This window comes from Streptomyces sp. TRM68367 (assembly GCF_014495685.1).
In the GTDB taxonomy this organism is placed as follows: domain Bacteria; phylum Actinomycetota; class Actinomycetes; order Streptomycetales; family Streptomycetaceae; genus Streptomyces.
The window spans coordinates 242387-285699 of record NZ_JACTVI010000002.1 but is presented as its reverse complement, the minus strand read 5'-3'; the positions used below and the strand labels follow the sequence as shown (position 1 = coordinate 285699).

The 43313-nt window shown below is 70.2% G+C and carries 50 protein-coding genes and 4 pseudogenes (1 of these 54 cut by a window edge); 40 read left to right on the top strand and 14 right to left on the bottom strand.

All coding sequences use genetic code 11. The features are described from left to right. Positions 1-349: 349 nt before the first annotated feature. From H8R17_RS02845 to H8R17_RS49055, 4 genes are all read right to left on the bottom strand, one after another. The gene (locus H8R17_RS02845) at positions 350-493 is read right to left on the bottom strand and encodes a hypothetical protein (RefSeq protein ID WP_187821473.1); all 144 of its coding nucleotides are present in this window, start codon (positions 491-493) and stop codon (positions 350-352) included. A 283-nt stretch (positions 494-776) separates the two neighbouring features. After that, a complete protein-coding gene (locus H8R17_RS02840; protein WP_316959289.1) occupies positions 777-2012 on the bottom strand; it encodes a tyrosine-type recombinase/integrase in 1236 nt (411 codons plus the stop codon). A gap of 38 nt (positions 2013-2050) precedes the next feature. Next, positions 2051-2290 carry a helix-turn-helix domain-containing protein gene (locus H8R17_RS02835; RefSeq protein ID WP_262504938.1) on the bottom strand — a complete coding sequence of 80 codons (240 nt, stop codon included), beginning with the start codon at positions 2288-2290 and terminating at the stop codon, positions 2051-2053. 214 nt (positions 2291-2504) lie between these two features. Then, entirely contained in the window at positions 2505-2873 is a 369-nt protein-coding gene (locus tag H8R17_RS49055; protein ID WP_187821472.1) for a helix-turn-helix domain-containing protein, read from the bottom strand. Positions 2874-3448: 575 nt separating this feature from the next. Here H8R17_RS49055 and cutA point away from each other — a divergent pair. Continuing rightward, the gene (cutA, locus tag H8R17_RS02825) at positions 3449-3775 is read left to right on the top strand and encodes a divalent-cation tolerance protein CutA (protein ID WP_187821471.1); all 327 of its coding nucleotides are present in this window, start codon (positions 3449-3451) and stop codon (positions 3773-3775) included. Between the two features lie 50 nt (positions 3776-3825). Here the strand turns inward: cutA and H8R17_RS02820 are convergent, their stop codons facing one another. After that, the gene (locus tag H8R17_RS02820) at positions 3826-5070 is read right to left on the bottom strand and encodes a helix-turn-helix domain-containing protein (RefSeq protein ID WP_187821470.1); all 1245 of its coding nucleotides are present in this window, start codon (positions 5068-5070) and stop codon (positions 3826-3828) included. Positions 5071-5198: 128 nt separating this feature from the next. On the opposite strand from H8R17_RS02820, the gene H8R17_RS02815 reads away from it, so the two are divergent. The 22 genes and pseudogenes from H8R17_RS02815 to H8R17_RS46235 all read left to right on the top strand — a co-directional run bounded on the left by H8R17_RS02815 (position 5199) and on the right by H8R17_RS46235 (position 22140). Continuing rightward, positions 5199-5708: an anti-sigma regulatory factor gene (locus H8R17_RS02815; protein ID WP_187821469.1), complete on the top strand. Its 510-nt coding sequence runs from the start codon at positions 5199-5201 to the stop codon at positions 5706-5708. 224 nt (positions 5709-5932) lie between these two features. After that, positions 5933-6292 carry a hypothetical protein gene (locus tag H8R17_RS46250; RefSeq protein ID WP_262504936.1) on the top strand — a complete coding sequence of 120 codons (360 nt, stop codon included), beginning with the start codon at positions 5933-5935 and terminating at the stop codon, positions 6290-6292. A gap of 130 nt (positions 6293-6422) precedes the next feature. Next, entirely contained in the window at positions 6423-6677 is a 255-nt protein-coding gene (locus tag H8R17_RS02805) for a hypothetical protein (RefSeq protein WP_187821467.1), read from the top strand. Next, positions 6674-7279 (top strand): bifunctional 2-polyprenyl-6-hydroxyphenol methylase/3-demethylubiquinol 3-O-methyltransferase UbiG, encoded by a 606-nt coding sequence (locus H8R17_RS02800; protein WP_187821466.1) that lies wholly within the window; start codon positions 6674-6676, stop codon positions 7277-7279. Before H8R17_RS02805 ends, H8R17_RS02800 begins: the two co-directional genes overlap by 4 nt. Positions 7280-7445: 166 nt before the next feature. Then, positions 7446-7928: a DUF6082 family protein gene (locus H8R17_RS02795; protein ID WP_187821465.1), complete on the top strand. Its 483-nt coding sequence runs from the start codon at positions 7446-7448 to the stop codon at positions 7926-7928. Between the two features lie 33 nt (positions 7929-7961). Then, a pseudogene (locus H8R17_RS48525) lies at positions 7962-8327 on the top strand (HAD family hydrolase); the annotation flags it as partial. Then, positions 8249-8680: an HAD hydrolase-like protein gene (locus H8R17_RS46240; RefSeq protein WP_316959293.1), complete on the top strand. Its 432-nt coding sequence runs from the start codon at positions 8249-8251 to the stop codon at positions 8678-8680. The pseudogene H8R17_RS48525 and the gene H8R17_RS46240, both read left to right, overlap by 79 nt. Beyond that, complete coding sequence (locus tag H8R17_RS02785; protein WP_187821464.1) at positions 8677-10527, top strand: hypothetical protein; 1851 nt, start codon at positions 8677-8679, stop codon at positions 10525-10527. The genes H8R17_RS46240 and H8R17_RS02785 overlap by 4 nt, the downstream gene beginning before the upstream one ends. After that, positions 10524-11474, top strand: a complete 951-nt coding sequence (locus tag H8R17_RS02780; RefSeq protein ID WP_187821463.1) for a thymidylate synthase — start codon at positions 10524-10526, stop codon at positions 11472-11474. The genes H8R17_RS02785 and H8R17_RS02780 overlap by 4 nt, the downstream gene beginning before the upstream one ends. A gap of 8 nt (positions 11475-11482) precedes the next feature. Continuing rightward, positions 11483-13201, top strand: a complete 1719-nt coding sequence (locus tag H8R17_RS02775; protein WP_187821462.1) for a carbamoyltransferase C-terminal domain-containing protein — start codon at positions 11483-11485, stop codon at positions 13199-13201. After that, positions 13198-14250 carry a hypothetical protein gene (locus H8R17_RS02770; protein WP_316959288.1) on the top strand — a complete coding sequence of 351 codons (1053 nt, stop codon included), beginning with the start codon at positions 13198-13200 and terminating at the stop codon, positions 14248-14250. Before H8R17_RS02775 ends, H8R17_RS02770 begins: the two co-directional genes overlap by 4 nt. Positions 14251-14346: 96 nt before the next feature. Further along, on the top strand, positions 14347-14859 hold the full coding sequence (locus tag H8R17_RS02765) for a topology modulation protein (RefSeq protein WP_187821460.1): 513 nt from the start codon (positions 14347-14349) through the stop codon (positions 14857-14859). 31 nt (positions 14860-14890) lie between these two features. Beyond that, a complete protein-coding gene (locus H8R17_RS02760) occupies positions 14891-15736 on the top strand; it encodes a class I SAM-dependent methyltransferase (RefSeq protein WP_187821459.1) in 846 nt (281 codons plus the stop codon). Further along, entirely contained in the window at positions 15733-16488 is a 756-nt protein-coding gene (locus tag H8R17_RS02755) for a phosphotransferase (protein ID WP_187821458.1), read from the top strand. Before H8R17_RS02760 ends, H8R17_RS02755 begins: the two co-directional genes overlap by 4 nt. After that, on the top strand, positions 16485-17141 hold the full coding sequence (locus H8R17_RS02750; protein WP_187821457.1) for a histidine phosphatase family protein: 657 nt from the start codon (positions 16485-16487) through the stop codon (positions 17139-17141). Before H8R17_RS02755 ends, H8R17_RS02750 begins: the two co-directional genes overlap by 4 nt. Next, on the top strand, positions 17138-17974 hold the full coding sequence (locus H8R17_RS02745) for an aminoglycoside phosphotransferase (protein WP_187821456.1): 837 nt from the start codon (positions 17138-17140) through the stop codon (positions 17972-17974). Before H8R17_RS02750 ends, H8R17_RS02745 begins: the two co-directional genes overlap by 4 nt. Positions 17975-18007: 33 nt before the next feature. Next, positions 18008-19006: an NAD-dependent epimerase/dehydratase family protein gene (locus H8R17_RS02740; protein ID WP_316959287.1), complete on the top strand. Its 999-nt coding sequence runs from the start codon at positions 18008-18010 to the stop codon at positions 19004-19006. A gap of 31 nt (positions 19007-19037) precedes the next feature. Continuing rightward, positions 19038-20159 carry an adenosylhomocysteinase gene (locus H8R17_RS02735; protein WP_187821455.1) on the top strand — a complete coding sequence of 374 codons (1122 nt, stop codon included), beginning with the start codon at positions 19038-19040 and terminating at the stop codon, positions 20157-20159. Positions 20160-20163: 4 nt separating this feature from the next. Next, entirely contained in the window at positions 20164-20715 is a 552-nt protein-coding gene (locus H8R17_RS02730) for an NUDIX hydrolase (RefSeq protein ID WP_187821454.1), read from the top strand. After that, positions 20699-21514 (top strand): 3-deoxy-manno-octulosonate cytidylyltransferase, encoded by an 816-nt coding sequence (locus tag H8R17_RS02725; protein ID WP_262504935.1) that lies wholly within the window; start codon positions 20699-20701, stop codon positions 21512-21514. The genes H8R17_RS02730 and H8R17_RS02725 overlap by 17 nt, the downstream gene beginning before the upstream one ends. Before the next feature lie 184 nt (positions 21515-21698). Then, positions 21699-21842, top strand: a complete 144-nt coding sequence (locus tag H8R17_RS02720; RefSeq protein WP_187821453.1) for a hypothetical protein — start codon at positions 21699-21701, stop codon at positions 21840-21842. 175 nt (positions 21843-22017) lie between these two features. Next, positions 22018-22140 carry a hypothetical protein gene (locus H8R17_RS46235; protein WP_262504934.1) on the top strand — a complete coding sequence of 41 codons (123 nt, stop codon included), beginning with the start codon at positions 22018-22020 and terminating at the stop codon, positions 22138-22140. A gap of 543 nt (positions 22141-22683) precedes the next feature. Here H8R17_RS46235 and H8R17_RS02715 read toward each other — a convergent pair. The 4 genes and pseudogenes from H8R17_RS02715 to H8R17_RS02700 form a co-directional block, all read right to left on the bottom strand. Beyond that, a pseudogene (locus tag H8R17_RS02715) lies at positions 22684-23920 on the bottom strand (MFS transporter). A 7-nt stretch (positions 23921-23927) separates the two neighbouring features. Beyond that, a pseudogene (locus tag H8R17_RS02710) lies at positions 23928-24395 on the bottom strand (ArsI/CadI family heavy metal resistance metalloenzyme). A gap of 25 nt (positions 24396-24420) precedes the next feature. After that, positions 24421-25577: pseudogene (locus tag H8R17_RS02705) on the bottom strand (flavoprotein); the annotation flags it as partial. 35 nt (positions 25578-25612) lie between these two features. Then, positions 25613-25975 carry a hypothetical protein gene (locus H8R17_RS02700; protein ID WP_316959292.1) on the bottom strand — a complete coding sequence of 121 codons (363 nt, stop codon included), beginning with the start codon at positions 25973-25975 and terminating at the stop codon, positions 25613-25615. A gap of 424 nt (positions 25976-26399) precedes the next feature. Here H8R17_RS02700 and H8R17_RS02695 point away from each other — a divergent pair, with 424 nt between their 5' ends. The 3 genes from H8R17_RS02695 to H8R17_RS02685 all read left to right on the top strand — a co-directional run bounded on the left by H8R17_RS02695 (position 26400) and on the right by H8R17_RS02685 (position 28799). Next, a complete protein-coding gene (locus tag H8R17_RS02695) occupies positions 26400-27104 on the top strand; it encodes a VPS10 domain-containing protein (protein WP_187821452.1) in 705 nt (234 codons plus the stop codon). After that, positions 27101-27637 (top strand): hypothetical protein, encoded by a 537-nt coding sequence (locus H8R17_RS02690; RefSeq protein ID WP_187821451.1) that lies wholly within the window; start codon positions 27101-27103, stop codon positions 27635-27637. Before H8R17_RS02695 ends, H8R17_RS02690 begins: the two co-directional genes overlap by 4 nt. A gap of 412 nt (positions 27638-28049) precedes the next feature. Further along, positions 28050-28799 carry a tRNA-dependent cyclodipeptide synthase gene (locus tag H8R17_RS02685; RefSeq protein ID WP_223124537.1) on the top strand — a complete coding sequence of 250 codons (750 nt, stop codon included), beginning with the start codon at positions 28050-28052 and terminating at the stop codon, positions 28797-28799. Here the strand turns inward: H8R17_RS02685 and H8R17_RS02680 are convergent. After that, positions 28789-29211, bottom strand: coding sequence for a heavy metal-responsive transcriptional regulator (locus H8R17_RS02680; protein ID WP_187821450.1), 423 nt, complete (start codon positions 29209-29211; stop codon positions 28789-28791). The two genes, H8R17_RS02685 and H8R17_RS02680, sit on opposite strands and share 11 nt — an antisense overlap. A gap of 116 nt (positions 29212-29327) precedes the next feature. On the opposite strand from H8R17_RS02680, the gene H8R17_RS02675 reads away from it, so the two are divergent. The 10 genes from H8R17_RS02675 (at position 29328) to H8R17_RS02630 (ending at position 38506) form a co-directional block, all read left to right on the top strand. Beyond that, the gene (locus H8R17_RS02675) at positions 29328-29537 is read left to right on the top strand and encodes a heavy-metal-associated domain-containing protein (RefSeq protein ID WP_187821449.1); all 210 of its coding nucleotides are present in this window, start codon (positions 29328-29330) and stop codon (positions 29535-29537) included. Positions 29538-29724: 187 nt separating this feature from the next. Beyond that, positions 29725-32094, top strand: coding sequence for a cation-translocating P-type ATPase (locus tag H8R17_RS02670; RefSeq protein ID WP_187821448.1), 2370 nt, complete (start codon positions 29725-29727; stop codon positions 32092-32094). A 139-nt stretch (positions 32095-32233) separates the two neighbouring features. Next, positions 32234-32557 carry a hypothetical protein gene (locus tag H8R17_RS02665; protein ID WP_187821447.1) on the top strand — a complete coding sequence of 108 codons (324 nt, stop codon included), beginning with the start codon at positions 32234-32236 and terminating at the stop codon, positions 32555-32557. Continuing rightward, positions 32550-32894, top strand: coding sequence for a hypothetical protein (locus H8R17_RS02660; protein WP_187821446.1), 345 nt, complete (start codon positions 32550-32552; stop codon positions 32892-32894). Before H8R17_RS02665 ends, H8R17_RS02660 begins: the two co-directional genes overlap by 8 nt. After that, positions 32884-33852 carry an FAD:protein FMN transferase gene (locus tag H8R17_RS02655; RefSeq protein ID WP_187821445.1) on the top strand — a complete coding sequence of 323 codons (969 nt, stop codon included), beginning with the start codon at positions 32884-32886 and terminating at the stop codon, positions 33850-33852. The genes H8R17_RS02660 and H8R17_RS02655 overlap by 11 nt, the downstream gene beginning before the upstream one ends. After that, on the top strand, positions 33807-35357 hold the full coding sequence (locus tag H8R17_RS48520) for a 2Fe-2S iron-sulfur cluster-binding protein (RefSeq protein ID WP_187821444.1): 1551 nt from the start codon (positions 33807-33809) through the stop codon (positions 35355-35357). Before H8R17_RS02655 ends, H8R17_RS48520 begins: the two co-directional genes overlap by 46 nt. 361 nt (positions 35358-35718) lie before the next feature. Next, positions 35719-36411 carry an RNA polymerase sigma factor SigE gene (gene sigE, locus H8R17_RS02645; RefSeq protein ID WP_187821443.1) on the top strand — a complete coding sequence of 231 codons (693 nt, stop codon included), beginning with the start codon at positions 35719-35721 and terminating at the stop codon, positions 36409-36411. A gap of 243 nt (positions 36412-36654) precedes the next feature. After that, positions 36655-36978, top strand: a complete 324-nt coding sequence (locus H8R17_RS02640) for a zf-HC2 domain-containing protein (RefSeq protein WP_187821442.1) — start codon at positions 36655-36657, stop codon at positions 36976-36978. Positions 36979-37002: 24 nt separating this feature from the next. Beyond that, a complete protein-coding gene (locus tag H8R17_RS02635; protein ID WP_187821441.1) occupies positions 37003-37263 on the top strand; it encodes a hypothetical protein in 261 nt (86 codons plus the stop codon). A 151-nt stretch (positions 37264-37414) separates the two neighbouring features. Beyond that, positions 37415-38506, top strand: a complete 1092-nt coding sequence (locus H8R17_RS02630; protein WP_187821440.1) for a YbhN family protein — start codon at positions 37415-37417, stop codon at positions 38504-38506. A gap of 224 nt (positions 38507-38730) precedes the next feature. On the opposite strand, the gene H8R17_RS02625 is transcribed toward H8R17_RS02630, so the two are convergent. From H8R17_RS02625 to H8R17_RS02615, 3 genes are all read right to left on the bottom strand, one after another. Further along, entirely contained in the window at positions 38731-39087 is a 357-nt protein-coding gene (locus H8R17_RS02625) for a multidrug efflux SMR transporter (RefSeq protein ID WP_187821439.1), read from the bottom strand. Positions 39088-39336: 249 nt separating this feature from the next. After that, positions 39337-39594, bottom strand: a complete 258-nt coding sequence (locus H8R17_RS02620) for a heavy-metal-associated domain-containing protein (protein WP_187821438.1) — start codon at positions 39592-39594, stop codon at positions 39337-39339. Beyond that, entirely contained in the window at positions 39594-40757 is a 1164-nt protein-coding gene (locus H8R17_RS02615; protein ID WP_187821437.1) for a sulfite exporter TauE/SafE family protein, read from the bottom strand. Before H8R17_RS02615 ends, H8R17_RS02620 begins: the two co-directional genes overlap by 1 nt. A 302-nt stretch (positions 40758-41059) precedes the next feature. On the opposite strand from H8R17_RS02615, the gene H8R17_RS02610 reads away from it, so the two are divergent. Continuing rightward, on the top strand, positions 41060-41335 hold the full coding sequence (locus H8R17_RS02610; protein WP_187821436.1) for a hypothetical protein: 276 nt from the start codon (positions 41060-41062) through the stop codon (positions 41333-41335). Position 41336: 1 nt separating this feature from the next. Here the strand turns inward: H8R17_RS02610 and H8R17_RS02605 are convergent, their stop codons facing one another. Beyond that, positions 41337-41669: a hypothetical protein gene (locus tag H8R17_RS02605; RefSeq protein ID WP_187821435.1), complete on the bottom strand. Its 333-nt coding sequence runs from the start codon at positions 41667-41669 to the stop codon at positions 41337-41339. 96 nt (positions 41670-41765) lie between these two features. Here H8R17_RS02605 and H8R17_RS02600 point away from each other — a divergent pair, with 96 nt between their 5' ends. The 3 genes from H8R17_RS02600 to H8R17_RS02590 form a co-directional block, all read left to right on the top strand. Then, on the top strand, positions 41766-42389 hold the full coding sequence (locus H8R17_RS02600; RefSeq protein ID WP_316959286.1) for a class I SAM-dependent methyltransferase: 624 nt from the start codon (positions 41766-41768) through the stop codon (positions 42387-42389). A 108-nt stretch (positions 42390-42497) separates the two neighbouring features. After that, positions 42498-42878, top strand: coding sequence for a BlaI/MecI/CopY family transcriptional regulator (locus H8R17_RS02595; protein WP_187821434.1), 381 nt, complete (start codon positions 42498-42500; stop codon positions 42876-42878). Next, positions 42875-43313, top strand: the beginning of a protein-coding gene (locus H8R17_RS02590; protein ID WP_187821433.1) for a M56 family metallopeptidase. It continues 539 nt past the right edge of the window; only the first 439 of its 978 coding nucleotides appear in the window; the start codon lies at positions 42875-42877; its stop codon lies beyond the right edge, outside the window. Before H8R17_RS02595 ends, H8R17_RS02590 begins: the two co-directional genes overlap by 4 nt.

Here is a 43313-nt window from a genome sequence, read left to right as displayed (position 1 = left end):
CGAGGCCGGACTGCACCTGTGTGGTGCGATGCTCTGGCTCCGCAGCATCGCACCACACTCGTGATCCGAACTCCAGACAGGACCTAGGCCGGGTCGCGCCAGGTGCTGCGGACCCGTCCTGGGACGCGATGCTGATCGGCAACCATTGCCTGGGCGGCTCGGTCAACGCTCGTCTCGACAGGGTGCTGCGCGAGCGGAAGGGCTACACCAGGGGACCGTTCTCGCGGTCACCCACGACCGCTGGTTCGCCAGGAGCTTCGACCGCTTTCTGGTGCTGGAGGCGGACGGCCGGGTACGGGAGGCGAGCGAGCCGTACTGGGGCCAGTGAGGTGTGCCGGCCAGGGGAAGGTCAGCGGTCGCGGTAGCGCAGCAGGAGCGTGGGGGCATCGTCGCGCAACGGACCGTCGATATGAGCCACGACGAGGCGTTCCCGCCGTACGCGGGTACCGGTGGTGCGTTCCTCGGGGGGAAGAGGAAGGGCCGTTCGCGCCATCTACCTCCCCCTCGCCGACCGCCGCGGTGCACGACTCAGCACGGGAGCCTCCCAGCATCCCAGCACGATCCCAGCACGGGAAAAAGCCAGGGGCCCGACCCCGAACAGTCGGACCCCTTACGACCTGCATGTTTGCCAGATCAGTGACGTGGTGGTACGTCAGCCACTACACATTGAAGCGGAACGTTCAACGCAGAGCTCTCACCTGCGGAAACGCCCGTCACGCTGATCATATCCAGCACCGATCCAGCACCGTCGGGACTCATCCAGCACATCCAGCACGTCACGCTGCGGAGGCAGACTCGTCCGAGTCTGTCACCGCCGGGCGCATGGCGTTCTGCATGACGTCTCGACAACGATCCCACGCCTCGGGGACCAGGTGACCGTAGATGTCCACGGTGGTCTTGATCGACTTGTGGCCGAGCCAGCGCGAGACCTCGTGGATCGGCACGCTGTTTGCCAATGCGGTCGAGGCGAAGAAGTGCCGCAGCGAGTGCGGGGTGTACTTCGCGGTCCCATCGGGCTTGGTGAGGCCAGCCGCGATCTGCGCCTTCCGGAAGTGGTACGCGTAGGTGGTAGCCGTGGGCATGACGCCCTTCCCGCGATCGCGCGGCGGAAAGAAGACCTCGACCACCCGCGGCCGTCCGGCCTTGTCCTGAAACTCAAGGGGGATCGGCCGCCATGTGACCTCATGCTCATGACATTCGTCGACGATGAACGGCGCCACCGGCACATCGCGGTACTCGCCCTCCTGCCGGTGCTTGAGCGGAACGAGCCTCGTCTTGCAGTCCTCGCGGTTGGCCTTCGCGCTGATCTGCCAGCGAACCCGGATGAAGTCATCACGCAGGCAGCCGGTGTGGAACGCCAGCGCCTCACTGATGCGCAGGCCCGCGCCGGCCTGCAGGGGGACCGTCAGCTTGTACTGAGGCGAGATGTGCTGATGGATGAGGTTTACCTCCACCAGCGTCGGGATCTCATCCTCGTCGACCGCGACGTTAGTGGGCTTGGTGTCGACGCCCTTCGTCGGATCCTCTTGGATCAGCTTTTCCTCTTTGGCCGACCAGAAGATGTGCTTCACCATCTTCATGCGGTCGTGCACGGTACTTTCCGCGAGAACCTTGAGGATCGCCGCCTTGAAGTGCTCGATGTCTCGCTTCGTGATCGAGACAAGCGTCTTCGCCCCAAGGTGCGGCACGAGGTGGTTGTCGAGAAATCCCTGGTAGTTCGAGGCTGTCGATTCACCGACACTCCGGCGTTGCAGCCAGTCGTCTGCGTACACCCGCAGACTTATCTTTCCGGCGCTTGGGTCGATGTAGACACCCTGGTCTTTATCGGCCTCCATTTTGACGCCGTGAGCCTCTGCCTGTGTCTTCTTCGCGAAGCTCTCCTCGCGCTGCCGTCCAGTGCGGCCTCCGGGCTCGCGGAAGCGAACGGTCCAGTCATGCCCGCATCGCACCTTCTCGCACGGATAGTTCTTGTTCCGCTTGTCGGTCTTGCAGCGCTGGAAAACGGTAGCCACGCGGCCCCTTTCACATACCGAGGCATGGCCAAACAGCCTTACCCATAGTTTTCTTCTAGGTAGGCGACTATGTCGCGCTCACGGAATCGCAGGAGACGGCCGACCTTCTGGGCCTTAATCCCCCACGTCCGGTACTTGTTCTTCACGGTGATTTCGCTCACCTTGAGCCACGCGGCAACCTCTTCCGGTGTCAGCAAGCGATTGCTCCCGCCGGCGGTCAAATCGTCACGCCCTCGGTCGCTCCACCGGAATTCTTCGGCCAGACAGCCACTGCGCATCTCCCTCGGCGAGGTGCCTTAGCGATTGCGCGACGGGCACCGCGGTCATGTGTGCAGCCGAGGACAGCACCCTGCTCTTCGACCACCGAGTTCCGGTGCCGCCACGGCGTCCACAACAGCTCCACCGCCAAGCGCAGCTGCCGCGAACTCCTCAATGGTCGTGAGGATCGCCGGTTTGGCTAACCGGCGATCGTGGTCTATGTTGCGCGCCGCATCACGAGCCCGGCATCTGCTTGGGCTCGCCGTCGCCGAGGGCAAGCAGATACGAGCGCAGGGCTCGGGGCGCGCCCTCTGAGACGACTACCAGCAGGCCGTCGACCGTAAGCCGGTCGAGATTCGCCGTGGCGCGGCGCTCGGGAATCCCGAGGGTCTGCGCCACTTGCCGCGTAGTGGCACCGGGATGCCGTGCAACATACGCGAGGACGATGCGATCACCTCGGTATCCCCGTTGCAGGAGATCTTCACCGAACAGGCCGGCCGCGCAGACGCAGACACAGAGCCCGTTGGATACTGCAAGGTAGTCACCCGCCGTTTGGCCGGCCCAAGCGTTCAGTGCGCCAAGGGCAAAGAGCGCGGGTGACATGAAGCGGGCGGATCGGATAGCCGACTCAGACAGATGCGCCTCCCAGGTTGGGGCCACGCCAGCAGGGGACAACTCATACGGCGTGTCATTCCGAGGATTTCCGGAATCCTGACCGCAGCCGAGCAGTAGCACCGTCTGGCCTGATGTTCTACGGGACGTTGTACGTTGACATGGACCCGGCGCAGCTATCCAGTCTTTCGGAGCTATTTCCTGTCTGCCGTGGGCGAATGTGGTGAAGTCGGCCCGGGGCGCGGTTCCGGTCTTTCGACCGGCCCGTTTCCCGGGCCGACTTCAGCAGAATGCATACCGCCAGCTGCCTGGAGCCCTTCTCCACGGACCCGTTGAGGCGCAAGGCATGCGCCGATACCTGCATCACGAAGCCGTTACACGACCTCGTCGACGAGAGGACCTTCACCGTGGCGTCGAAGCGACGCGCCACCCGGGATGACGGGCTGCCGCCTGAGTGATCCAGGTCGGTGGGTGAGTCCCACCCACCCTCACCGGTAGCGACCGCCCGTCGGCATGCGCTGGACGGCTGAGTAGGGTCGCGGTACCCGAGCTGGAGAGGTAGATGCATGACCCACGAGATTGTGATCGCGCAGACGACCAGTGACGACGAGGATCAGGCGAAGGCACTGGCCCGAGGCGCGGTTGAGAGCAAGCTGGCAGCGGGCGTTCACATCGATGCGCCTATCACCGCCTTCTACTGGTGGAAGGGGAAGGTCGAGACGGCGCAGGAGTGGCGGATCTCGTACATGACGTCAACGGACCGTCTCCCGGCACTGGAGGCGTGGCTGCATGAGAAGCATCCGTATGACGTCCCCCAGTGGATCACGCTGCCCGTGACCGGAGGATCGGAGGCGTACCTGTCCTGGGTGGTCGAGGAGACTCACCCGCAGTAGGGCACGCCACCCGGCGCCTCACCGTCACCGAGCCTGCTCGCCGGGATGGCTCACGACGCGAACGCCAGCAAGTGGCCGGCCAGGTCGCGCTCCGTGTCGGGGAGCCAGGCAGCGATGCTCTGCGCCCGCTGACGTCCCATGGTGTTCGGCTTTGACTCCGCTGCTGCGGCGAACTGGCGCGCGACGTAGGCCCCACGGTCTACGTCGCCGCCGCGCAGAAGCGCCGACGCCAGGTCCCCGAGGACCACCACTCCAGACTCAGGCAGTCCCTTACCGAGGCGCTCGACCGCGGAGTCGGCTGTGACCGTCAGTTCTTGGCGCTTGAGTTCGCCGTATACCGAAAGCGCCAGTGAGTCCATCCGGTACGGCGTCACGAAGCGGACCCACGCCTGCTCGCTCGTGTGATTCGCGAAGTCATACGCGAATCTCGCCTGCTCCAGGGCCCGGAGAGCGCCGGCTTCGTCAGCTGATTGAGCCGCTTCCTCCGCGTACCGTCCCAATGCCCACGCCGCAGCTGTCGCGTTGCCATGCCCCCGCACATCCTGAGCCGCCTGTGACAGCATCTCCAGCGCCTTACCCGGGGTAGCGGCACCGTAGCTCGCGTAGCCAAGCGCCAGGGCGCGCAAGGGCGGGTGCCCGGCCTCCTTCGCGCACTCCGAGGTCACCCGGTAATAGGCAGCAGCCTTATCGTGTTCCCCCAGGTCCCAGGCGACCCATCCGGCAAGGGCCGCGGTTTCCCCCGCCGCGATGGTCAGCGCTCGCTCGTGGCCGCCAGCGCGGGGAAGGGCCGCCGTGATCGCGTCGAGGTGAGACTCGACCCGGTGCTGCAAACTGCGTGCGCCTTCACTCAGCTCGTCCACATGCAACTCGGCCGCGTGATCGATGAGCACCGACGCGGACTCGGGGTCGATCCTGGCTCCCTTGCTGAGCGCGTAGGCGAGTCGGCCCCAAGGCTCGGCAGCGGCAGCCGCGCCGACGATGGCGCCTCCCAGCAGCGTTCGGCGCTTCACGTCGTCCAGGTCCTCCCCTTCAGCGTCGTCCTTCTTCCTCCGCCTGACTCGGGCGGCCTTCGCCTCCCGCAGGAGCGGCTCCAATGGGACGCCGCAGGCCACAGCGATGTGCCCAAGTGTGTGGTTCGTAGGGACGTTCTCACCGTTCTCGTACCGACTGACCTCTCGGCGGGTCACCGTCGCCCGGCCCGAGGCCGCGTTGATCGCATCCGCCTGCTCATCCTGCGATCGGTCCGCGTTACGGCGCAGCTGACGGAGTAGTTCGGCGAACGGATCTGCTGCCATGAGTGTGACCTCTATCGGTGGGGAATCCAATCCTGACCCCAACTCCCCCCTTGTTTTCCCCCCTTGACAAAGTTTTCCCCCTCAGGTTTCCCCTGTTCCGGATCGCGACACCACGGTGCGATGGGCACATGACCACGCACCGGGCAGCAACGCCTCCCCAACCTGGGATGACTGACGGCGGGCCCACCGCCGCCAGCAGCGCGCCGGCCGTGTCTCCGCTGGCCTTCGAGATGGTCATGGCGCCGGCGAGTATTCACGTCGCTCAAGCACGAGGCACCACAGCGGCCGTGCTGAGGCAGTGGGCCCTGCCGGACGCCCCGGCAGAAGACGCCCAGCTTGTCGTCTCAGAGTTGGTGACCAACGCGATCAGTCACGGCTCTGGGGCTGTGGGTCTGCGGGTGCGGTACGGCAACCACCAGCTCCGGATCGAGGTCACCGACGGGAGCACCGCCCCGGCCAAGCGGCGACGCGCCGGCGCCAACGACCTGGGCGGGCGAGGGCTGCTCCTAGTAGCACGCCTGTCACACCGGTGGGGCGTGGCCGGCAGCGGCCGGACTACATATGCGGTCATTCCCACTCTTACGGAGGCACCCCCATGTCGCCGCACACAGCAACCAACCTTCGATCCGACGTGTTGAGCCCTGTGGCCGACCGTGATCAGGGTCGGGAGTTGCAGTCGTCCGGCGGCTGGCCGGATGCCGGCAACGATCGGATCCGGTGGCGACACCGCAGTCCCGACCCGTTGGAGCGCCACTCCCGCAATGGGCAGCTCCGTAAGCTCCGTCAGCACTTCCATCGCGAGGCTGTCGGAAGGCGCGAACGCCAAAGCGGCGACCGGCAGCTTTGCCTCCTGGCGTACAGCTTGATACTGAGTCCGGGAGCCAGTCCCGACGAGGATTGGCACACCCTCCAGGCCGAGGCCGAGCAGCACGGCTACGCGATAGGAGCGAGGCTCCACGATGTTGCCGTCCCCGTGTCCACGACGTACTTCCCCGGCTCGCGCACGGGCCGGAGCATCTACATGCCCCCCTGGCAGCGCCCCGGTTGGCGGGAAGTCGAACGACTGGTCCAAGGCGAATTCGCGGACGGCGTGATCGTTCTCGACCGGCACAACATCAGCTCCAGCGACGACGAGTACCACGCCGTGATCAAGCATCTGGGCGAGCGGTACCAGGCGTTCGTACACCTCGTGATCCCCGAGGAGCCTACTGCGCCGACTTGAAGGCGTCCGCTGCGCTGGATGGACGAGAAGGGCTGGGGCTGGAGGCAGATCAGCGTCCAGGTCCTCCTCATCGCCACCGTGTTCGCCGTGCTCGCCATCACCTTCAACTTCACCTGACCAGGGGCCCACCATGACATTCGAGGGACACGCCGACCGGGCGCCGCAGCTCCTGCCGCACCGCGAGCAGGGCGAGGCCCTCCTCGCCATCCAGGAGGCCGCCCCGGAACCGCCCAGCGAGGCCGGACTCGATCTCTTCGCTGTCCCCGTCGGCGAGGTGCAGGGTGGCGGCTTCAACCTCTCCCGCTTCCACCGGCTCTCCCGCCTGCCGACTTCGAGGAACGGGGCGGCCTCGGCTTCGACTGATGACCCGCAGGACGCAGCATGAAGTCGCTGTTGCATCGCCTCAGTCCCGACCAGTGGGATGCCTGGTATGGCGAGGGTCGGGCCATAGACCGCCTCGTGACCGACGCCGAGGTCGACCGCTTTCTCCAGCACGTCAACCCGCACGCCGGGGCATCCGTACTCGACGTCGGCTGCGGCATCGGCAGCTTCAGCCGACAGCTCTCCCGTTGGGGCTACGACGTGCTGGGCCTGGACTTCTCGCCGATCGCGATCCGGACCGCGCATCGGCAAGGCGCCAACGGTCGACTGCACTACGGCGTGCACGATTTCGACGCGGGGGCAATCCCGCCTCGGCTGCAGCCCGGCTCGCTCGACCTCATCGTTTGCCGCAACATCCTGCCGTTCATCGACCACCCCCGTTTCATGGTCGACGCTCGTCGTTGGTTGCGCCCTGGCGGGCAGTTGTACGTCCTTGTCCGTGTCTGGTCCGAGCGCCGGGGTGAACCGGACGAGAGGCCCTGGCAGCGCGGCTTCACCGAGGAACAAGTGCAGGACCTCCAGCACGGCTGGGCGGAACAGGGACGCTGCTGGCTCGGCAGACACACCGCGCTGTTCCTGTCCGACCCGCGCCACCGGACCTTGTGACTTCCTCGGCACCAGCGTCCACTCGTCAGCCCGGCATTTCCTTACCTCAAGTCGAGCCGGTGAGAGAGAAGCTGCCGCCGGTTGAGCCGTCGCCCACGCAGTCCGTCAGAGGGGTGCGAGTCGCCCCGCGTCATCCCCACCCACCCGCGAGCAAATTAGGTAGCAGATGAACCGTCCCGTTCTCACTCTGGCCGCCACCGTTGCCGTCGCGTCCGCGGTGCACACCGCCCAGCGGCACCTGCAGCACCGGCAGCTCCTGGAGCTGGCGATGCACAAGGCCCACGGCCGCATGCTCGAAGTCGCGACGACACATCCGGACTTGGACCCGATATGGGTGCACAACCACCCCGATCACGTCGAGGAGGATGAATCGGGCCCCCTGCTGATGTGCCAGTGGTGGCTCGAGTTCTGGCGCACCGGTCTCAACCTCGGGGTCTTCACACCGGCCGTGCTGCGGCAGAACGCGAAGAACTTCATGAAGGACCCCACGGCCCTCAAGGCGTGGGCCCTGTCCCGCCACGGACGTGCGCTGCAATCCAGAGGCCGGCGCGACCGCATGCATGTGGCGCTGCTCAATGCGGCGTTCGAGGAGGCCGGCGGGCCCAACCAGTACCCCGAGTGCGAACTCGAACCGGTCTCGGCCCTCTGAGTCGCGCCGCCCTGCTGCCGACAGCCACCCCTGATGAGGAGGACGACCATGACCGTTCCCGCTCCGATACCACCGGCTCCGCCTACGCCCATCATCACAGCCGGCGATAGCACGCAGCGTGCACTTCTTCTCGACCTCGACGGCGTCCTGCTCGACACCCGTCCGGTGATGCAGGAGGCGTGGCGGAAGGTCCAAGAGGTTCACGGCATCACCCTTCCGTTTCACGACTACGAGCGTCACCTGGGGCGCGAATTCGGCGACATCATGCAGCGGCTGGGCGTGACCGACATCGAGGCAGTCCGCCGGACGTACGAAACGCAATCCGTCGTCGCCGCACACCTCGCGCAGGAATTCACCGGCGTTGTCGAGGTGCTCCACGCCTTCGTGGCCGCCGACTGGCGGCTGGGTGTGGTGACGTCGAAGCACGTCGACCGCGCCGCCCCGCTCCTCTCGCACCTCGTTGCCCCTTCGCGACCATCCGTACCCCCGCGGGGGCGGGCCGGGCGAAGCCGGCCCCCGACCCGATCCTCCTCGCCCTGGTCGATCTCGGAGCCGATCCCGCCGCAGCCATGTACGTGGGGGACATGGCGGTCGACCAGGAATCGGCCGCCCGCGCTGGTGTCGCCTACGTCCATGCCGAGTGGGGATACGGGCAGCCCGCCTCCCCCGCACCCGAGGTCGCCGGATCGCCCAAGGAGTTGCTGCAACTCCTGCGCTCCCACGAGCCGTTCATTGAGGGGAGCCTGTCGTGAGCCTCCGTGCGACCGGTGGCCTGGGCTTGGTCCGCTCCAGCTTCGCCGGCAAGCCCAGGTGGGCTCTCGTCGGTAGCGGCGCCCTGGACCACGTGAAGACCGACCACATCCGGACCGGGGATCTGGAGGCCATCCCCGTCGACCGGCAGGAGCTGCGCGCTCTCGTCGAGAGCGTCATGGACTCCCTGGAACGCTACGGCGCCTCGCTCGCCTCCACACCGGGCGGAGCTGGCTGGCTTCACGTCCAGCACGTTCCCGTTCGGCGCTTCGTGGCCGAGATCGTGCGCAAACTCCTGGCCCTGAACGCCTGGGAGCCGTTCGCCTCGGCTCCGGGGCCCCTGGCTCTCGCCCCGTACGAGGGGCTAGTCGGACTCCGTACGAGCAGCTCGCGGGAGTACCTGGCCTACACCGTCACCTGGTCCGGCATCGCGTACCTGCTCGGGGCCGCGGCTCCGCACAACCCGACCCGTTCAGCCCAGTTACGCAACCGCTCCCGGGCCAGCACGGCGAACACGGAGCCGAGCCCGCTCCCCGCGGACCTGCAGCAGCGAGACGTCGTGGCGCTGTCCTGGACCTCCCGCCACGCTGCCACCCTTATGCCGGTTCTCGCCGAGCTGGCGCGCGACGGACGGACGAGCCTCCTGCTCGATGTCGCCACCGACCCTGCGGAGCGGTGCTCCGCGCCGACGGCCACGGGCATCGACTTGCGCTCGGCACCGAGCGACCTCTTCACCCTCTCCGGCACCGCAGAGGGCCTGCACCTGCCCGACGACGAGCACGTCGTCCGCGCCAAGGGCCACGGCCTCCAACTCGCACGTCTCGTACGGCTCTTGTCCGTGCTCCTCGAAACCAGCGGCGGGTGCACCCAGCCGTCATGGCGGACCCTCCTCCGAGCAGAGAGCTGGCTCGCCAGCGTCCTCGCCGCGACCCGGCCGCACACCATCCTCCTGAGCAACGACACCAGCCCGCTGGGCGCACTGGCCGCGCACACGGCCGAGCGGCACGACGCGAACACGGTCCACGTCCAGCACGGAGCGTGGACCGCAGAGTCGGTCGCCTGGCCGGCACTGCACAGCCGCGACATCGTCGTCATGGGCGAACGGGACATCCCCCTGGGACGAGCGTGGGTGCGCCGCCCTGACGCCGAGGTGCACGTGCTGGGACAGCCCCGCTTCGACGTGCTCGCCGGCCTCGGCCGTGAGGCACAGCGGCGGTACCTGGAGAAGGTGCTGGCTCCGGGCAACCGCCGCGCCCCCACCCGGATCGCGGTGTGGGCATGTCAGCCGTTCAGCCCCGGTCACCTCAAGGCCCAAGCGGACCTCCTCCTGGACGGTCTGAGCGCGGCGGACGGCGGCTGGGGGCTCGTCATCGCTCCGCACCCGGCACAGGGCGCCGATGCCTTCACCACGCTGCTGAAGCGGGACGGCGGGCCGCTCGTGGCCGTGGCCGATCCGCGGGTCGGCGCGCGGGGCTGCCTCGCCGGGGCCGACGCCCTGGCGAGTGCGTACTCGACGTGCGGGATCGAGGCCGCGCTGCTCGGCGTCCCGGTCCTCGAAATCGGCCCGCCGGGCGAACGCACGCTGGACCTGGCCGGCCACGGCCTCGCGACCCGGTGCCACGACGCCGGTGGCGTCGCCGAAGCGCTTTCCGCACTGCGTGAACCGCACATGCCCATCCCGCAGACGGCCATGGACGCGGTGTGCCGGTGGCGCGGCGACAGCGCGGCACAGGTCGCTCGCCTCATCACCCACCGCGCCGAATCCGCCACCAGATCATCCGAATCCGTCCACCACGATGCCCCGGGCGCCTCTGCGTCGCCCCAGGGCGAAGGAGCAACCGTCCGATGACACACCTCACCGCCGACAGCATGGCCGAGCTGTTCTCCGGCGCTGTCACGCTGGCCAAGTCCGGCGAGAAGGTCAGCCCCCGGGGCATGGCCACGCGGGAAGTCCGTGACGTCCACCTGCTGCTCACCCAGCCGCGCGCCCGCCTGCTCTACGCGCCGCCGACCCGGCTCGTGAACCCGGCCTTCGCGGTCGCCGAGACGGTCTGGCACTTGTCCGGATCCGACGACTCGTGGATCTTCGACTACAACGCACGGCTGCGGCAGTACGCCGACGACGGCGTCCTCCTCGGCGCGTACGGGCCCAGGATGCGGAACTGGGCCGGCAAGGTGGACCAGCTGGCCCGTGTCGTGGAGATCCTCAAGGAGGACCCCGACTCCCGGCGGGCCCTGATCCAGCTCTACGACCCGGCCCAGGACGCCGCAGGGCACAAGGACGTGCCCTGCACCCTCGGCTTCCGCTTCCACCTGCGCGACGGCCGCCTGCACATGGCGACCATGATGCGCGGCCAGGACGTGTGGATCGGCATGCCGTACGACGTGTTCTTCTACACCGTGCTGCACGAGCTGGTCGCCGGGTGGCTCGACGCGGAGCTGGGCGAATTCCACCTGCACGTCGGCTCGCTGCACATCTACGACGAGCACGTCGAGCAGGCCGAGCTGCTGACCTCGCTCACGGCGAGCCCGCTCATGCCCGAGCTGCGAACGCCGTGGACGGGCTTCGACGCCCTGCTCGACCAAGTCGAGGCCCGCGATGTGACCGGCCACCCCGGCTGGGACACGATGGCCGAGACGCTGCACAGCTACCGGCTGTGGAAGGACGGTAAGCGCGAGCAGGCATGGCGGGCGGCCGACAAGATCGACGGTCCCCTCGGCCAAGCCCTCACCGCCTGGTACGGAGAACTGAAGCGGCGCTGGACCAAGCCCGCCGCGACGGCCGGGGCGAGGTGACCGCCGCCATGAAGCGCACGCCTTCGGTCGTCCTCGGCCTGTGCTCGTACACCCACGACTCGTCGGCCGCCCTCCTCGTGGACGGCGAACTGGTCGGCTTCGTGGAGGAGGAGCGCCTCTCCGAGCAGAAGCACACCAAGCTCTACCCGTCCCGGGCCATCGAGTGGCTGCTCGGCCAGGCCAAACTCACCGCCGCCGACGTGGACGCCGTCGCCTACAACTTCCAGCCCGCCCGCTACCTCGCCGAGTCGCCCGCCGCCCTGCGCCTGGCGCTCTCCCCGGCGACACGCGAGCGAAGCCTGGCCCGAGCGCACGGGTTCGCCAAGGTGGCCGTGCGCACCCAACGGCGCCTGCGCATCCTCGGCCTGCAGTTCCCCTCTGCCCGCGTCGCGCCGATCCTGCACCACCGCGCCCACCAGCTCACCGCCTTCGCCGCCTCGGGCTGGGACGAAGCCGCCGTACTGGTGGTCGACAGTCTCGGCGAGCGGCAGACCACCACTATCGCCCGCGGCCACGGCACACATCGCCCCCGCACACAGACCCTGGAAGCGATCAACGACCCGGCCTCCCTGGGGTACGTGTACGGCGCCGTCACCGAGCACCTGGGCTGGCGCCGGGGCGACGAGGAAGGCACCGTCATGGCGCTGGCCGCCCTTGGCGACCCCGCCCGCTTCCGCCACCTGTTCGCCCAGGCGGTCCGCACGACGGCTACGGGCTTTCGCATCAATCCCGGCTACTTCCCCACGCGCACCCTCACGTCGGGATACCCGAGGACATCCCAGCAGTTCGTCGCCGAGACCTGCCCCGAACGGCACCCGAGCGAGCCGCTCACGGACCTCCACCGGGACCTGGCGGCTGCCCTCCAGGAGCGGACCGAGCAGGTGATGGTGCACCTGGCCCGCCGCGCTCGCGTGCTCACCGGCTCCCGACGCCTGTGCGTGGGAGGCGGTGTCGCCACGAACTGCGTGAGCATCGGGAAGATCATCGAGGCCGGCATCTTCGACGAGGTCTTCGTGCCGCCCGCGCCCGGTGACGCCGGTACCGCGATCGGCGCCGCCCTCGCCGTACATGTCGACGGACGCAGCCCCCGCCCTCTGGCCGGCGTCGCCCGCAGCTGCTACTTCGGTCCCTCCTACGAGGACCAGCCCCTCGACCTCACGCCCTGGCCCGGCCTTCACCAGAAGACCCTGGGCATCGAAACTGCCGAGTTCCTCGCCGACCAGTTGGCCCACGGCACCATCGTCGGCCTGTTCCAGGGGGCCGTCGAAGCCGGGCCGCGCGCCCTTGGCAATCGGTCGATCCTCGCCTCCCCGCTGGAGCCCGGCGTCGTCGAGCGCCTGAACGCCACCGTGAAATTCCGCGAACCATTCCGGCCCTTCGCCCCCATGGTCCTGGCCGAGCGCGCCGACGAGTTCTTCACGCTCGGCCAGCAGGCACCGTACATGTCCATGGCCTCCGGCGTGACGGACAAGACGCGCGAGCGCGTGCCGACCATCGTGCACGCCAACGGCACCTCCCGCCTGCAGACCGTCACCAGGTCGCAGAACCCGTTCATGCACGCGGTCCTGACCGCCTTCGGCCGCCGTACCGGCGTGCCCGTGCTGATCAACACCTCCCTCAACGTCAAGGGCAAGCCGATCTGCGGGACGCCCGAGATGGCGTTGGACTGCCTGGCCAACTCCGGACTCGACGCCCTGCTCCTCGAAGGGCGGTGGATCACCAAGTGAGGATCGGATACAGCTTCTGGGGCTTCCTCGGCAACGGCGTCACCGACACCCCGGACGGGGGACGCAGCCACCGGCGCCCCTTCATCGACGCCCTCATCGCCCGCGGCCACGACATCGTCTTCCTGCAGGCCGACCGCGACCGCCTCGAAGCCGGCGACGACCTCGGCGGCGCGTACACCTTCGACGACGGCACCCCGGGCATCGACGTCCTGTTCCTGGAATGGCGCTGGGCGATCACCGGCCGCAACACCACGGTCTGCGGGACCGAGGGGCACACCTGCGACCTGCACCGCCAGGCCCAACTCATCAACCACTACACCGTGCGGCACCGGACGCCCACCGTGATCTGGGACAAGGACCGCACCCTGCGGGCCGAGAGCGTATGGCGGCGTACCGCCCACACCCTCGTCTGCGAGGCCGCCCTCGCGCCGACCCTGGGCGCGCGCTCTCTCCTCTTCCCCGTCGCCGACGACCTCATCGCCCAGGCAGACCCCGCCACCCTCGCCGCGCGACCGCGGGACCTCGCGCTCGGCTACGTGGGCAACCAGTACGACCGCGACGAGCCCTTCGACCGCTTCTTCGCCCCGGCTGCCGCCCGGGTCGAGCACCTGGTCGCCGGGAAGTGGACGAAGACCGACCGCTGGCCGGACGTCCACTTCGTCGGCCGAATCCCCTTCGAAGCCGCCGCCGACGTCTACGGCCGGTCTCTGGCCACGGTCCTCATGCTGCCCGAGCGGTACGCCGCCGTCGGGCAGATGACGCAGCGCATCTTCGAGGCCGTGCTCGCCGGGTGCCTGCCTTTGGTCCCGGCGGACGTCCGCTTCGCGGACCGGTTCGTACCGGAGGAGCTGATCGTGCGCTCCGGCCGAGACGTCATCGAGCGGCTGTCTTACCTCCGCGAGATCGCCGACACCCAGCAGCACGCCGACCTGATCGCGGCGTGCGTGGACCGCCTGCGCCTGTTCGGCCTGAACAAGCAGGTCGACACCCTCGAATCCGCACTGCACGGGCTCGTCCAGACCACGGCGACCGAGCGGGGAGCTGCTTGATGGAGTCCGCTCGACAGGCTCTGACGCCTGGATCATCCGAACGTGTCCGGGGGGATGGCTCCGCCGCACACCCGAACCTCTCTACGCTGGAGCACCATGAAGAAGGTCGCCATCGTCGGCTGCGGAGGCAGCGGCAAATCCCACGTGGCCCGCGAACTGGGCAGGATCCTCGACGCCCCGGTGACGCACCTGGACGCCGCGTTCTACGACGACGAGTGGAACGCGCTGCCCATGGACAAATTCACCGAGGTGCAGCGCGAGCTGGTCGCGAAGCCGCGGTGGGTGATCGACGGCAACTACAACTCGACGCTGCCGGTGCGGCTCGAAGCCTGCGACACAGTGATCCTTATGGACGTGTCGACCGTGACGGCCCTGTACGGGATCTTCTCCCGGCAGATCCGGCACGGGGCCGGGCACAAGGGCAACGGCGTACACAACCGCATCCACTGGGGCGTGATCAAGTACGTCGCCACGTACCGCCGCAAGATGCGGCCCCGGGTCATGGCGAAGATCGAGGAGTACGCCGCCGGCCGAGCCGACGTGGTCCTGCTGGCCAACCGGCGCCAGACGCGCCGCTGGCTGCGGAAGGTGGCCGCCGAGCAGTCCTGAACGGCCCGCGCCCCCGGAGCGGGGGTGCGGCATGAACGAGCCCAACCCGTTCCTGGACCCCGCCCGCCAGCAGGAGCTGTACGGGCACGCCTCCCGGCTGGCCGGACGGACCAGCGCCCTGATGCGCGCGAAGACGTCCGGCCGCCCCGTGCCCGAGACGATCGTTAGCTTGGTGCAGACCCACCACGCGCATCCGAACCGCCTCGGCATGGTGCTCGACATCGGCTGCGGTCGCGGCACGAGCACCCTGGCCATCGTCGAGCAGCTGAGGCCCCGGCGCGTCATCGGCCTGGACGCCGCCCCCGCCCTGCTCGTCCAGGCCCGCGCACGCTCCGAGGAACTGCCCGACACCGTGGCGGAATTCGTCGAAGGTGACTTCCACGACCTCCCGCTGCCCGCCGGGTCGTGCGATGTCGCCGTCGCCGCGTTCTGCCTCTACCACTCGCCGCGGCCCAACGACGTCATCGCGCAGATCGCGAAAGTTCTGGCCCCCGGGGGCCTGGCCGTACTCGTCACAAAGGGACTCGACAGCTACCGGGAGATGGACCAGCTGGTCGCTGCGGCCGGCCTCGATGTGCGGGCCGAGAAGCACGAGAGCCTCTACACCGCCGCGCACAGCGGCAACCTCGCCGCTCTGGCCACCTCCTCGCTCGACGTGATCGCCACCCTGGACGAGAAGCACGCCTTCACCTTCGACGGCCACGACCACCTCGCGCAGTACCTCGCCACCAACCCCAAGTACGAGCTCGCGCCCAGCCTGTACGGGAACCCCGGGGCCCTGGCAGCGACCTTGCACGAGTTCCTTCCGGACCAGCCGCTGACCACTCGGTCCCTCATCACCTTCGTCGTCGCGCAGGCGAAGGAGGAGCCGGCATGACCCTCCCACCGTTCACCAAGCACTACGAGACACCGGAGCGCGCGGCGGGAGCTGTCCGCCATTACCGGTGGATCAAAGAGCACGCGAAGCCGCTGCGACAGCCGGCCCTTCACGAGATCGGACCGGCCAGTCTGGCGTTCGAGCGGGTCGAGGGCCGCTCCGTACGCCCCGAGGACCTGCCGCGCATGGCGGAACTGCTGGGCCACGCGCACGGTGCCGCATGGCGCAGCGACCTGCAGTCGGCGTCGCTGGGCACTCCGCACCAATTCAACGACGGCACGCCGTTCGACGGCTACCTCGGCACCCGAGAGATCGCGCTCCGGCGACGCCACGAGCAGGGCTACCTGCCGAACAAGGTGGCCCTGCACGCGATGCTCCGCCTGCTGGAAGAGACCGCACAGGGACCGCTCGCCTTCTACAAGGACAGCAACCCCCGGAACTTCATCATCACCGCGGCCGGGGACATCGTCACCGTCGACACCGACGACCTGTCCCTAGCCCCGATGGGATACGACCTCGCCAAGCTCATCGCGACACTCCACCTGACGTACGGACCACTCACGGACCAAGCCGTCAACGCCGCCCTATGCGCGTACAACACGGCGGCCGGATGCTACAGCTCCCGGCTCGACGCAACGAACCGCGGACGCCTCGACGACTTCCTGGCCCTGCACGCCGTCCTGACCGCCCCGTACGTCGGGCGCAACGGCTACCGCTGGCCGCTCCGCTCCCACCTCCGAGGAACCCCATGATCACCACCGAACTCGTCTTCGTACGGCACGGCCAGGCCCAGTGCAACGCCGACGGCCTCGTCGGGGGCCCGCGCACCTGCACCGGACTGACCAACCTCGGGTACGCCCAGGCCGAACAGGCCGCGCGCCGCTTGGCCACCGAGCACCTGAAGAGGCCCTTCGACATGGTCTACGCGGGCCCGCGGATTCGCCTCGTCCAGACCGGCGAGATCATCGCCCAGACGCTCCAGATTCCGCTGCACTTCGACGACCGGCTCGACGGCCCCGTCCACGGCGATGCCGACGGCAAACCTTGGGATGCGGTGAAGACAGCCGCCAACGGCGGCCCGCATGCGCACCCCGACACTCCCTGGGCCGCTGGCTCCGACACCTGGAACGGGTACCTGAAGCGCGCCAGCAAGAACCTGAGTCAGCTCGTCGAGGAGAACGAGGGGAAGCGCATCGTGTTCGCCGCCCACGGAGAGACGGTGATCACCGCGCACACCCTGCTCCTGGACATCCCGATCGGCTCGCCGGCGGGCTTCACGCACAACCACGCCTCAATCACTCGCTGGCAGCACCACCGCAACCGCCTGGGACAGACCCGCTGGATGCTCGATCGGCACAACGACACCGAGCACCTCAGCCTCCTCACACCGGAGCCGACCCCGTGATCGCCACATCGGACGATCCCCGGATCCAACTGGCGCACTGCCTCCTCGGCGCCGTCGAGATCGCGCCGGACCCCTTGCTCCCTCCCCGGGTCGTGCGCGTGGTGGCCGGCGACGGGCGTCACTTCGTCGCCAAGCAGCACGCCGAGCACGACCGGTACGCAGGGGAACTCCACGCCTACCGGACATGGGGCACCCACCTGATCGGCCACGCGCCGAAGCTGGTCGGCCGTGACGACGCCACCCGCACCCTTCTGCTGACCGCGCTCGCAGGCGATCGGGCGGACACCGCGGCCCCGGGCTCACCCGAGGAGGAACTGGCCCATCACGTGGCCGGCCACGTCCTCGGCAAGCTCCACCGGGCAACCGCCATGCCCCAGGGCGGCGCCGTCGGCGCAGCGCTCGCCGAGCGCCTCCAGAGCTGGATCGACCGGGCCGTTCACGCCGACCTGATCGACACAGCCGAGCGGAACCTGCTGAAGCACCACGCGGCCATCCTGGACAACAGCCTCATGGACGGCGCGGTCTGCCACCTCGACTACCAGCCGCGCAACTGGCTGGTCGGCGACACCTTCGGTATCTGCGACTTCGAACACATGCGACGCGACGCCCGCATCCGCGACTTCACCCGGCTCGAATTCCGCCGCTGGCAGGCCGCGCCCCACCTGCGAACCGCCTTCCTCGACGGGTACGGCCGCCCGCTGACCGACGCCGAACGGCGCCTTCTGGAGTCCTTCGGCGCCATCGAGGCGACCACCGCCCTGGTCAAGGGCCACAAGGAGAACGACCTCACCCTGAGCACGCACGGCCGAACCGTCCTGTCCCGCCTCACCTGAGTTCCCCCTTCGATTACCTTCCTGGAGATTCCCGTGCCGCAGCACGAGCAGCACCCGACCACCGCCGCCCCCCGCCGGGCTGTGGTGACCGGCTCCGCCGGATTCATCGGCTCCCACCTCGCACAAGCCCTCGTCCAGGCCGGCACCACGGTCATCGGCGTCGACCGCCGCGACCCCTCCACCGACGCCACGGCCATCGCCAACCTCGCCTCCCTGCGCGGTCTCCCGGGGTACCACCACATCACCGCCGACCTCCTCAACTGCGCGATCGACCCACTCCTGATCGACGCGGACGCGGTCTTCCACCTCGCCGGCATTCCCGGCGTACGGCCCTCCTGGGGGCCGCAGTTCAGCGACTACCTCGCGTCCAACGTGCTGGCCACCCACCGGGTCCTGGAAGCCTGCACCCGCATCGGCGTCCCGCGACTGGTCGTTGCGTCCTCCTCCAGCGTCTACGGGCCGACCGACGGCGGCGCGAGTGTCGAGGCCGATCGTCCGAAGCCGGCCTCCCCGTACGCCGTGACCAAACTGGCCGAGGAACAGCTCTGCCTCGCCTACGCCGAGCGCCCCGTCGGTCCCAGCGTCGTCGCCCTGCGGTACTTCACCGTCTACGGCCCCCGCCAGCGCGCCGACATGTTCACCCACCGCGCCCTGCAGGCCGCTCTGACCGGACAGCCGCTTCGCCTGTACGGAGACGGTCACCAGCGACGCGACTTCACCTACATCGATGACGTGGTCGCCGCCACGATCGCCGCCGCGACCGTGCCGACAGCGCAGGGCGCGATCAACGTGGGCGGCGGGTCGAACGCATCGCTGCTGGAAGTGATCAACATTGCCACCAGCCTCACCGGCCGCGACATCCAGCTCCAGCAGGACCACGCGCGCAGCGGTGACGTCCTCCTAACCCGCGCCGACCCCAGCCGTGCCCGAGAAGTCCTCGGGTGGCAGCCGCGAGTCGACCTCCACAACGGCCTGCGCGCCCACATGCAGGCCCTGGCCGCCCAGGTCCCCAACTACAGCCGAGCCGCGTAACCCCGCGGCCCGGAGCCCGAGAGGAAACGCAGTGGAGAGTCCCGAGCGAGCGCGGCTGGACGCCTTCTTCCGGCAGATCACGACGCAGTTCCCTGCCGGCGACGCGATCACGACGCTCGTCATCACGCATCTGCTCCCCGAACGGCCGGCATTCCTGCGGGCCATGACCGCGGTGTCCACGGTCGGCGCTGTGCTGCCGAAACCTCGATCGATCCACCAGCCGACCCTCGACACCGTCCGCCGCACCTTCCCCGTCCACGACCTGACCCGAGAACGGTTCACCGACAACACCCAGGCCCTGGACTACCTGGAGGACACAGCGGGCGGCCGGGACGTCGTCCTGGTGGACATCGGCGGCTACTTCGCGGCAAGCCTCGACACTCTCGTGGGCAAGTTCTCCGGCCGCATCCTCGGCATCGTCGAGGACACCGAGAACGGACACCAGCGGTACGCCGCCCTCGACAAACTGCCGTGCCCGGTCGTCTCGGTGGCCCGCTCCCCGCTCAAGGACTGCGAAGACCACCTCGTCGGCCGCTCGATCGTGTTCTCCACCGAAGCCCTCGTCCGCGCCCGCGGCGACATCCTCACCAGCCGCAACGCCTGCGTCATCGGCTTCGGCAAGATCGGCCGCGCCATCGCCCAGACCCTGCGCGCCCAGGACCTGCGCGTCACCGTGTACGACAACGATCCGATCAAGCGAGTCCAGGCGCACTCCCTCGGCTTCCGCACCAGCGCGTCCACCGCCGAGGCCGTACGCGATGCGGAACTCGTCCTGTGCGCCACCGGCAATCTCGCCCTGCGGCAGGGAGACTTCGCCGCCTTGCGCAACGGCGCGTACCTCGGATCGGTGACCTCCTCCGAGGACGAACTCGAACTCGGAAGCCTCCACGACCTCTACCAGCGCAGCCCTGTCAGCGCCCAGTTGACGCGATACGAGGTCACCGGCCACTACTTCTACGTCCTCGCTGACGGCGGTGCCGTCAACTTCGTGCACGGCGCCGCTGTCGGCGCGTACATCCACCTCGTCCAGGCCGAGATACTCGCCGCCACCGCCGCGCTCAGCCACGCCCGCTTCCAGCCCGGACTGCACGAGATGCCGGCGGCCGACCGCGGCTCCATCGCCAGAACCTGGCTCCACCACTTCGAAAGGTGACCCAGTGCCTCCCTCCGTCGGCCACGTCCGCTCCGTCACCGAGGCGTACCTCGCCCGCCACCCGGACGAACGCGACTCCCTCACCCTGCTGTTCGCCGCGCTCGCCGCCGCGGACGACCCCACGAACCGCAAGACGTTCCCCGCCCACGTGACATGCAGCGCCATCGTCATCAACGGCGCCCGGCATGTGCTGCACATCGTGCACAAGGCGTCCGGGAAACTGCTGGCGCCCGGCGGCCACAACGAATTAAACGATCGGCATCTGCGCGACACCGCCCTGCGTGAACTGCACGAGGAGGCAGGCATCCCGCCCAGCGCCGTCGTTCCCCTCTCCGGCTTCGAAGACGTTCCCCTCGACATCGACGTGCACACCATCGACGCGAACCCCTCCAAGGACGAACCGGCCCACCACCACGTGGACTTCCGCTGGGTCTTCCGTCTCGGCGCAGAGCACGCGGTGACCCTCCAGGAAGAGGAGGTCGACGGCTACGAATGGCGGCCGTTCACGAGCGCCGCCTCGCCCACCGTCCGCTCCAAGCTTGCCCTGCTTCCCTGAAGGCCCGCCCCTGCTCGACCACCAGGAGGACGCCGTGGCCGCCACTACAGCTCTGACTCCCGACGCCACACCGCGCCAGCACGTCGCCGTCATACCCTGCCGTTGGGGCGCTTCGCGCTTTCCCGGTAAACCGTTGGCCCGCCTCGGCGACAAGCCGCTGCTCTGGCACGTCCACCAGCGGTGCCTGGAGGCCAAACGTCTCGACGGCGCCGTCGTGGCGACCGACGACGAACGCATCGAAGCGGCGTGCCGCCAGCTGGGCATCGAGTGCATCCGCACCGGAGAGCACCTCACCGGCACCGATCGCGTCGCGGAGGTCGCCGAGCGCCTGCCGGCCGAGGCGTACATCAACGTCCAAGGCGACGAGCCGTTCATCTCGCCGACCGCCATCGACGCCATCTCCGAGGCCCTGGAGTACCTGCCGCCGGGCGCGCTCGCCGTGAACGCGTACACCGAACTAGCCGACGTCGGCGCCGTCCTGGACCACAACGTCGTCAAGGTCGTTGTCTCGGCCCAAGGCGAGGCCCTGATGTTCTCGCGCCAGCCCATCCCCTACCCGAAGGGCGACCGACCGAAGTACCTCCGCCAACTGGGCCTCTACGGCTTCACCGGCCCAGCTCTCCAACACTTCCGACAGCTCCAGCAAGGGCCCTTGGAGCGCGCCGAAGGAGTGGAGATGCTGCGCTTCGTCGAACACGGCCACGCCGTGCAGATGATCCCTGTCGAGGACAACGGCGTAGCGGTGGACACCCCTGAGGATCTAGCGCGAGCCGAGAGCCTCCTCGCCCAGTACGCATGATTAACCGCTGGCACGACGGGGCGGCCTGTCGGCCCTTGAGGTGAGAACGACTTCCTTCCGCCGCAGGAACTGACGGCCGCACACGCAGGACAGTTCCGATTCCGCCCGTACCCCGCCCAGTGGTCGTTTCGGCCAAGTCGAGCGCTCAGGCCGCCCCGACCCCGGCTGGGGGCATACTGCCCGCGTGACAGCACCCAGGATCGGCGACATGGCCGAAGGGCGCGTCGCGCGCTACCTCCGTGAGCGGGGTTACACCTTCGGGGTGGAGCCCGAGTTCGTCACCGGCCGCCACACCACTCGCCCACGCCACACTCCTGTGAGTCCTTGAACTCACGCCCCTCGCGGAGGTGAAGGCGTTCGAGACATGTCCCGCTCGCTGACCGAAGCGCTCGCGCCGGGTGTGCTCACCAGCGATGATGAGGTAGTCGGGGGATCCGCAAGCAGATCAAGAAGGCCGCTGGCCAGCTCAAGGTCTGAGGGACCGGGGCTGGCCGCTGGTCATCGTGCTCGACAGCCCCGGCGGCCGGCCGATCCCGTTCGACTCCCCGCACATGATCCTGTCCGCGATGTACGGCGATCCCATGCTTCAGGCCCCGGTCCTGGCGGACGAGGCTCTGGGCGACTAACCGAGGCTGCGAAACACCTCAATCGTGGGGCTGACGCTGAGCGCGGGGCTGCGACGGCCTGAGGTCGACGCGATGTTGACGTTCCAGGTACCGCTGCGCCCTCTTCGGTCCGGGCGCCACTGCCACGGTCAGGTGGCCCGTGCTCTACCGCGGTCGAAGCGTGACCGGGAGCGCAGAGACGCACCAGACGCCGGAAGTCGAAAAGCGACTCCGCAAAGAAGGGGTCCGCCTGAAGGAGTCCCAGGCTACCGAGGCCGAATCCCAGCACCGAGCGGAGCAGGTAGTCCTCGCGGCCGCCGTCCTCATCCTTCGGGACTCCACCGGCCAAAACCAACCCGCCTCGGGAAACCTGATCCCGCTGCGCCCGGACGGCGCCTGACCCAAACCGCCCCTCGCCAACGCCGTACCGCACCCGGTTCCCAAGGCGCGCCCGCTGAGCCCGACCTGACCCAGGGCGGCCCGCACCCGTTCTGGCTGCCCGGCTGGGAGAAGTGCAGCACTTGGGGATACGAGCAGTGGCCGGGCGGACACCGCGCGGGTCTGTCAGCGGAGTGGCGCTCCGGGCGGGTTGGCGTCGGTAGGGGCAGTCCAGGGCGCGGTGACTGAGGTGGCCATGGAGATGACGGCGAGGAGCGCGAAGAGGTGGCTGTATCCACCGAGTGGCGCGGCGAGCACGGCACCGGCGAAGGGAGCCAAGGCTGCGGCGGTGGTTGCTGGCGCTGCGAGCAGGCCGGAGAGGCGTCCGTAGTGGGTGGCGCCCCAGCGGTCGGTGAGCGGTGGCTTGGAGCAGGGTGAGGTTACCGCGGACCATACCGGCCGCGAGCGACACGACAATGAGCAGGGCGTATGGCCCGGGTACGGCGGCGAAGGCGGCGGTGGTGATGCCGCCGGCGGCGATCAGGGTCGTCGTGCGCGTGGCCACGGCGGTGCGTCGGGCGAGAGTGGCGTACAGGGTGCGGCCGAGGGTTTGTCCGGCGCCGCCGAGTCCGAGCGCCCATGCTGCCTGGCTGGTGGTGTACCCGCGTTCCAGGAGGAGCGGTACGAGGGCGACGACGACGGCGTACATCGCGAAGGACGACAGGGCGAAGACGGCAGCAAGCAGCAGGAACGACCGGCTGCGCACCACCGGGGCCACGCCTGCGGCGGCGTGCGCAGGACTGGATGGGGCGTCCGGCCAGGGCGCTCGCAGCGCGAGGGCGTGGGCGGGGATGGTGACTGCGGTGAGGATCCCGGCCAGCACGAGGTAGATGTGCCGCCAGGACAGGTGGTCGGCGAGCAGGGCCGTCGGGGGTGCGAAGACGGTGGAGGCCAGACCGCCGGCGAGGGTGACGATCGTCAGGGCCCGGACGTGGTCCGGGGCCCACCAGCAGGTGAGGGCGGCGAACGCGGGCTGGTAGAACGTGGCGGCCATCGCGACTCCGGCCAGCGCTCAACCGGCGAAGAACATAGGCAGGTTGGGGGCCGTAGCCACCACGAGCAGGCTGGCGGCGCCAAGGGCTGAGCCTGCCGTCATGACGGTGCGCGGGCCGCGCCGGTCGAGCATCCTCCCCACCCGGATACCGGCGAGCGCGGAGATGACTAGGCCGAGCGAGAACGCCGCGGTGGTCGCTCCTGCCGGCCAGTTTGTCGCCTGCGTGATCTCGGGGTTCAGGACGGGGAACGCGTAGTAGACGATTCTCCAGCTGGTGATCTGGGCGGCGCACAGGGCAGGCAGCGCGCCGCGGGGCCGTGACCGGTCCCCCGTCCCGGTCACGGCCCCGCTGGTGTCGATGTCGGTCATCGGCGGGTCAGCAGCAGCCGCCCGCAGCGACCGGTTCCTGCGCGCCGGTGTCGGCCTCGGCGGGGCCGCCGCAGCAGGTGCTGCTCTGCTGCTTGGTCAGGGAGTCGGCGTCGGCCTTGACGACGTACACCTCCCAGGGTTCCTGGCCGGGCCCGTGGACCCAGACCTTGTCCTGGAGGGCTTAGCAGCAGGTGGTGTCGTTCTCCACGTCTGTCGCCAGACCGACCTCGCCCAGGCGAGCGGTGGCGGCGTGGACGGCCTCGGTGCTCTCGACCTCGACGCCGAGGTGGTCCATGCGCGTTGCCTCGTCCACGGTGCCTTCGATCAGGACGAGCTTGAGCGGAAGCTCGGTGATGGCGAAGTTGGCCTAGCCATCACCGAGTTTGGCGGGCTCGGTGCCGAACAGCTTCGTGTAGAAGGCGACGGATGCGCCGAGGTCGGGGACGCGGAGGGCGAGCTGTACGCGGGATGTCATGGCGAACCTCCTGGGGTGGGTGGGGTCAGCAGCCGCCGGGGGTGGTGGCTGGGGCGCCGATGCCGATCTGCAGGGTGGCCGGGGCGGCGCAGCAGCCGCCGCCCTCGCTGCTCTGGGCGGCGTCGGGGTCGTCGAACAGGCCGGCGCCGCCGCAGACTCCAGTCTCCGGCAGGGTCAGTTCGACGCGCTCGGCGGCCTCGCGGTCCCCGGCGTGCGCCGCGGTAATGGAGCGGACCTGCTCGTAACCGGTCATGGCGAGGAACGTGGGGGGCACGGCCGTAGGACTTCATGCCGACCAGGTAGACACCCTGCTCCGGGTGGGCAAGTTCGTTGACGCCGTGCGGGTAGACCGTGCCGCAGGAGTGGACGTTCGGGTCGATCAGCGGGGCCAGCGCGGTCGGCGCCTGGAGACGCTCGTCGAGTCCGAGCCGGAGCTCGGAGAGGAAGGACAGGTCGGGGCGGAAGCCGGTCAGGACGATGCCCTCGTCGACCGGATCCAGGCGGCGGCCGTCCTCGGCAACGAGGACGAGTCGGTCGCCGTCCCGTTCGATGGACTGGGTGCGGAATCCGGTGACCGCGCTCGCGTGGCCGGCCTCGACGGCGGCCTTGGCACGCAGGCCCAGGGCGCCGCGGGCGGGAAGCTCGTCGGCCTCGCCGCCGCCGTATGTGTTCGCGCCGATGCCCCGGCGCAGGATCCACACCGCATGGGTCCCGTCCTCCTCCTTGGCCAGGTCGGAGAGGTAGGCGAGGGCGGTGAAGGCGGAGGCGCCAGAGCCGATGACTGCAGTGCGCTTGCCCGCGTACCGGGCGCGTACGGCCGGGTCGCCCAGGTCGGGGACGCGGTAGGAGATGCGCTCGGCGGCCGTCTTCTCGCCGAGGGCGGGCAGGCCGTCGGCGCCCATCGGGCTGGGGGTGGACCAGGTGCCGGACGGCGTCGATGACGGCGCGGGCGGCAAGAAGCTCCTCGCGGCCGTCTGCGAGCTGGATGTGGACGGTGAAGGGCTGCTCGTCACGGCCGGAGTCGACGATGCGGTCCCGGCCCGCGCGGGCGACGCCGGTGACCGTGGCGCCGTAGCGGATCTTGTCGCCGAACACGTCGGCGAGCGGCTGGAGGTACTTCTCGGCCCAGTCGCCGCCGGTGGGGTAGGCGGCGCCGTCGGGGCGGGCCCAGCCGGTCGGGGCGGTCGTCGGTGCCTTCACTCCACACCGCCGAAGGGTCAGCCGTGGGCTGCGATGAGGTGGTCGAGGCGGGCGGCGGGGAACTCGCGCTGGAAGGAGTCGGCCTGCCAGCGGTCGCGGAAGAGGGCGAGCTGAGTCTTGTCGCGGAGGCGGGTGAGTGCCTCGCCCTTGATCCGGGAGCGGTTGAGTTCCTCGGCGCCGGCAACGTCGGTGGCCCGCGCGAGGCGGTACGGCAGCGTCTCCAGCCTGACCGGGGCGGAGAACTCGCCGGCCATCCTTGCCGCGACGACCTCGAACTGCATCAGGCCGACCGCGGCCAGGACCGGGGCCTGGTCCCCGCGCAGATCGGAGACGAGCACCTGCACCGCGCCCTCCTCGTCCAGCTGGGCGATGCTCCCCACCAACGCTTCGGCGGTACGTCTTCAGGTGTACGTGGCGGGCTCCTCGCGACACGGTTCGGTACCGACCGACGCCTCCGAGGCCGGCAGTTCGTCTGACCGCCCCTTCCTCTCCACGCCTGTCTCACGCCCTCGCATACCCCACATGAAGGAAGCACGTCCATGACCTCCACACCTTCCCGCAAGGCTCCCTCGGCAGGAGCCACCAAGGCCGAACGGCGCCGCACGAAGGCGGCCGAGCGATCCGCCGAGGCCCGGCGCGCCGAGCAGCGGGCGCGGCGGCTGCGCCGGGGCGGCACCGCCCTGGCCGTGGCGGTGGTCGCGGCGGGCGGGATCCTCTGGGTCACTCGCGACGGTTCCGGCGGCGCGTCGGCCGGGTCGGCGACCGAGCCCCTTCGTGGGCGGCGACCTGCACACCGTGTAAGTGGTGGGCGACCGGCTCTTCGTCGGCGGGCACGCGGCAGCGGCCGTCTCCAGCAACGGCGGCAGCACCTGGAAGGACGTGCCCTCGCTGAGCGGGGCGGACCCCATGGGGTGGGCGATCACGTCGGACGCCGTACTGGTGGGCGGGCACCCGGGGCTGTTCCGGTCCACCGACGGCGGAGCGACGTTCACCAAGGTGACCGGCGCGGGCGCGGTCAGCGATGCGCACGCCATCGGCGCCACCGGAGACACCGTCTACGTCGCCTCCCCGGAAGCCGGGCTGCTCGCCTCCAGCGACGGCGGGAAGAGCTGGAAGACGGTCGACGCCGAGGCGGGGCGCTCCTTCATGGGCACCATCCTGGTCGACCCGAAGGACCCGCGGCGGCTGATCGCCCCCGACATGTCCAGCGGGCTGCAGACCAGCAGTGACGGCGGCAAGACCTGGAAGAGCCTCGGTGGCCCGATGGGCACGATGGCCGCCGCCTGGAACCCGAAGGACATCAACCAGATCGTCGCCGTCGGCATGGGCGGCTCCGAGCTGAGCATCGACGGCGGCAAGACGTGGAAGCAGGCCGACCTGCCGAAGGGCACCAGTGCGGTCGGCTACGACACCACCGGCAGCACCCTGTACGCGGGCGCGCTGGACGGCCAGAACGCCCGGACCTTCCGCAGCACCGACGGCGGCACCACCTGGAAGGCCACTGCGTGACGACACCACCGACCGGGCAGGACGGCATACCCGGTCCGGCGCCCGCCACGGCGGCCGAGGACACCGGCCGGTCCGCTCGCCGCGGGCCGGGCCTGCTGCTGTGGGCGGTGGCCGCGACCGTGGCGGGCGCTCTGGCCGTCGCGGGGGTGGTGGCTGTGCGGGACCGGTCCGGCGGCAGCAGCGGATCGGCCGCCACCGCGACCGCGAGCGCCGCGGCTCCCGCCGTCACGCCTCCCGCAGCCCGGGTACGCCCCGTGCACGAGGCCCTGCACGACATCGACGCCACCTGCCGGGCCACGGTCAAGGGCGAGAGTGGCAAGCAGGCGTCGCTCGCCCGGGACGCCGATACGGTCATCACCTTCTCCCGGCGGTACCCCAACGCCCGCTTCCCGATCGACGACGAGACCGGAACCACGCTGTCCCTGCTTCTGGTCACCCGGCAGGGCCTGCGCGACTGCGCACCCGCTCTCGCAGCCCGCGTCAACCGGGCCCTGCCGCCCGACTTCCGCGACCCCACCACGCCGTCCTCGTAACGGCGCCGGCCATGCGCCAGGCCCCCAGTCCGTGCGGTGGCCAAGGCAGGACCCACGGGCGCCCCGGCCACGCCCGGCTCGGAAAGGACCAGGGACCGCAGGACGGGTCGGCGCTCTCCGCATGTACGCAGCCGCGCCACGCCCCCACGTACGCCCCTCAGAGCAGGACCACGAGGGCGACCCCCAGCAGGTCGCCCGCCACCGGCCCGCTCCCTCATGCCCAGCACCAGCATGGGCGTCCTCACCGAGCGTGGGGTGGTCCCGGCCGATGCGAGCGCCGGGTCCGTCGCTGCCCACACTGTTCGGTGTCAGCGGCGATCCGCTCGTCGGCAGCCGGTGAGCACCTCGTTCGGGGGAATCGGCCCGGGTCGGACTTGCTGTTGCCGCACGGGGAGGGTCCTAGCGTCGGGCCATGAGTACAGGTCAACCAGATCAGCACGGGTGCCGCGCGGACCGGATGGCGGTGACCCCCTTGAGCAGCCGCTGCGCGGAGTTGGTGGAGCGGGCCGAGCACGCGTGCTTCGGGATCAGCCCGTTCAACGGCTACTTCTCCACGGCGCGGATCCGGGAGCTGGCGGCGTGGGGGCTGGCCCGGTTCGAGCGGGTGGACTTCTTCGTGCCGGACACGCCGAGTGCCTTCACTCTGGAGGCGCTGGGGTATGCGCCGGAAAGGGCCACGTGGAAGGCGCGGCGGCAGGGGCAGTACACCCGCAACAAGATCGTCGCGGCGCTCGGGGCCCTCGGCGTGGCGGACGCGGCGGCGCGGGTGCTGGGGTGGGCCGAGCTGGCGGGCAATGCGGCGTTCGTACGGCTGCATGAGCGCGGGCTGCGGCGGTACGCCGAGGACGCGGGCTTCCGGGACGCGTGCCGGGAGGCCACCGGTTGGGTGCTGGCCGGGAAGCTCCCGCCGGGGCAGGCGCCGGGGGCGGAGCAGGTCGAGCGGGCGGTGCGCTACTTCCTGGCGGAGCTGCCGCTGTTCGTCGATACCCCGTCCATCGTCGGGGCTGAGGCGTCGGTGTTCTGCTATCACCGGCCGCCGGAGGTGTTGCGGCGCCTGTACGGAGGTGAGCTGGACTGGCGGCCCGCGGCCGGGCAGGGGTTCGCCGTTGTCGTACCGGCCGGGCCGGAACCCGCACTCGTACGGCTTCCCGTCAGTCGGTGATCGCGGGCTCGGCGGGCTCTGTTTCGAGGATCCAGCAGACGCCGGCCCGGTCGTGGTCGGTCGGCCGACCCTGGGCGGCGTGCGCCAGCAGGGATTCCAGGTGGGTTTCGAGGGTGACGAGCTCGGTGATCTGGGCGCGGACGTTCTCCAGGCGCTCGGTCAGTACGCGGCCGACGTGGCCGCATGGGCTTTCGCCGCGGTCGTGCACGGTGAGGATCTGGCGCACTTCCTGCAGGGTCATGCCGGCGGCCTGGCAGCGACGGATGAAGCGGAGCCGGTCGGCGGTGTCGAGGCCGTAGACGCGGTGGCCGCTGGGTGTGCGGGCCGGGGGTGGCACGAGGCCCGACTCCTCGTAGAAGCGGATGGTCTTGGTGCTGGTTCCTGTGAGCTCGGCCACTTCACCGATTTTCATGGCGCTCCCGGCTTGAAGTTCCAGTGGGCTGGAAGTGTAACGGTGGGGATCCTCAGTCCCCTGGACAACCGCGAGCCCGACCGCCGCGGGCGTCCCCTGAAAGCCAGGAGCGTTCGATGAGCGAGGCCGCTTACACGGTTACCGGCATGACCTGCGGTCACTGCGCCGACTCCGTCACCGAGGAGATCACCGCCATCGCCGGTGTGCAGAAGGTCGACGTCGACGTCGATTCCGGGCGGGTCACCGTCTTCAGCGATAGCCCGCTGGAGATAGCGGACGTGCGGTCGGCAGTGACCGAGGCCGGCTACGAACTGGTCGGCGCCTGACCCCACCCCTGAACGACCGAGGATCAGGGGATTGCTGGTCGGCGAAGACCTGGCCGGAGTGTCCGCGCGGCGCATGCCCCGTCCGTACGCCCGCCACCGGCGACGCGCGGCCGGCCGGGCACGTGCCCCGGTCGGCCATTTCCCTGACCAGTCTCCGGTCCTCGCAGCCCAAGGAAGAGCCTCGAACATGACGACCACGACCTCCGAGCCGACGGCGGCCGAGCAGGCCGAACCGGCGCAGTCCGTCGATCTGGCCATCACCGGCATGACCTGCGCCTCGTGTGCGGCGCGGATCGAGCGGAAGCTGAACAAGCTGCCCGGGGTGAGCTCGTCGGTGAACTTCGCCACCGCCAGCGCACGGGTCGGCTACCCCGAGGATCTGACGCCGCAGGACCTGATCGCCACGGTGAAGGCCACCGGGTACGGCGCCAGCCTGCCCGCGCCGCCCGCCTCGGCTGCGACCGGGAGTCAGGCAGCGGCTGGTGATGGGCTGGGGAGCGAGGAGGAGCGGCATGTGCGGGCGCTGCGGGACCGGCTGTTGGTCTCGGCGGCGCTGACCGTGCCGGTGGTGGTGCTGTCCATGGTCCCGCCCCTGCAGTTCCGCTTCTGGCAGTGGCTGGCCTTCGCGCTGGCCTCGCCGGTGGCGTTGTGGGGGGCGTGGCCCTTCCACCGCGCCGCCGCGCTGAACTTGCGCCACCGGGCCGCGACCATGGACACCCTGGTCTCCCTCGGCGTGCTGGCAGCCTGGGTCTGGAGCGTCTACGCCCTGTTCTGGGGCGGTGCGGGCGAGCCCGGCATGAGCATGGGCTTCTCCCTGCTGCCGCGGTCCGGGGAGCATGCCGGTCAGCCGGAGATCTATCTGGAGGTGGCCGCGGCGCTGACCGCCTTCATCCTGGCCGGCCGCTACTTCGAGGCCCGCGCCCGCAGACGTGCCGGCGAGGCCATCCGGGCGCTGATGGACCTGGGCGCCAAGGACGTCACCGTGCTGCGATACGAAGGGGGCGAGCGCGAAGCGCTCTCCGTTGAGGGCGGTGGTGGGAGACGGGCGGGCGGACGCGAAATACGCGTGCCGATTGACCAGTTGGCGGTTGGGGACGAGTTCGTGGTGCGCCCCGGAGAGAAGATCGCCAGCGACGGGGTGGTGGTCGAGGGCACCTCGGCGGTGGACGAGTCGCTGCTGACCGGCGAGTCGCTGCCGGTCGAGGTCGGCCCGGACGACACGGTCACCGGCGCCACCGTCAACGCCGGAGGCCGTCTCGTCGTACGGGCCACGCGCGTGGGCTCAGACACCAAGCTCGCCCAGATCGCCCGTCTGGTCGAGGAGGCGCAGACCGGCAAGGCCGAAGTGCAGCGACTCGCCGATTCCATCTCCGCGATCTTCGTGCCCGTGGTGATCCTGCTGGCGGTCGAGACGCTGGTCGCCTGGCTGACCCTGGGCTACCCCGCGGCCCTCGCACTCACCGCGGCGGTGGCGGTGCTGATCATCGCCTGCCCGTGCGCGCTCGGGCTGGCCACGCCGACCGCCTTGATGGTCGGCACCGGGCGCGGTGCCCAGCTGGGGCTGCTGATCAAGGGCCCGGAGGTGCTGGAGTCCACCCGCCGGATCGACACCATCGTGCTGGACAAGACCGGCACCGTCACCGAGGGCAAGATGCGCCTCGCCGACGTGATCACCGTCGAGGGCGAGGACCGGGGCGAGATCCTGCGGCTGGCCGGCGCGCTGGAGCACGCCAGCGAGCATCCGATCGCCAAGGCGATCGCGGACGCCGCCGCCGACGAGACCGGCGCCCTCGCACCCGTCACCGACTTCGCCAACCACGCCGGGCGCGGCGTCACCGGCACGGTCGACGGACACCAGGTGCTCGCCGGACGCGCGAGTTGGCTGACCGATGACCAGGACCTGGAGATCCCCGCCGCCCTGGTCCAGGCGCAGAAGAAGGCCGAGCGCGCCGGCCGTACCGTCGTGTTCGCTGCCTGGGGCGGCCAGGTGCGCGCCGCGCTGGTGGTCGCCGACACCGTCAAGACCACCAGTGCGGCAGCCGTCACCCAGTTCAAGGAGCTGGGTCTGACCCCGGTGCTGCTGACCGGCGACAACACTGCTGCTGCCGAGCACGTGGCGGCCGAGGTGGGCATCGAGCAGGTCATCGCCGAGGTGCACCCTGAGGACAAGGTCGCCGAGGTCAAGCGGCTGCAAGCGCTGGGCAAGGTCGTCGCCATGGTCGGCGACGGTGTCAACGACGCCGCCGCGCTGGCCCAGGCCGACCTGGGCCTGGCGATGGGCACCGGTACGGACGCCGCGATCGCGGCAGCCGATCTCACCCTGGTCAAGGGCGATCTGCGCGGCGCCGCCGACGCGATCCGCCTCGCCCGCCGGACACTGGCCACGATCAAGGGCAATCTCTTCTGGGCGTTCGCCTACAACGTCGCCGCCCTGCCACTGGCCGCGCTCGGCCTGCTCAACCCGCTCATCGCCGGGGCCGCGATGGCCAGTTCCTCGGTGTTCGTCGTCAGCAACAGCCTGCGGCTGCGCCGCTTCCAGCCCGCCCACCGCCAGTAGCCGCCGCGGATCTCCCGTTCGAGGCAACCCGCACCATCACAGCAAACCTAAGCAACTAAGGTTATTGGGAGACGCCTGATGCTCCCTGGACCCATCCAGCAATGCGCGCCCGAGCCCGGCGCCCAGCAACGGCAACGGCATGCCGAACAACGGCATGGGCGGCCAGAACGGCGGCATGGGCATGGGCGACATGAACGGCATGGGCATGGGCGGCATGGGGATGGGCGGCCAGAGCGGTATGGACATGAACATGCAAATGAACCTGGAAGCCATGCGCATGGGCATGATGTCCGGCATGGAGATGGGCATGGGCATGCAAATGGGGCAGGGCGGCCAGGGAGGTCAGACCGGTACGCCGTCTCCCAGCGCCAGCCCGACACCCGACGGATCACAGCAGCAGAACCAGAGCCAGAACCAGCAGAGCAACGGCGGCAACAACATGAACGGCATGAACGGTGGCTGACCAGTTGGACGCCGCCGACGAGCAGGACCGCCGTATGGCGGTGCGGGTCGGGGTGGCCGCCGCAAGCCTGGCCGGTGCCACGCTGCTCACCGCGGCACTGGTGGCCGCCGCCGAGCCGTCCACGGCAGCGGCGGAGTCCGTGGCCGCCGCCTCGGCTCCGGCGGCGGCGACTCCGGCATCGCCCCAGGCCCAGGGGACGCCGTCCTCTCCGGTGACGCGCAGCAGCGGCAGCGGGTGCGGCGGTCAGGGCGAGGCCGCCGCGTCCTCTCCACCCCAGGGGCAGTCCCCGGGACAGGCGATGCCGTCGCCCCCGATGACACGCAGCAGTGGCAGCTGAGGCGGCCGAGGCGCGGTTCCCGGTGATGGGCTCCGCCGGTCACCTCTTCGTGGTCGGCGGCCGAGGTCCGGAGCTTCTGGCCCGGGCGCGTTCCCGGCTGGTCGAGCTGGAAGCGCTGTGGTCCCGGTTCCGTGCCGACAGCGAGCTGTGCCGCCTCAACGCCGCGTCGGGCCAGTGGGTCCGCGTCTCCGCGCCGACGGTCGCGCTCGTGCGCAGGGCCGTGCAGGCGTGGGAGGTGACCGGCGGCCTGTTCGATCCGACCGTGCTGCCCGCCCTGGAGCAGGCCGGCTACACCCGCAGCTTCGAGGCACTTCCGCGCGAGCTGTCGGCCGGCCCCGCACCCGCCACCGCCACCGCCCCCGCCCCGGGCTGTGCGGACATCGAGATCCGGGAGGACCGGGTGCGCCTGCCCCGCGGCGTACGGCTCGACCTGGGCGGCATCGGCAAGGGATACGCAGCCGACCTGCTCGCCCACGAGTTGATGGCCGCGGGAGCTGAAGGGGCGTGCGTCAACCTCGGCGGCGACGTACGTGCGACGGGAGCCGCCCCTGGCGCGGACGCGTGGGCGGTCGCGGTCGAGGACGAGGCCCGCCCGGGCACGGACCTGGCGTGGCTGACCCTCGCCGACGGTGCGGTCGCCACCTCCACCCGGCTGCGCCGCCGGTGGCAGCGGGCCGGGCGGGAGTTCCACCACCTCATCGATCCGGCCACTGGTGCCCCGGCCGCGAGTGAACTGACCGGCGTCACCGTGGTGGCCGGTGTGGCGCACTGGGCGGAGGTACTGGCCAAGGCCGCGCTCATCGCCGGCCTGCCCACCGGAAGCGCCCTGCTGGAGGCTCATGGGGTCGCCGGCCTGCTCGTGACCGAAGACGGCGCGGCGCACTCCGCCGGGCTCTGGGAAAGGTTTGTGACGTGGACCCCCGACTGTGGTGGTACCTCGCCCGCGTCGGCGGGCTGATGTCCTGGTGGCTGTTGTCGGCCACCGTGGTGTGGGGACTGCTGGTGTCCACCCGGGTGCTGGGCCCGCGAGCGGTGCCGGGGCGCCTGCTCGACCTGCACCGCTTCCTGTCCGGGCTCTCGCTGGTCTTCCTTGGGGTGCATCTGCTCGGCCTGGTGGCCGACTCTTGGGTGGACATCGGCCTGATCCAGATCCTGTTCCCGTTCACCTCCGACTACCGGCCGGTGGCAGTGGCCTGGGGGGTGATCGCCCTTTATCTGCTTGCCGCCGTCCAGATCACCTCCCTGCTGAAGACGCGCATCCCGCACCGCTGGTGGCGCTACGTGCACACCAGCGCCTTCGCGCTGTTCGTGCTGAGCACCGTGCACGCGCTGACCGCCGGAACCGACGAGACCGCGGTGCGCTGGACGGCGCTCCTGCTGGTGGCGGCCATCGTTTTCCTCGCGCTCTACCGGTTGCTGATCGGACGGCGTACCGGCGCCAACGATCCCGGCGCACCCCCTGCGACGGGACAGACGACCGGGCCGCCAACGGGGCGCGACCTGCCCGCGCGCCCCGTCGTCGTCCAGGAGCTGCGGCACGCCGCCGACGGTGTCGTCGGCGTCGAACTCGCCGCCGCGGACGGCGCGCGGCTGCCCGCCTGGGAACCCGGGGCCCACATCGACCTGGTGCTGCCCTCCGGCCTGGTCCGCAAGTACTCACTGTGCGGGGATTCGTCCCAGCGGGACACGTACCGCATCGGGGTCCTGCACGTGCCGGACGGGCGCGGCGGATCGGCGGAGGTGCATGCGCTGCGCGCCGGACAGCGGGTCGCCGTCCGCGGGCCGCGCAACAGGTTCCCGCTGGTCCTGGCCGAGCACTACCTGTTCATCGCCGGCGGCATCGGCGTCACCCCCATCCTGCCCATGGTGCGCGCCGTGGCCGCGGTCGGGCGGGAGTGGCATCTGCTCTACGGCGGCCGGTCCCTGGCCACCATGGCCTTCGCCGACGACCTCATGGTTCTCGGCGGAGACCGGGTCCGCCTCGTCCCCGAGGACACCGATGGCCTGCCCGACCTCGCCACCGCCCTGGCCGACACCCCGCCCGGCGCAGCGGTCTACGCCTGCGGCCCCGATGCCCTGCTCACGTCCCTGGAAAAGACCATGGCGGACTTCCCCGACGTACATCTGCACACCGAACGCTTCACCGCCCCGCGCACCAGCACCAGCCTGTCGCAGCCGGGCAGCTCGGCCTCCATTCGGGAGTTCAAGGTCGAGCTGCGGCGCACCGGACGTGTGCTGCCGGTCCCGGTCGGCCGCAGCCTGCTGGAGGTCATCCGCGAGGCGGTTCCCGACGCTCCCTCCTCCTGCGAGGAGGGCTTCTGCGGCAGCTGCGAGCTGCGCGTCCTGGGCGGAATCCCCGACCACCGCGACACCGTGCTGGCCCTCGGCGAGCGCGGCCGTCACGATGTGATCTACCCGTGCGTCTCCCGCGGCCGCAGCCCAATTCTGTCGGTGGACCTGTGACGAGCGCGCAAGGGAGACGTCCCGGACGGGCGGAGACGGACCTGCGTGCATCTGCAGTCACCGTCTTTCCGGGGAAGCACGTGCACTCTTCACAGCGCCTTCATCCCCTTCCGTCTAATTTTGTTCTGCGGTCGGCCGACACCGACCGCAGAAGAGCAGAAGACATGAGCAGCGTGGCGAGGCAATTCGATGCTCCTCGGCCACACCGGGGCACAGACCCGACAGCCGTGCCCGTCCCGGGCCACGCCCCGGCCGGGACCGTGGCACCTGCGGCGTCGGTCAGTACGTCGTGCCCGCAGGGCGCGGTGCCTGTCCATGCACCCGGTCCGCACCCGCACCACACGGCTGAGAGGAAGTACTGATGACGCAGCAGGCCATCTCACGGACCCCGCACACCGGCGTCTGCGCCCTCTCCCCGTACTCGGACGCCGGATCCGATGCCCAGGACGGTCAGCCGGGTGAGGAGTGGACCGTGCCAGGCTGGGACGAGATCGTCCGCACGCACGCGCACCCGGTCTACCGGCTCGCCTACCGGCTCACCGGCAACCAGCACGACGCCGAGGATCTCACCCAGGAGGTCTTCATCCGGGTGTTCCGGTCCCTGTCACGCTTCCGGCCCGGAACCTTCGAGGGATGGCTGCACCGCATCACCGTCAACCTCTTCCTCGACATGACCCGGCGGCGTTCCCGCGTCCGGTTCGAGCACCTGACCGACGCAGCCGCCGAGCGGCTGTCGGCAGCCGAGCCGAACCCGGCGCAGGCCCACCACGACACGCGCCTCGACGCGGACGTCCAGGCCGCCCTCGACGCCCTGCCCGTTCCGTTCCGCGCAGCGGTCGTCCTGTGCGACGTCGAGGGCCTGTCCTATGAGGAGGTCGCCGCCACGCTCGGCGTCAAAACCGGGACGGTACGCAGCCGCATCCACCGCGGCCGCGCCCGGCTGCGCACCTCTCTGGTCCACCGCGCCGGCAGCGGTACGGAATCCACGACGGCTCCCACCGGTTCTCCCGGACCCCACGCCACAGCCCCTGCGGCTGCACTGGCAAACGGCTGACAGGGCTCCGTCGGCCTGAGGCCGGGCCGGCCGCCGGACACACATCCGCGCGCACTTATCGATCCTTCACAGCCGGGGCCTAATCTTCTTATATAGGCTGTTCAGCTCAAAGCCGTCCAAGCCCGGCAGGAGGGCGTCACCGCCGCCGAGGCCGAGGTCAACTTCACCAAGAACACCGGCTCCGACGCCCGCACCTGATCGCGCCCCGAACCGCCGGACTACGACGAGACAGGGTGGGAAGCAATGCCGAAGCCCGCAGCAGGATGCGACGAGATCCGCGAGTGGCTCGGCGCCTACGTGATCGGGGTGCTGGAGCCCGGGGAGGACGCACCGATCGAGGCTCATCTCGCCCACTGTCCTGCGTGCCGGTCCGAGCGCGACAGCCTCGCCGACGTGGCCCGGCTGCTCCGCGATGCCCTGCCACTGCTGGCCGACGCCGACAGCCCACGGCCACCCCGGCCTGGGTCGACAGGCCGCACCGTCCGCCCCTGGAGACCACGGCAGTCCCCCACCACCGGCGCACCTGCGACTAGAGCGCAGACGCCACCGAAGGAGGACACACGGTGAACGACCACGTGAAGGGAGCTGACGATGTCCCAGACCCTTGTGTTCGTCCTGCTGCTCCTCACCTGCTCCGTCGGAATGTGCCTGATGATGTGGCTCATGGGCCGGCATCAGCGGCGGAAGCCGACAGCGAACCAACACGAACAAACCGCCGGTGCCCCTGCTGACCGGGACGCGAAGACCGCCGAGATCACCCGCCTCCGGGCAGAGATCGACCAGTTCAGGGCCGCCCAGCGTGACTCCGCAGAACAGCGCGCCCCCGGTGATCCTCCGCGGGAGGGCTCCTGACGTCATGCGGCCATGTCCGGGAGCCCCGTCATATCGGTCACCGAACTGCCGGGCGGCAGGGGTGTTCGTCTGCCGACGAGGTCGCCACAGGAAGTAACAGGAAGTAGACCGACGGCACCTCGCGTTATCGCCCCCTCGAAAGCCAATGCCGATGCCCCGCCAGCCCGATCTCGACGAGATCAACGGCCGCGCGCAGGAACCACACGGCGCGCGACCGGGCTGGGCCTGGTGGCTGGGGGCCACCGCCCTCGTGACGGCCGCCGTGCTGCTCGCCATCGGCTACCGGCAGGAGCTGGCCCGGGCGGCCCAGCTGGTCGCCCGGGTGAGCCCGCCCAAGCTGGCCGTGGCGCTGGCCTTCGAGGCGGCATCCCTCGTGTGTTTCGCCGCCGTGCAACGCTGGCTGCTGCACGCCGGCGGGGTGCGGCTGAGCCTGAAGAGCATGACGGCGCTGGCCATGGCCGCCAACGCGGTGGCCGGTGCGCTGCCCGGCGGCGCGGCCTTCGCCGCCGCCTGGCTCTACCGGCAGCTGCGCCGTCGCCGCGCAGAGAAGGTCCTCGCGGCCGCTGTGCTGGTCGCCTCCGGGGCGCTGTCGGCACTCGCCCTGTTCCTCCTCCTCGTGACCGGAGCGCTCACCGCGGGTCTCGGCGGCCAGGGCGGGGTACTGCGCCCCGCCCTCGCCATGCTGGGTCTGGCCGTCGGCCTCAGCCTGGTGCTGCTGGCGCTGGCCCGTTCCGCGAGGCTCCGAGCGGCGGTCCAACGGGCCTGGAAGCGTGCGGGCCGACAGGCCCGGCGCGTCCTGCGGCTCCAGGAGGCGCTGGCAGGGCTCACGGCCCAGGCCCGTAGCGTGCAGCCCGGATTCCGCCCCTGGCTGCGGCCCTTCGGTCTCGCCGTGCTCAACTGGACGTTCGACGCCGCGTGCCTGGCCGCCAGCCTGTGGGCGCTGGGCATCGGAGTGCCCTGGAGCGGGCTGCTTCTGGCGTACGCACTCACCCAGATCCCCGGCAGCCTGCGCCTTACCCCCGGGAGCCTGGGCGTCGTCGAGGTGAGCCTGGCGACCCTGCTCATCTCCTACGGCCTGCGCCCGGACCAGGCCATCGCGGCCACCCTGCTGTACCGGATCCTGAGCTTCTGGACGCTCCAGCCGATCGGCTGGGCCACATGGCTCGGCCTGACCCTGCGCGCCAGGTCACCCGCACCACCCTCTGCGAGAGGGCCGTACGAAGGCTCGGACGCGCCGCACTGACCAGCGCGCGGCGGCCTGCCCGAATGGACCGGGCACAACTGTGCCGGTGCTCGGCCCAGAGTCGACGGGCTCGGTCAGGCGGGGCAGAAGGTGCGGGCGCCAGGAAGGAGCCGGTGGTTTGCGCCCGGTTGGGGCGCCGAAGAGCACGCGGTTGCCGCTGTCAAATGGCGGCGGCCGGCACGCTCGTACACCTATCCCACATGGCTGCGACCTGGCCCAGCTGGTCAGGGCTGTGGTGGGCGGGCCCCGGGCTCACCGCCGGAACCGGAAAGCTGGAGACCGATGACCCCCACGATCACCAGGGTGATCGAGACGAGCTTGAGGGTGGACACCAAATCACCGAGGAAGGCCATGCCGTAGATCGCCGTGCCCGACGCGCCGATTCCGGTCCACACGGCGTACGCAGGCCCGACGTCCAGCACCTTCAGTGAGAGCGTCAGCAGACCGAAGCTGGCCACTGCGAAAACGCAGAACCCGATGGTCGGCCAGAGCCGGGTGAAGCCGTCGGACAGCTTGAGGCTCACCGCGAAACCGGTCTCGAACAGTCCGGCGGCGATGACGAGCAGCCACGCCCTGGCCATGTGCGAGTCCTCCACGCCTCGGGTCGGCAGGTCGGTGAGTGCTGCGCCGACCGGTTCGTCACCTTGGTGCGAGTATGCACTGACCAGCCGCGGTTGTCGGCGACCCCGGGCTCAGTCCTGATCGCGCCGTTCCCAGCCGACGAGCAGCCGCCGCAGCCGTTACGAGGTCGCCGTCAGTTTGCGGCGACGACGTGGCCGGACGGATTGCCCCGCCCAGGCCGCGCCGTGTTCATCGTGCCGCCCTGTCAGTCAGTCGGCAGGCCGCGCCTTGTAGTCGCCAGCGCGCTGCACCGCCGCGACGAGGGCGTCGGTATCCACGGTCGCGCCCTCCTCCAGTCGGATGGTGGAGCGTCTGCTGCGCACGTCGGTGCGGGCCGAGCGGACGCCGGGCACCTCCTCCAACTCGTCGTCGATCAAGAGGCCGCAGCTGCTGCAGTGCATGCCCTCCACCGTGAGAACGACCGCCGGTCCGGTCTCCGTTTCCTGCTTACGACGGAAGAGTGCCATTACGCGCCTTTCTGGAAGGTGATGGTGCCGGTCTGCATGCCCATGGCGCAGGAGAAGCGCAGCGTTCCGGCCTTACGGGTGCCAAGATCGATCTCGGTGTCGCCGTTGCGCTTGACGATCTCCTGGACGCCGAGTTCGGGGATGGTGAAGGCGCGGGCACAGCCGCCGGAGTCCTTGCCGCGCAGCACCAGCGTGGTGGGCACGCCAGCCTGCGCGGTGAACTCGGTGGGCACGTAGAAGTCCGTGACCGTCAGGGTGACGATCTGCGTGCCCGAGGCGTCCATGCGCACCGGCCCGCTGGTGACTGGCTTCTTCTGCTCGCTGCCTGTCGCCGTCTCGTCTGAGGCCGGCGGCGAGGCGGCGGAGGCCGCTTCGGGTGAGCCGTTGAGGTTGAAGCTGGCCCAGCCGCCTGCCTGGATACCGGAGGCCACCGTCCAGGCAGCGACCGCAAGCACCACCACACCGGTGAGGACCGCGAGCCGCCCGGACAGCGCCCGGCTCGTACGGCGGAACAGATAGCCGAGGACGGCGAACAGCGGGGCGGTGCCGAGCACGAACCCCGCCATCACGGCGGCCCCGGCCAGCGGTGAACCTGAGGTGACCGCGATCAGCTCGACCGACAACGTCACCCCGCACGGCACCAGCACCGTCGCCAGCCCGATCAGCGCCGGGGTAGCGACCGAGTCAGCCTTGGCGCTGCGGCGCAGCAGCCGGCCGAAGGAGGCCGGGGGCCTCGGCACCAGCCGGGCCACCGCCTTGACGCCGAACAGATCCAGGGCGAACAGCACCATCAGAGCCCCGGCCGCGATGAGCATCACGGCCCGGGCTCGGGGGCTGGGCTGCAGCGCGTCGCCGAAGACGCCGAGCAGCGCGCCGAGCACGGTGTGGGAGACGAGCTTGCCCGCGAGGAACGCGCCGACCGGTACCAGCGCCTTCGGTTCTGCGGGCACGTCGGCGACCGGCGACCGGCCCGGGCGACGGTCCTTCACGGCAACGCCGGACGTACGGCGTGCCCCGGCCAGAGCCGGGGCGGGTGCAGGGGCGGGACTGCGGCGGGTGACCGCGCCGGCCAGGAGACCGCCCTGCACGGCGGCGCAGGAGGCGCCCCCGGCGAGCAGGCCGGTACCGACGCTGGTGACGAACAGAGTGAGGGTCGAGGCCATGCCTGAAGAACTCCGTGGTGGCAGCGGACGGCACGCGCGCATGGCGGCATGCCGGAACGGATCGGGCAGCGGAGCCCGCCGAGCCGTACGGTCTGGCGGGCGTGCATGATCAGGTCCGACTTATACACAGCCTGTGGATATCGGGCCCCTCGCGGGAAGCGGGAGACGGGGGTGCCCGCTGAACATCGGCCAGACCGACGATGTCCCGCCCGGCCTGAGACGCGGCATGTGCCGCGAACGAGGGCGGGGCACTGGACGGCTTGTGCTGGGCCGAGAGCCGGCAGTCCATGACCATGGCGTCCATGGGGCACGACGACGCGGCCCTCTCCTGGACGTTCGCTCCGTCGGACTGCGCCGAGGAGGATGACGTCATCGAGGCCGTGGACGTCATCGAGACGATGGACGTCATCTCTATCGAGGTCGCAGTGGCGGGCCGGATGAGCCCCGTGGTGCACAGGGCCAGGGCGAGCACGGCCAGCAGCCCGGCCCACCGCCGGGCTGGGGACAGCCGCACGCGTGTCCTGGCCATGGCACGGGATGCTAGCCCGCGTCGGCCCTCCGGCTTCGCCATTCCGTGATTCACAGCGCGGGCTGGTAGCCCGCGACCCGGCGCAGCAGCCCGGTCAGGTACGCCCAGGCGCCGCTGACCTGCAGGATGCCGACGATCACCAGCAGTGGGCCGCCGAACCGCATCACCGTACGGGCGTTGCGGCGCGCGAACCCGAACGCGCGCAGCGCGCGGCGGAAGCCCAGGGCGGCGATGAGGAAGGGCAGGCCCAGCAGGATCGTCAGCACGCCGAGGATCCGAGTGATGAAGTCCTGGTGATCGAGCACCCCGCCCGCGAGGAGCACGAGCGGCGTCTCCAGCGGCAGCGAGCCGCTGGAGACGAGGTCGGATACGCCTTGGCTCAAAGGTGGCCTCCCAGGCAGGGTGGAAGAGGGACGCGCGCCCCGTCGAACCGCCCGAGCGAGCATACTCCCAACCTTCTTAGGAGAAGAGTCAGGGGGGTGCCCGCCTCCGCCGCCACCGAGGAGGACGTCATGGCCAAAGCGGTGTCGCATCCGATCTTCTCCCGTCTCTATCCGCGCATCGCCGCCTTCGCCGACGCGCACGGCTCGATCGAGCACCGCCAAGAGATGCTGGCGGGCGTGCGCGGTCGGGTGGTGGAGATCGGGGCCGGTACGGGCTCGAACTTCCGGCACTACCCGCCTGAAGTGACCCAGGTTGTGGCGGTGGAGCCGGAGCCGAGGCTGCGGGCGCTGGCCGAGAAGGCAGCAACGGAGGCGCCCGTGCCAGTGGAGGTGCTGGCAGGGCTGGCCGAGGAGTTGCCGCTCGAGGACGACGGCTTCGACGTGGCGGTGTGCTCGCTGGTGCTGTGCACGATCGCGGACGTGCCAGGTGCGCTGGCCGAGGCCCGGCGGGTGCTGAAGTCGGGCGGTGAGCTGCGCTTCTACGAGCACGTACGCTCCGAGCGGCCCGGCTTCCGGCGGGTCCAGAAGGTGCTGGCCCCGCTGTGGCGGCTGCCCGGTGGCGGCTGCCCGGTGGCGGCTGCCACCTCACCCGCGACACCGAACACGCCATCCAGGAGGCGGGCTTCACCGTCCAGGACATCCGCCGCTTCTACTTCCTGATCAACGGCCGGGCCAACCCCGCCTCCCCGTCGATCATCGGAACCGCCCGACCGTCCACCTAGGCCGCTTAGGATGTCTGCAGGGCATTCCGGTCCGGGAGGAGGACGCATGGCGCAGTTCGGTGAGCTGGAGGCCGCGATCATGGACGCGGTGTGGGCCGCGGGCAAACCGCTGCGCGTGCGCGAGATCCTCGAACACCTCGATCGGGACCCCGCGCCCGCCTACAACACCGTCCACACGGTCACCGAAATTCTCCACCGCAAGGGCTGGCTGTCGAAGAAGAAGGACGGCCGGGCCTACAAGTACGGCGCCACCACCAGCCGCGAAGAGTACGTCGCCGGCCTGATGGGCGAGGCCCTCGCCGTGGCCGAGGACCGTACCGCGACGCTGGCCCGCTTCGTGCAACAGATGCAGCCCGGCGAGGCCGAGGAACTGCACCGCCTGCTCGGCCAGGCGGCGGCCCGCGAAGCCAGGGAGGCGTCGAAGTGATCGTCGCCGCCGTCCTGTTCGCGTACGCAGCCCTGCTCAGCACCCTGGCGCCACGGCTGCTACGCGGTGGGCACTGGGCCGAGCGGGCGCCCCGGCTGGGCATCGTGGTCTGGCAGGTGCTCAGTGCCTCGGCGCTCACCGCCGCCGTCCTGGCCGGTCTCGCGCTGACCGTACCCACGGTCCGCGTCAGCACCGACCTCGCCGAGCTGCTGCAGGCGTGCGTGATGGCGCTGACCGCGCAGTACGCCTCGCCTGGTGGTGCGGCTGCAGGCGCGGCCGGAGCCGTGCTCGCCCTCGCGGTACTGGGACGCACTCTCTGGTGCGTCGGACACGTCGTGGCGCGGATCCGCCGCGAGCGGCGCGAGCACTGCGAAGTCCTCGACATCGTCGGCCGGCGGGACACGGCCCGTGGTGTGGTCGTCCTCGACCACGAGG

What these genes read in the sequence shown, in the direction of transcription:
- H8R17_RS02680 (WP_187821450.1), bottom strand. Translation starts at nt 29,211, where the DNA reads ATGAAAATCGGTGAAGTGGCCGAGCTCACAGGAACCAGCACCAAGACC.
- H8R17_RS02760 (WP_187821459.1), top strand. Translation starts at nt 14,891, where the DNA reads ATGAACGAGCCCAACCCGTTCCTGGACCCCGCCCGCCAGCAGGAGCTG.
- H8R17_RS02640 (WP_187821442.1), top strand. Translation starts at nt 36,655, where the DNA reads ATGCCGAAGCCCGCAGCAGGATGCGACGAGATCCGCGAGTGGCTCGGC.
- H8R17_RS02805 (WP_187821467.1), top strand. Translation starts at nt 6,423, where the DNA reads ATGACATTCGAGGGACACGCCGACCGGGCGCCGCAGCTCCTGCCGCAC.
- H8R17_RS02800 (WP_187821466.1), top strand. Translation starts at nt 6,674, where the DNA reads ATGAAGTCGCTGTTGCATCGCCTCAGTCCCGACCAGTGGGATGCCTGG.
- H8R17_RS02750 (WP_187821457.1), top strand. Translation starts at nt 16,485, where the DNA reads ATGATCACCACCGAACTCGTCTTCGTACGGCACGGCCAGGCCCAGTGC.
- H8R17_RS02820 (WP_187821470.1), bottom strand. Translation starts at nt 5,070, where the DNA reads ATGGCAGCAGATCCGTTCGCCGAACTACTCCGTCAGCTGCGCCGTAAC.
- H8R17_RS02665 (WP_187821447.1), top strand. Translation starts at nt 32,234, where the DNA reads ATGCCGAACAACGGCATGGGCGGCCAGAACGGCGGCATGGGCATGGGC.
- H8R17_RS02595 (WP_187821434.1), top strand. Translation starts at nt 42,498, where the DNA reads ATGGCGCAGTTCGGTGAGCTGGAGGCCGCGATCATGGACGCGGTGTGG.
- H8R17_RS02795 (WP_187821465.1), top strand. Translation starts at nt 7,446, where the DNA reads ATGAACCGTCCCGTTCTCACTCTGGCCGCCACCGTTGCCGTCGCGTCC.
- H8R17_RS02670 (WP_187821448.1), top strand. Translation starts at nt 29,725, where the DNA reads ATGACGACCACGACCTCCGAGCCGACGGCGGCCGAGCAGGCCGAACCG.
- H8R17_RS02775 (WP_187821462.1), top strand. Translation starts at nt 11,483, where the DNA reads ATGAAGCGCACGCCTTCGGTCGTCCTCGGCCTGTGCTCGTACACCCAC.
- H8R17_RS02835 (WP_262504938.1), bottom strand. Translation starts at nt 2,290, where the DNA reads ATGCGCAGTGGCTGTCTGGCCGAAGAATTCCGGTGGAGCGACCGAGGG.
- cutA (WP_187821471.1), top strand. Translation starts at nt 3,449, where the DNA reads ATGACCCACGAGATTGTGATCGCGCAGACGACCAGTGACGACGAGGAT.
- H8R17_RS02845 (WP_187821473.1), bottom strand. Translation starts at nt 493, where the DNA reads ATGGCGCGAACGGCCCTTCCTCTTCCCCCCGAGGAACGCACCACCGGT.
- sigE (WP_187821443.1), top strand. Translation starts at nt 35,719, where the DNA reads ATGACGCAGCAGGCCATCTCACGGACCCCGCACACCGGCGTCTGCGCC.
- H8R17_RS02615 (WP_187821437.1), bottom strand. Translation starts at nt 40,757, where the DNA reads ATGGCCTCGACCCTCACTCTGTTCGTCACCAGCGTCGGTACCGGCCTG.
- H8R17_RS02685 (WP_223124537.1), top strand. Translation starts at nt 28,050, where the DNA reads ATGAGTACAGGTCAACCAGATCAGCACGGGTGCCGCGCGGACCGGATG.
- H8R17_RS02755 (WP_187821458.1), top strand. Translation starts at nt 15,733, where the DNA reads ATGACCCTCCCACCGTTCACCAAGCACTACGAGACACCGGAGCGCGCG.
- H8R17_RS02610 (WP_187821436.1), top strand. Translation starts at nt 41,060, where the DNA reads ATGGGGCACGACGACGCGGCCCTCTCCTGGACGTTCGCTCCGTCGGAC.
- H8R17_RS02620 (WP_187821438.1), bottom strand. Translation starts at nt 39,594, where the DNA reads ATGGCACTCTTCCGTCGTAAGCAGGAAACGGAGACCGGACCGGCGGTC.
- H8R17_RS02630 (WP_187821440.1), top strand. Translation starts at nt 37,415, where the DNA reads ATGCCCCGCCAGCCCGATCTCGACGAGATCAACGGCCGCGCGCAGGAA.
- H8R17_RS02635 (WP_187821441.1), top strand. Translation starts at nt 37,003, where the DNA reads ATGTCCCAGACCCTTGTGTTCGTCCTGCTGCTCCTCACCTGCTCCGTC.
- H8R17_RS02625 (WP_187821439.1), bottom strand. Translation starts at nt 39,087, where the DNA reads ATGGCCAGGGCGTGGCTGCTCGTCATCGCCGCCGGACTGTTCGAGACC.
- H8R17_RS02765 (WP_187821460.1), top strand. Translation starts at nt 14,347, where the DNA reads ATGAAGAAGGTCGCCATCGTCGGCTGCGGAGGCAGCGGCAAATCCCAC.
- H8R17_RS49055 (WP_187821472.1), bottom strand. Translation starts at nt 2,873, where the DNA reads ATGTCACCCGCGCTCTTTGCCCTTGGCGCACTGAACGCTTGGGCCGGC.
- H8R17_RS02815 (WP_187821469.1), top strand. Translation starts at nt 5,199, where the DNA reads ATGACCACGCACCGGGCAGCAACGCCTCCCCAACCTGGGATGACTGAC.
- H8R17_RS02780 (WP_187821463.1), top strand. Translation starts at nt 10,524, where the DNA reads ATGACACACCTCACCGCCGACAGCATGGCCGAGCTGTTCTCCGGCGCT.
- H8R17_RS02675 (WP_187821449.1), top strand. Translation starts at nt 29,328, where the DNA reads ATGAGCGAGGCCGCTTACACGGTTACCGGCATGACCTGCGGTCACTGC.